The following is a 55,913-nucleotide window of genomic DNA, read 5'->3' on the forward strand; positions in this document are numbered from 1 at the left end:
CCGGGGAAGTTGCCCTCCCCGACGCGGATGTTCCGTAACTCGCGTTGCCACAGCCTCAAGCCATCCAGTCAGATGATCAAGATCGTCTGTGATATACCTGCACAGTTCAAATTAAACTTGCTAGTTTGAACAACCATAGAAAATTGTAACGACATATAACGTCAACACTCGCATCATCCGCGCTTTTCTCGGCAAATACCTATAGAAATGCGACAAAAATGGAATCCGGCCAGATGAGAACGCTTGATAAGACACTGTGCAGGCATGCCTTTGATGACGCTGTTGTCGCTATAGCTCGACTCGCGGCATTTTCAACATCTCGTAGCCTCAAAGCAATCGGTCATGGCGAGTATTATACGATCTCGGCAGATCTTTGCAAAAAAGATCTCTTGATAGCGGCGATATCCGTTAGGAAATTATCAGAAATAACAAGCACATCATCTACACTAAAGAATAATTCAGTTCGCTTTCTGGAAAACAAAACACAACAAAAATTGGCGTCATCAATATCTGTTTGGGATCTAATCGGAAACATAATTCATGGTGTCGAATTGGAGATAATAAAGAACATAGGCATGTTTATGTTCGCCTCCACAGATCCATTGAGAGCAATGAATAGCACAGACGAAATCGACGCTGCAGTTATCATAAAATCTGACAAATTTGATCGTCGAGCATTTAAACTCAATGATCTAATTTCCCACGTAAACACTTATATCGAGGAAGCCAACGACGAGATGGCAAAGCACCGTATCTTTTTGGGCAGTGGGTACGAATAGGCCGGGAAAATCCCGGCCTAAACGGTACTAGAGAATTAGTTGCGGTCCTTGTCGACCAGCTTGTTCTTGCCGATCCAAGGCATCATGGCGCGCAGCTTGGTGCCGACTTCCTCGATCTGATGGCTATCGTTGAGACGACGGATACCCTTGAAGCGTGCGGCGCCCGAACGGTATTCCTGCATCCAGTCCGAGGTGAACTTGCCGGTCTGGATGTCCTTCAGGACGCGCTTCATCTCGGCCTTGGTCTCGTCAGTGATGATGCGCGGGCCGGTGACATATTCGCCCCATTCTGCGGTGTTCGAGATCGAATAGTTCATGTTGGCGATACCGCCTTCATAGATCAGGTCAACGATCAGCTTCACTTCGTGCAGGCATTCGAAATAGGCCATTTCCGGGGCGTAGCCACCTTCGACCAGGGTTTCGAAGCCGGCGCGGATCAGTTCGACCAGACCGCCGCAGAGGACGACCTGCTCGCCGAACAGGTCGGTTTCGCATTCTTCCTTGAAGTTGGTCTCGATGATGCCCGAACGGCCGCCGCCAACGCCGCAGGCGTAGGAAAGGGCAACTTCAAGGGCGTTGCCCGAAGAGTCCTGATGAACGGCAACGAGGCAAGGAACGCCGCCGCCCTTCTGATATTCGCCGCGAACCGTGTGGCCCGGGCCCTTCGGTGCGATCATGACCACGTCGAGCGAAGCCTTCGGCTCGATCAGGCCGAAATGGATATTGAGGCCGTGAGCAAACGCGATGGCAGCGCCGTCACGGATGTTGTCGGCGATATCGGCCTTGTAGATGTCGGCCTGCAGCTCGTCCGGAGTCGCCATCATGATCAGGTCGCCCCACTTGGCGGCTTCCGCGACGGTCATGACCTTGAAGCCGTCGGCTTCAGCCTTCTTGATGGTCGGCGAGCCGGCCTTCAGGGCGATGACGACGTTGGCGGCGCCGGAATCCTTGAGGTTCAACGCATGAGCGCGCCCCTGGGAGCCGTAGCCGACGATGACGACATTCTTGGCCTTGATGAGATTGAGATCGGCATCACGATCGTAATAGACGCGCATTGTATGTTCCTTCCCTATGCTTGTCAGTTGTGGTGACTATCACTAACCGGCTGACCGGAACGGGTTGCCCCGTCGCGGCCCGCCAGAGCTTTTTCCGTGCCATAGAGCGCCAGGAAGGCATGAACCGCCTTCTCCGCCCGAGCAGCGAAACCCTTGGTCTGCGGCATATCGCCGAGCAGCATGCGCACATGCATATCCGAAACGATCAGGCCGTAAAGTGTGCGATAGGCCTCCTCGCCGTCAGCGAAACGCAGCAGGCCGTCGCGCTGTCCCGCGTCGAGCAACGCCCGCGCCCGCCGGTCGATCTGGCGGCGGCCGCGCTCAAGCAGCAATGTGCCGAGCTTCGAACCGTCGCGATTGGTCTGGCCGATCGCCAGCCTATTGAGCGCAAGCGACACATCACCGGCCAGAACCTCCAGCAGATCGTGCGCAAAAACCTCGAGATGTTCGGTCAGGCTTGCCGCTGTCAGCCGCTCGCCCGGTCGTTCGAAAGTGCGTACCTTGCTCGCCTGATAAGAGATCATCGCCGACAGCAGTCCATCGCGATCGCCGAACCACTTGTAGAGGCTTTCCTTGGAGCAATTGGCAGCACGCGCCAGTCCGGCCGTCGTCAGCGCCTTGTCGCCACCCTCCACCAGAAGCCTCAAGGCTTCGGCGAGAACGGCGCTCTGGCGCGGTGTGAATTCGGCGTTGGCGGCTTCGGTCTGCACGATTGACATCTCTTAAGTACCGTACGGTACGGTTCTGTTTAAAGAGGAAAAACCGTACAGTCAAGAGGTCGATCAACCCCGCCGGATCGGACGTCGACTACAAGGCGGACGAGGCATCACTTTTTTTTGAGAGCGGGCAATAAGGGCCTTTTGACAAACGTTTCCACGACTTCTGGAACAAGCTATCCATATGTTTTTGTGCAATTTTCTTTTCGCATAGAAAGTCTTTCGGAGCTTGCAAGATATCGAACCGATTAGTTCGATTGTGCGCAATGTTCTATTGCCATCACCTCTGAACAGGTCCAAATACCCACTCATCGAACCAAACAGTTCGATCAAAGTTCGAGACAATTCAGAGGATTTCATCATGAAAATTGCAATCGCCGCCGCAATCGCCACCCTCGCCGCCGCACCGGCAGCTTTCGCGCTCCAGCCAATCCCGGGGTCGATCACCTACAACGGTCACCAGGTACAACTCGAAAAGGCCCCTGCCGGCTCGAATTTCTACCGCGACTTCTTCGGTCCAAATGGCGAGCATGTGCACGAAACATACCAGGTCAACGCCGACCGCTCCGCATCACTCGTCTCGCGCGTCAGCTTCGACCGGTAACCCCTCAGGGGCGCGGAACACATGCGCCCATGATGCCGCTTCGGGAGCGGGCCTGGAAAAGACCTGCCTCGATCCACCAACCAAGGAGACATATCATGAAGACCCTTACCGCAACCGCCCTTATCGCTACGCTTCTCGGAGCCTCGTCCGCCCTCGCCCTCCAGCCGATTCCTGGCTCGATCACCTATAATGGCCATCAGTCACGGCTCGAAAAGGCACCGGCAGGCTCGAACTTCTTCCACACGTTCTTCGGTCAGAACGGCGAGCAGGTGCGCGAAACATACCAGGTCAACGCCGATCACAGCGTATCCCTCGTCTCGCGCGCCGTCGCCAACGACAAGTAAACCGGTCATGTGACCATAAAACGGGCTCCGAAGCGCAAGCTCCGGAGCCGTAACTCGGACAAGCAGGGTCCTCGGCCCACTTTTAGCCTTTGGCGAAAACGGCACCCGGCGTTATGCCTTCATCAGCCAAATGACCAAGGAGCCATGCCGATGCAGCCGCGACGCCTCACCCTTATTCTCAGCCTTGCAATTCTGGCTGGTCCACAACTGGCCGCCGCCAAGGAAAACCGCTGTGGCTGGATCCAGAACCCGACGCCCGGCAACTATTGGCTCGACGACCGCGACGGTATGTGGGTCATGTTGACTCAAGGCTCGGACGAAGAGCCGCGCGGCTTCGAGAACTTCCCCGACATCTCTACCGGCGATTATGTCGCGAGCAATGGCAATTATGGCTATACTTGCGGCTGCATCCAGGCCGAGACGGAGCGCAACAAAGACCCGCAGGATGCCTCAGCCGGCAGGATTACCGCCATTTACGGGGTGAAGCTGCTGCCGTTGAAGAAATGCCTGGCGGATCGCAGCCTGCCGAAGCCGGAGTAATTCCGACGGCGTGATCCGATCGGCAGAACTAGCGAAGCCTGGCGCGCGGCATATGCCGAAGAATCGACAACTTTTGAAGAGCCGGACTTTTAGTTGTTCCCGGCAACGGCAAGTCTTGCCTTCAGCTCGATCCGGACAGCCGCACCGGCGCGGTTTCGCTGTGTCCGCCGGGTTCCAGTTCGTCGGCGGAAAACGCCACACGGTGTTCGGTCGGCAACTTAACGGCCAGAGCCGGGCAGCAGGAGCAGTGGCAGCGGGCGCTCAAGCGTTGCGCTCGTCAAAGCTCCGCCGCGCTTCCTTGACGGCGAGATAGTTCGCCTCCGCCCAGTCGAGCAGGCCGCACAGGGCCGCAAACAGCGACTGCCCGAGTTCGGTCAGCCGGTATTCGACGCTCGGCGGCTTCGTCGGAAACACGGTGCGCAAGGCGTAACCATCACGCTCGAGGTCCCTCAATGTCTGCGTCAGCATCCGCTGCGAGATGTCCGGGACCAGCCGCCTGAGTTCGCCGAAACGATAGGGCTTTTCCGACAGCGCCAGCAGGATCAACGTCGACCATTTTCCGCCGATGTGATCAATGACGGTGCGCACCGGGCAGTTCTCCAGGCCCGGCCCGTCGCCGCTATATCCGGAAATCTTGGCTTGAAACCTTGTGATGGCGACGGTCATGGCGGTTCCCTGTCGGTTCGCTAGGCACTAAAAACTGCCTCCTTTACAATGCTGGGTCAATTCCCAATTTAGCCTAACTCTCATTTTGAGAGCACCAATTCATTCGGCGGCTAAGCCCGCCACTGCTGAAGGAAAAGACCATGAGCAAGATCCTCGTCACCGGCGCCTCCGGTCATCTCGGCCGTCTCGTCATCCAGAACCTGACAGATGCCAACAAGGTGGCGCCATCCGGCATCGTCGCCGCGAGCCGCGACCCCGGCAAACTCGCAGACCTCGCCGCACGCGGGATCGAAACCCGGCGCGTGGATTTTGACGACGCATCCAGCCTCGCAAACGCCTTTGCCGGCATTGACCGCCTCCTCATCATCTCGACCGACGCACTCGACCGCCCTGGCCGTCGCCTGGAACAGCACACAGCGGCCGTTGCGGCAGCCAAGGCCGCCGGCGTCGGCCGGATCTTCTACACCTCGATGCCGAAACCCGAGACCAGCCTCGTCAGCTTTGCCCCGGATCACGCAGGAACCGAGAAAGCGATCGAGGAAAGTGGCATCCCCTACACGATCTTTCGCAACGGCTGGTACATGGAGAACCTGTTGATGAGCCTGCCGCAGTCGCTCGCAAGCGGACAGTGGTACAGCGCGGCAGACAAGGGCAAAAATGCCTATGTGGCGCGCGCCGACATCGCCGCTGCGATCGCAGGCGGTCTGGCAAATCCGGAAAGCGGCAATGCCATTTACACGTTGACGGGCTCCATAGCCCTATCAACCGAAGAAATCGCAGCGCTCGTCACTGATGTGAGTGGCAAGCCGCTCACCGTCGTCCACCTGAACGACGAGCAGCTCGCTGGCGGGATGAAGAGCGCCGGCGTTCCCGATTTCCTCATTCCGATGCTGATCTCGTTCGAGACGAACACCCGGGCCGGCGGCTTCGACGTCGTGACCGACGATGTAAAGAAGCTATCCGGCCGGGCCCCGCTGGACCTCAAGAGCTTCCTCGAAGCCAACAAGGACACACTCGCCTGAGGCTGTTCGTGCCCGGCCATCGTTTTTGATGGCATCATCACTGAAGCCGGCGCGACGGCTCGCGCCGGACAACATCTCAGGCCAACTGGCCGCAGGCGCGGCGGAAACGGCGCACAGTCTCTGCAAAGCCGAATTCAAGCGCATCGGCGGTCAACCCATGGCCGATCGACACTTCGGCGAGGGCGGGAATGCGTTGCATCAGTGCCGGCAGGTTGGCGACGGTCAGATCATGGCCGGCATTGACCGCGAGACCGACGGCAAGCGCGGCATCGGCAGTACGACCGAGCAGATCAATCTCCCGCGCCGCCTTCTCCGGATCGTCATAACAGCCACCGTAAGGGCCGGTGTAGAGTTCGATCCGATCGGCACCCGTCGCCCGTGCCTTTCTCGTCGCATCGACATCACCGTCACCATCAGCAAACAGCGAGACCCGCATGCCCTTGGACTTCAGACGGCCGACCACCTCGGTCAGGAAGGACTGGTGTCCGGTGAAATCCCATCCGTGATCGGACGTCGCCTGGCTAGGATCGTCCGGCACAAGCGTGACCTGTTCAGGCTCTGTCGCCTCGCAGAGCAGGAGGAAATCCTCGCTCGGATACCCCTCGATGTTGAACTCGGCCTGCGGGAACGAATCGTCGATCAGAGCCCGCAGCACCGGCAAATCGCTGAAACGGATATGCCGCTGGTCGGGGCGCGGATGAACAGTCAGGCCACTGGCACCGGCCTCAAGAGCGATCCGACCGAAACGAGCAACATCCGGCCAGGGCAAATCGCGGCGATTCCGAAGCATGGCGATGGCGTTCAGATTGACGGAGAGCTTGGCAGGCATCGGAAATATCCATGAGAAGGCTTCATTCTGGTTTCATTTAGGCGATACCGACCGGGAAGGCCAACGAGAATCGCACATACGTCCATTGAGGAAACTGATGGATGGCCCCGCTGGGCGCCAAATTCGGCCTCTACGCTCCCTAATCTACGGTATTGACAGCGTTTTCTGAGGAGAACGTTGAGATTCGCTTTGTGTCATCCGTCACAGTCGCTAAGTTGATGAACAGAAGCGCCGCGACACCGCCTAGCCGTGCCGAGAAAGGGCGAACCAGACCACCTCAAGACAACTGAGACGCGAGGCGACAGCAAACCGGATGGAGACGCAATGAACCACGACCGGCGCATCGAAACCGAGAAGATCAGCCGGGCGCTTGCGGCGATCCTGTCCAGCCAAACTTTCGCGCGTTCGGAGAGGTTGCGAACCTTCCTCAAATTCGTCGTCGAACATGAGCAGCTCGGCCTCGCCCATCAGATCAAGGGTTACACGATCGGCATGGACGTCTTCAGTCGAGACGGCGTGCTCGATCCTGGAGTTGAGGCGCTGGTCCGGGTGCAGGCCGGCAAGCTCAGGCGGCTGCTTAATCTCTATTATGCCGACGAAGGACGAAATGATCCCGTCCGCATCCGCATTCCGCTCGGCGGTTACGTCCCGGTCTATGAGGTGCGGGCGGACGTCCGGCGCACGCTTGAAAGCGCAGTGGCCGGCCTCCCCGCCGCGGAAGGGGATCTGGACGGTGCGATCCGCATAGACCGGCCGACTGGTGCTGGCAGCGACCACCAACCCGGACGTGGTCAGCCTGCTCAGACCCCCGACGATCAATTGCCAGACCTTCCGCAGATCCATATTGTGATCAGTTCAACGAGCGACTGGCGCGCGAGAACTTTCGAGAATGCACTACGATTCTTGGAGACGAGACTCTGCGCCTTGAGTCTGGCCCCGCTGCGATCTCCCTTCCCGGCCGAACCCCGATGCCTTGATTTCCTGCTCAAGCTGGATTCGGCGCACGGCACCGGCCCGCTCCGTGCCCGCCTCGTGCACCCCGCCACCGGCGCAACGATCTCAGCGCAATCGCGTCCCGCCGCGGGCTCGGCCAGCAGCCGTCAGGTCGCCGCCTTCGCCAACCTGTTCGGCGCGCAGACTATGACGCTTAGCGGGGAGATCTATGCGTTCTGCAGCGAAAATGGTATTTCGACGCCGCTAATGGACTCCCTTGAGGCGACATATCATTACAGACTCGAGAACTCGCATGACGCGTACCTCGAAGCGAGCCGCCACCAGCAGCGCCTCGTCCACCCCCAGAGGCTACCTGCTTTCATCACTGAGTTGTCTGACCTCCTGGCCCTGACAATCCGCCAATCCTGAGCCACCTTCGGCTTGACGATAGCATTTGCCAAACCGTCAAATGCGGACTAGTCTTGTTCATTCGCATATTAAAACACAACTGTGGGTGGACGCAGCATAACAGCGCAGGGGGATGCGCTGGGCCTTGTCCTTTGCGAAAGCCGTTAGAATTGCAGACTAGATGCAACGCTAGACAGGGAGAGGTCATGGCGGACGGATCGGAACACCTGCAGAAAGACAGCCATCGCCCCTTAGCCCCCCCTGCGGGGGCCATCCACCTTCCAGACATCCCGCTGCCGCGCGACATGCCGGCAGAGCCCATCCCGATTGCCGACATGGCCGAGATCTTCGGCATCACCCACCGCACGCTTCACTTCTACGAGGAAAAAGGCCTGATCTCTGCCCAACGCATCGGTCTGATGCGGGTCTACGGCCACTCGGACATCGCCCGCATGGCGCTGATCAACGCCTGCCGCGAGATTGGCATGCCGGTAGCCGGGATCCAGGATCTGCTTGAAGCACTGAGATCGGCGAACTCCACCGCCGAAGCCAACCGGATTTTTGAGGACGCGCTCCTCGCTCGCAAGCGCGAACTGACTGCCGATCTTTCGACCATTCATAGACAATTGCAGCAACTCGCGTCGCTCGTGTCGCATGGCGTTATCGACGGACCAGTCGACCGCGCTGCCCTGCCCGACGACACCATTGCGCTAACCGAGCTTGAGCGCCGCTGCGTCGAACTGATGGCCGAAGATTATACGCCTGCGCGCGTGGCACACGCCCTGTCGCTGACCAGTTCGCAAGTCGAAACGCTGGAGACGGCGATAATCCGCAAACTCGATGCCCACAACCGCTTCCAGGCAGTCGCCAAGGCTGTCCTGCTGGGCTTGGTCGCATCATGAACAATACTTGGGCTTTGTCAAAAATGACGACGATTTAACGGGACATGGCAGCTGGACGATATTAACTGTTGGACGAAAACAACAAACAGATGGTCCTCCCAATGCCCACCTTCCTTTCACGCTATGCCACGCCCTTCACCACCGGCCTCTTCCTCGTCTCGCTCATCTCGGGCATCGCCCTGTTCTTCCACTTCAGCACTTCGGCCTTTCGGGAGATGCACGAATGGCTGAGCATGGTGCTGATCCTTCCCTTCATCCTTCATATCTGGAAAAATTGGCGGCCGTTCCTGACGTATTTCAAGCGTCCGCCCATGGCGATCGCACTCGGCCTGTCGCTTGCCGCCGGTATCGTCATGGCGTGGCCGGCCCTAACCGGAGAATCCTCCGTTTCTCCCCAGGTCGCCATGATCGAGCTCGTCACCAATGGCACGCCTGCCCAGGTCGCACCGCTCTATGGCCAGACGGAAGAGGCTTTCATCGCCATTCTCAAGGAAAAGGGCTTCACTGCGGCAGAAACCGGCAAGTCGCTGGTCGATATAGCCACCGCCTCCGGCAAGGGCGAGCGTGACGTTGCCATGACCCTGACGATGCTCAAGCAGTAAGTGATCAGGGAAAGACGCTCACCGGACGATGGTGAGCGTCTCCGCTGCACGGGTGACCGCCGTATAAAGCCAGCGCTCGCGCGTATCGCGAAATGCCCAGCTCTCGTCGAACAAGACGACGTCGTTCCACTGCGAACCCTGGGCCTTGTGCACCGTCAGCGCATAGCCGTAATCGAATTCATCGTAGCGCTTGCGTGTCGACCAAGGGATTTCCGTGTCGACATCCTCGAAGGCCGCCTTCAGCAGTTTGATCTTGGCGGCCCCGCGATCCATGTCGTCGTCTTCCGGCTTGATCAACAGATTGATGCCCGGCTTCACCGTCTCGCGCGAGGACGTCATCACCTGCCACAGCGAGCCGTTAAGCAACCCCTTTACCTGGTCGTTCCTCAGACACACGAGCTTGTCGCCGGCTTGCGGATGGTCGACCGTAAAGCCCTTCAGTTCCCGCAGCCGCTTATTATAGCGCCGCCGTGTCTTGTTGGTGCCGACCAGCACCTGATCGGCACCCAGCACCAGATCCTGCGTCACCTCGTTCTTCGAGATCACCCTGGCGGTACCATAGTCGCCATACATGATCTCCTTGCCCTCGCGCACATGCATGGCGAGCTGGATGATCGGGTTGTCGCGCGCCTGGCGGTGAATGTCGGTGAGCAGGTAGTCGGGCTCCTGGTCGGTGAAGAAGCCACCGCCCGAAACCGGCGGCAGCTGGCCCGGGTCGCCGAGCACCAGAATCGGCGTGCCGAAGCTCATCAAGTCGCGACCGAGCTGCTCGTCGACCATCGAGCATTCATCGATGACGATCAACGCAGCCTTCGCCACCGGACTCTGCCGGTTGATCGAGAACATCGGCGCAATCGACGTGCGGCCGGTTTCCTCATCCTCAACGGCTTCCTCGCCGCGCGGACGATAGATCAGCGAGTGGATGGTCTTGGCGTTCGACGCGCCGCGCGAGCGCAGCACCTGGGCCGCCTTACCGGTGAAGGCGGCGAATAACACGTCACCATCGACATTCTCGGCGAAATGCTTGGCAAGGGTCGTCTTGCCCGTGCCGGCATAACCGAACAGGCGAAACACCGGCTGCTTGCCCTCCTTCAGCCATGTCGAAACGGCTTTCAGGGCTTCGTCCTGCTGGGGTGCGAATTGCATGGAATGGTGCTTGGCAGGATTCCCCGTCCTTGGCAAGGCGAAGGCCGGACCTCGGTCGACCCGTCCCAAGGTTTGCGACGGGAGCCATCATAAAGATCACCGCCGTGGGCAGAGAACCGGCCGAGGTGCCAGAATGCCCATTTTGCGTTTTACATTCGCAGGCGCTACGCAACGTTTGGCGCGCCAACGCCGTTTCCTTGACGCCTCTGCACGGGCAAAAAGAATATCGTGTCAGGGTGGGAATAAAACGGCCTCTTGCGATGTCTACTGCACAGGCAAGCCCATAACGGCGCCTGCCGTAACCTCTCCGGAGAAGACATCCATGAGAAACCGCATTCTCCTCAGCATCGCGCTCGCCGCCTTGGCCGGCTCCGCGCTCGCCGCCCCGGTCAAGACCGTGAAGAGCGGCAAGGGACCGGTCGTCGCCGCCGACAACGGCATGACCCTCTACACCTTCAAGAACGACAGGAAGGGCGTCTCCAACTGCTATGACGCCTGCGCCAAGAACTGGCCGCCCTTCATCGCCGCTTCCGGCGCCAAGGCCGAAGGTGCATATTCGCTGGTGACCCGCAAGGGCGGCACCCTGCAATGGGCCAAAGACGGCAAGCCGCTCTACTTCTGGGTCAAGGACATGAAGCAAGGCGACGCCACCGGCGACGGCGTGAAAGGTGTCTGGAATGCCGCAAGGCCCTGACGACGATAACCGGAAGCCGGGGGAAACCGCTCCCGGCTACGGCCCGTTCGAACGCGACGTCCTCGCGCTGCTTCCACAGCTCAGGCGCTACGCGCGCAGCCTTGCCCGCTCGGATGCCGAAGGTGACGACCTGCTGCAGGATTGCGTCGAGAAGGCCCTGACCAACCGGCGCCACTGGCGTGGCATCAACCTCAAGGCCTGGACCTATGCGATCATGACCAACCTCTATCGCAACCGCTATCGCCATAACGCGCGTCATCCGGCCGTCAGCATAGACGAGGCGGCCGGACTGCCGGCGGCCGAGGTCCCCAGCGATCCGCTCGAGCGCGACCGGCTGGTGGCGGCCCTCGACAGCCTGCCGGAGGAAAACCGTGCCGTACTGATGCTGGTCACCGTCGAGGGCTACGGCTATCAGGAAGTGGCCGACATGCTCGATCTGCCGATCGGCACCGTCATGTCCCGCCTGTCGCGCGCCCGCCAGCGCCTGCGCGATCAATTGAACGACAGCAACATTATCTCGTTGCGGAGACCGCGATGACCGACAGAAACACCCCCGTCAGTGAAAACGACCTGCATGCCTATGTCGACGGCTTTCTCGATCCCGATCAGCGGCGTGAGGTCGAGACCTGGCTGGACGCCAATCCGGACGCCGCCGCGATGGTCGCCGACTGGCAACGGCAAAATGCGGACATCCGCGACCTCTTTGCCAGCCTCGCCGAGGCACGGGCGGACGACGACACCCTTGTTTCGAAGGCTGGTGCGAGGACCGAACGCGGCTCCGCCCGAAATCACCCCCGTCTCTGGCAGGCCGCCGCCGCGGTGACGATCTTCGTCGGCGGCACTGTTGCCGGTCAGTTGGCCCCGCCATTGTTCACCGGCGAACCGCAACCGGCCCTGCAGAGCGTCGCCACGCTGCCAGACCAGTCACGCTCGGCTTTCCTGATCTATGCCAGCGACATCCGCCATCCGGTCGAGGTCGGCGCCGACGAGCAGCAACATCTCGCCGCTTGGCTCGGCAAGCGGCTCGACACGCCCTTGCGCATCCCCAACCTCACGACCATAGGCCTGAAACTTGTCGGCGGCCGGCTCGTGCCAGTCAGCGGCAAGGCCGGCGCGCTGCTGATGTACGAGGACGATGCCGGCGAACGGATCACCGTGCTGCTCGGCCGCAACGAGGAAAACCGCGAAACCAGCTTCCGTTATGCGAGCCTCGGAGATCTCGAGACTTTTTACTGGATCGACGGCCCGATCGGCTATGCCGTGACCGGCGAGATCTCGCGCGAACGGCTGCAGCAGGTGGCCGACGAGTGCTACCGGCAGTTCGAGACCTGACAAGGCCAAACGGGCCGGAGGCACAGCCGACCGACACCTGCCGCTTCCATCCAGTCAGCCGACGACCGCCAGCTCGACCTCCACCGAGGCGCCACCGTTTTGCGTGCCGGCCATGACCACGACCGGCAGCTTACCCGCCTTGGCCAGATCCTCGGACGACAGGGTCACGACCAGCAGGCCCGCAGTCTTGAAGACACTGTCCCTCTTCTTGTCGCCGACCTTGACGGTGGACTTGGCATCGAAGCCGCTGCCCTCCACCTTGAGCGTCAGGTCCGGGTCATGCACTTTCTTGACGGCTGGATCGAGCCTGTCGATCTTCGGCCGCGCCACGACCGGCTTCTCAGCCGTGCGGAACACCGCCTTGAAGATTTCCTCCAGCTTGTCCGATGCCTCCTTGGCGAACATGCCGGCCAGCGCGCCGAGTGCGGCAAAGCCGAACGGATTGGCCGTGTTCATCACCGCGCCGCTGTCGTTGAGCGAAGCCGAAAACAGCCCGCCGCGCACCACCATGTAGAGGAACAGCGACAGCCCCATGCCGATCGGCACCTTCATCAGGTACCACCAGGTCCAGCTAGGCTCATAGCGGCCGAGGCCGTGGAAATTGGCGTAGGTGCGCGCCGCGGAGACCGCGCTTCCGAGCGCACCCGAGACCAGCACGATCATCAGCAGCCGGACCTCGACCTGATCGGTGAAGTTCCATAGGGATCGCAATTCGGGGATGGTCTCCCCCAGAGGCGTAAAGGGGCTCGGCCAGATCGCCACCAGCAGACACGTCAGAAGGATCGGCAGGATCAACAGATAGACGCCGAGCGACCGTTCCCGTCTCTTCTCGTTCACGAGTTCCTTCTTGGTCTGCGCTTCTGTGTCTTTGGCCTGTTGTTCCCGGTCCTCTGAAATGGTTGTTTCCGCAGCCATCCGGTCCCCCAGCTTGCATTGCCCGTACCTATGTCGGACGATACTCCAAGCAGAAACAAATGCAACCGAACCGGGAATACGGAAATCAGGAGCAACGCAGCGGATCGTTGGCGAGCACGATCGGGCTGCCATGCGGCGTGGCCTCTGCCGCACGCTTCCAGCTTTCCTGCAGCGAAAGCACCGTCTCCGTCTCGGCGAGCCCCTTGGCGGCGAGCAGCGTGGTCAGCGCGGCCACCCAGCCGTCGAAATAGTCCGAACCGTCCGCGGCCCGCCCGGGCCTGTGCAGTTCGTCCGACAGGGACTTGGCCCACTCGCCCCAGCTGAACAAGCCCCTCTCGTGCAAATGCACGGTCATAGCAAACGCCTGCGCATGCCACGGCTCGCCAAACACCGGATCTCCCTCGGTCGACTTCGGCAGGCCGGGCGATTGCCACAAGGCGGACGTGATCTCACAGGTGCTCAAGATAGCTCTCCCAGGCGTCGACCGACACGGTGAGCGTCGGGTCGCAGCCGTCGCCCCAGATCTCGGCCGCGTCGAAAACCACGGTATAGACCCATTGGGGGTTCTCGCCGTTCCCATGCGCATTGTCATCGGGGAATACGAAGCTGCCCTGCACCGCCTCGATCCTGCCGAGCTTGCCGCGCGCATAGCGCGGCAGGCGCGTATGGGACTCCGGATGAGAGTTGCGGGTCTTGACGCGGTCACCGGCGGCAAACTGAGGCTCGACATGCACAGGCCGGTCGCACGGCCCACCACGGGCGAGCATGCCGGCCACCATCTCGGCCTTCAGTATGCACATGGGCACCGCCCCTTGCGTCAGGCTCTTCCCCGAACGAAGCTCGTCGCGCGTGGCAAATCCGTGCCGTTCCAGCAACGTGTCGAGCGCCCGGATCCAGATCTCGTAATAGCTCGCCGAGAGATAGTCCGCGGGCGGAATGCTTTCGCGCACGTGCCGGCTTTCGTCGATGTTCCACGCTCCGAAGGCGCCGCAGGACAACGTCAGGCCGAGCGCCCGCTTCTCCCAGTCTGCATGGAAGACCGGTTCGTCCTTCTCCGGCGCCACCGGGCCGAAGCCCATCTGTCCGCCGAGATCGTGCGGCCCGTTCACGATGCGGTTCTCGGAGCGAGCGCCAAGCCCGTGCCGATCATCGAATCGCGGGTGACGAGGCCGGCGAGAGCCTCCTCGCCCAGGTCGTCCATGCCGGCGGGACGCTCGGGCACGACGAGATAGCGAAGCTCCGCCGTCGAATCCCATACGCGGATCTGCGTTTCCGGGCTCAGCGTCACGCCGAATTCGGCCAGCACGGCGCGCGGATTGATCACGGCGCGCGAGCGGTAGGCCGGCGCCTTGTACCAGACCGGCGGCAACCCGAGCACCGCCCAGGGGTAACAGGAACAGAGCGTGCAGACGACCATGTTGTGGGTGTCCGGCGTGTTGAACACGGCGCGCATGTGCTCGCCCTGGCGGCCGGTGTAGCCGAGGCTGGCGATCGCCGCGGTCGCGTCAACGCGCAGCCATTCGGCAAAATCCGGATTGGCCCAGGCCTTCGCCACCACGCGCGCCCCGTTGCGCGGGCCGACCCTGGTCTCGTAGGTCTCGACAATCGCGTCGATGGCCGCTGGATCGATCAATCCCTTTTCCGTCAGCAGGGTCTCCAGCGCACGCACCCGAGCCTGCATGTCGGAATAATGGTTGTCGTGATCATGATCATGGCTGTGGTCAAACAAATCACTCTTCCTTCATCCAAGCGCTTAGTCTTATTCACGCTTGGACCATTGGCAATAGCGTCGAATTGACTACTTGAGCATAGGCCACAGGCTGGCGACCAGTAGCAGCGCCATGGTGATGTTGAACCACTTCAATCGCACCGGCACGGAAAGCCATTCGCGCAACACCGAGCCGAAGCTTGCCCAGGTCGACACGCTCGGCAAGTTGACCGCGGCAAAGACCAGGCCGACAACAATCACACTCCACAGATAGCTGCGCTCGTCGACATAGACCGACATCGCCGTGACAGCCATCACCCAGGCCTTGGGGTTGACCCATTGGAAGGCGGCAGCACCGAGGAAAGTCATAGGCTTGCCACCAACCTTGCCCTCTCCGAGAGTGCGCGAAGAGCCGATCTTCCAGGCTATATAGAGCAGATAGAGGCCACCGGCGATCTTCAGGCCGGTGTAGAGGATAGGAACGGTGGCGAACAGCGCACCGAGCCCAAGCCCCACTCCGATCAAGAGCGACAGGAAGCCGACGCCAATGCCGAGCATATGCGGGATCGTCCGGCGGAAGCCGAAATTCACCCCCGAGGCAAACAGCATCATATTGTTCGGCCCCGGTGTGATCGAGGTGGCGAAGGCGAAAGTCATCAGCGCCGTCAGTGTAGCAGTATCCAAGGCAGGTCTCCCGAAAAAGCCGCTGCACGTTAGTTGCGGGCGCCGCCGGCCGCCACTGTCGATTTGTCACCGTGGCAATCTGGCGATCCTTGCAAGCAGCAGGCACTCGGCTAAGCTGGCGTGACTGCCAGCGACGAGGTATTCCGATGCACGAACCGATCCCCACCGTCACCCTGCCCTCCGGCATCGACATCCCGGCGCTCGGCCTCGGCACCTGGCAGATGGGCGAGGCAAAGGCGCGCGCGCGCGACGAGATCGAAAGCCTGCGGCTCGGCATCGATCTCGGCATGACGCTGATCGATACGGCGGAAATGTATGGCGAGGGCGGCGCCGAACTTATCGTCGGCAAGGCGCTGGAGGATAGACGCGATGAGGTCTTCCTGGTCTCCAAAGTCTATCCCTGGAACGCCAGCCGCGAAGGCACGACTGTCGCCTGCGAGGCTAGCCTTCAGCGGCTTGGCACCGACCGGCTCGATCTCTACCTGCTGCACTGGCGCGGCGAGCATCCGCTGGCCGACACGGTCGCCGCCTTCGAGACCTTGCGGGCCGCCGGCAAGATCTGCGCCTGGGGCGTCTCCAATTTCGACCGCGCCGATATGGAGGAGTTACTCACAGTTCCCGGCGGCGAAAACTGCGCCGTCAATCAGGTGCTTTATAACCTGTCACGCCGCGGCATCGAATACGATCTGCTCCCCTGGTGCCAAACGCATAATATACCGGTTATGGCCTACTCGCCGATCGAACAGGGTCGCCTCATCCAGCATCCGGAATTGATCCGCATTGCCAAGGTCTACCAGGCCACCCCCGCGCAGGTCGCGCTCGCCTTCCTGCTCGAGCGCGACGGTGTGAGCGCCATCCCGAAATCCTCCAACCTCCGACGTGTGCGGGAAAATCGCGATGCCGTCGACCTCGACATCAGTGACGAGGACTGGGCCGTACTCGACACCGCCTTCCCGCCCCCGGAGAGAAACACGCCTCTCGAAATGCTGTGAAGGCCAAAAGCGCCAACCGGCACTCCGTCAAAACGAGCTATTTAGCTCTGGAACTAAATAGCAAACATTCCATAGACATTTAGGAAGCTTCCTAATTATAGAAATTCAGGCAACTGGATGCGCATTTCAACGACGGTATATTGACGTGAAGAAGCAGACAAAAAAGAAGATTTCCGGCAAGGATGAGCGACGCGTCCAGCAGGTCTTCCAGGCGCTGAGCGCCCCGCCGCGTCGTGCCATCCTAAAATATCTCACCGCCTCCGGCCTCACCGCCGGCGAGATCGCCAGTCATTTCGACATGGCCAAGCCTTCGATTTCCCAGCACCTCACGATCCTCGAAACGGCCGGACTGATCACCCGCGAAAAGCGCGGCCAATTCGTCCACTATGCTCTGGCACGGACCACCTTGATGGATATCCTCAGTGGCTTCATTGCCGAATTCAGCACAGCGGAAAGCGCTGCTCAGCAACAGGCCAAAGCGAAGCCAGACACGCCCGGCTCAAGACTGAATCCGAAGCCGAAGGCCGGACCGGACGAAACCATCGCAAGCGCCGAGCCCGAACCGGAGGCCAAGCCAACACCGGCGCAGATGTCGATGTTCTAGCCTCAGCTTCGGTCCGCCAGCCTCTTTCTCGACGAAACAAAAAAGAAAGCGGGCGACCGATAGGCCGCCCGCTCATATGCCAAACAAGAGACCCTTGCAGGCAGATCACATGCCCTGCGGGCCTCGGTTCATCGCAGCGATACCGGTGCGGCAAATCTCGTTCAGGCCGAGCGGCTTCATGGTCGCCACGAACTGATCGATCTTTGCCGACTTGCCGGTGATCTCGAAGATGAAATGCTCGACGGTTGCGTCGACGACCTTGGCCTGGAAGGCGTCGGCCAACCGCAGCGTCTCGGCGCGGGTCTCCCCTGTTCCAGCGACCTTGACGAGGGCCACTTCCCGCTCGACCGGGCGCTCCTGACCGAGGTCACGGGCGCGCACCGTCAGATCCACCACCCGGTGAACCGGAATGATGCGCTCTAGCTGTGCCTTGATCTGCTCAAGCACGCTCGGCGTGCCGCGCGTCACGATGGTGATGCGCGACAGATGTGCCTCGTGCTCGGTCTCGGAGACCGTCAGGCTTTCAATGTTGTAGCCCCGGCCGGAGAATAGGCCGATGACGCGGGCGAGCACACCCGGTTCGTTGTCGACGAGGACCGAAAGCGTGTGGCTCTCGGCGGCAGCGGTTTCCTTGGCGATGAAATAGGCCGAACCGGTCGGCTGAAGCTGTGCGTTCATGTCTTTGTTCCTATTCAATCGTCAAACCAACTGGCGGCCCTTGGCGTCAATGGCATTGGCCACGGCCTCGTCAGTCGCCTCGTCGGGCAAAAGCATTTCGTTATGCGCCTTGCCCGACGGGATCATCGGGAAGCAATTGGCAAGATTGGCGACGCGGCAATCGAAGATCACCGGCTTCTTGACGTCGATCATCTCCAGGATGGCGTCATCGAGATCAGCCGGATTGTCGCAACGCAGGCCGACCGCGCCATAGGCGTCCGCCAGCTTCACAAAGTCCGGCAGCGCTTCGGTATAGGAATGCGACAGCCGGTTACCGTGCAGGAGCTGCTGCCACTGACGTACCATGCCCATGTACTGATTGTTGAGGATGAAGATCTTCACCGGCGCCTCATATTGCACGGCACACGACATTTCCTGGATGCACATCTGGATCGAGGCGTCGCCGGCGATGTCGATGACGAGGCTTTCGGGATGAGCGATCTGCACGCCGATCGCCGCCGGGAAGCCATAGCCCATGGTGCCGAGGCCACCCGATGTCATCCAGCGGTTCGGCTGCTCAAAGCCGAAATACTGTGCCGCCCACATCTGATGCTGGCCGACTTCGGTGGTGATATAGGTGTCACGACCCTGGGTCAGCGCCGACAGCCGCTCGATGGCGTATTGCGGCATGATGACGTCCTTCGACGGCGTATAGGCAAACGACTTGCGCGCCCGCCATTGATCGACGCTTCGCTTCCAATCGGCCGTCTGGCTGGCGTCCGGCTTTTTCTCCAGCGCCCGCCACAACCTGACCATGTCCTCAAGCACATGGCCGACATCGCCGGCGATCGGAATGTCAACCCGAACGTTCTTGTTGATCGACGACGGATCAATGTCGATGTGGATCTTCTTCGAGTTCGGCGAAAATGCGTTGAGACGGCCGGTGATACGGTCATCAAAGCGCGCGCCGATGCAGACCATGACGTCGCAATCATGCATCGCCATGTTCGCTTCGTAGGACCCGTGCATGCCGAGCATGCCGAGCCAGTTTTTGCCCGAAGCGGGATAGGAGCCGAGCCCCATCAAAGTCGAGGTGATCGGGAAATCGGTAAGGTCAACCAGTTCGCGCAGCAACTTGGACGCTTCCGGCCCGGAGTTGACGACTCCGCCGCCCGAATAGATGATCGGGCGCCGTGCATTGGCCATCAGCTCGACGGCAGCGCGGATAGCGTTGATGTCGCCCTGCACCTTCGGCTGGTAGCTCTTCTGGATGACGTGATTGGACGGCGGCGTATAGGTCCCCGTGGCGAACTGCACATCCTTCGGCACGTCGACCAGAACCGGGCCGGGACGACCGGACTGGGCTATGCGAAATGCCTCATGGATGACCCGGGCGAGGTCGTTGACGTCTTTGACCAGCCAGTTGTGCTTGGTGCATGGCCGGGTAATGCCAACAGTGTCGCATTCCTGGAAGGCGTCGGAACCGATCAGCGAGGTCGGAACCTGGCCCGAAATGCAGACGAGCGGAATACTGTCCATCAGCGCGTCCTGCAACGGCGTGACGGCATTGGTGGCACCCGGACCGGAGGTCACCAGCATGACGCCGACCTTGCCCGTCGAACGGGCATAGCCCTCGGCCGCATGCCCGGCGCCCTGCTCGTGGCGCACGAGGATGTGCTGGATCTCGTCCTGCTGGAAGATCTCGTCATAAATCGGCAGCACGGCGCCGCCCGGATAGCCGAAAATATGCTCGACCCCGTTGTCCTTCAGCGCCTTGAGGACGATCTCCGCCCCCGTCATCTGATTGTCTTTGCCCGTCATGCCTCTTCCCGTCTGAACTATCTTGCGTGTTTTCTTGAAAAGGGTGCTACCCCGGTTTTGGCCATAAAAAAAGGCCCCTTTGAGGAGCCTGTCATCTAGCGCATGGGTGGCTGTCGCCGGGTGGTTACACCACCCTGCCCATGCGCTTTCCCACCACGATAAGGATCTGCGAATTATTCATGCTGAGAGAGATAGCCAGAAATCCGGCAGGCGTCAACGTAGACCAGACCAAAAAAATGGGCCATTCCGGTCCGGATCGGGCGCATACGCCCACAATATCGCACAATCGCTATACGCCCTGTTAAAGCCTGAACGACTAGACTACGCCCGACAAGGGAGCAAATATTGCGCAACGGTGATCTTCACACATCCGACGCCGCCGGCGAACAGGACCGTCGTGACCGGATGGCTCCGGGCAATCGGCTGCTCGGTCGCGTGGTCGCGTGCAACGGCGCGCGCGCGACCATCGCCGCAGTGGCGGAAGGCGGCGGCACGGATTTGACCGAACTCTGGTCGGTCGGCCGGCTGATCTCGATCACGGTCGGCACGAACCGCGTCGTGGCACTCGCCTATTCCATGCAGACCGGCTCGAAGAACTGGGGCGAACACGACGACAACTACTTCCTCATCGAGGTCGAATTGCTCGGCGAGGTGCAGGTCGCAGACAACGGGCGCGAGGATTTTTCAACCGGTATTTCCCGCTACCCTTATCTCGGCGCCATCGCCCACCGCATCCGTGCCGCAGACCTGTCACGCATATACGATACTGGCCAGCGCGACACCGCCGTGATTGGCAAACTGACCCAGGACGCGAGTATCGACGCGACGATCCACGTCCCTTCCATGCTGTCGAAGCACTTCGCCGTGGTCGGCTCGACCGGTGTCGGCAAATCGACAGCCGTCTCATTGCTCCTGCGCAAGGCGATCGAAAGCGACCCGAAACTACGGGTGCTGATCCTCGATCCGCACAATGAATTCGCCGCCGCCTTCCCAGAATACGCGGTCGTCATCGACACGGACACGCTCGACCTCCCCTTCTGGCTGATGAGGCTGGAGGAATTCGCCGAAGTCCTGTTCCGCGGCCGTCCACCGATTGCCGACGAACTCGACATCCTGCGGGACCTGATGCCGGAGGCGAAGCGAGCCTTCCGCGGCAATGAAAGCGCATTGATGCGCCGCTCCGGCGACAAGAGTTCGATGACCGCCGACACGCCGGTCCCCTATCGCATCGCCGACCTGCTCGCACTGATCGACGAACGCATCGGCAGACTCGAGGGGCGCGGAGAAAAGCCGCTGCTGCGATCGCTGAAGATGCGCATCATCGCAGCGATCAACGATCCGCGCTACCATTTCATGTTCTCCAACAATACGATCAGCGACACGATCATGGAGACGATCGCCCACATCTTCCGCATCCCGGGAGACGACCGGCCGATCTCGACCTTCCAGCTTGCCGGCATCCCGTCGGAAGTGGTCAATTCCGTCGCCTCCGTGCTTTGCCGCATGGCATTCGAGCTTGCGCTCTGGTCGAATGGCGCAATTCACATGCTGGTCGTGTGCGAGGAAGCCCACCGCTACGTGCCCGCCGACCCCAATCTCGGCTTCTTCCCGACCCGCCAGGCCATCGCCCGCATCGCCAAGGAGGGGCGCAAATACGGCGTATCGCTCGGCGTCATCACCCAGCGACCCGGTGAACTCGACCAGACCATCCTGTCGCAGTGCTCAACGCTCTTCGCCATGCGCCTCTCCAATGATCATGACCAGGAGATCATCCGCTCGGCCATTCCGGACTCGTCGATCTCGACCACGAGCTTTATCTCGTCAATCGGCAATGGCGAGGCGATCGCATTCGGTGAGGCAATCGCCGTGCCCATGCGCATGCGCTTCACCCGCGTCGACCAGAGCCATTTGCCCAAGGCCAATGGCGTGACCGCGAAAGTCTCTGACGAAGGCCCTGACACCGTCGACCTGCGCACCATCGTCAGCCGCATGCGCGCCATTTCCGGCCCTGACATTTCCGCCTTCCAGCAGAGTTTCGACGCTGCCACTTCCTATCATGGCGGCCCCGATGGCGAAGACACGGCACGCTCCGACATTGCGGGCGAGGAGGCGACCGACACCACACTCGATCAGCTTCCCCCGCTCCGTGCTGACGCAACCTTCGAGGAGATCCGTCAGGCGCTGCTTAAACCTGCTCCGGACCCGGTTGAACGGGCTGCCCGGCGGTCCACCTTCAGCCCCACCTCCTCCGCCCCGCAGGCAACGGAGCCACCGATCGAGCACTACCGCCCGGACATGCTGCCGCGCACCTCGCCGGGCGACGAACTGCCTCGCGGCTTGCGTCGTTTTGACGATCCGGTCATCCCGACACGCGAAGCCCTTGCCGCAAGGTCCGGCTCACAGCCATCGCCCGAGCACATAGAGCCCGCCCCCACCGCCCGCCGGGAGCCTGGTTTGTCCTTGCGCGAAAGCATTCTGAAAAAGCCGTTGTCGAGCCTCTATCGCAAGGATTGAAGCCGGCATGGGCTGATAGCGGCGGTCCACACGGTTCTGCCTCAACCGATCCGTTCCCAGCTGTCGTCCATCTGGTTGCGCAACCAGGTCATCTGTCGTTTGGCATATTGCCGGGTGGCCGCCGATGCCTGCTCGATCACCTGTTCCGCCGTCATATCGCCCCGCAGCATGGCGGTGATCTGCGATACGCCGATTGCCTTCACCGCCGGCATTTCGGGTGAAAGACCGAGCCGCAACAAGGCCTCGACTTCGGCAACCGCGCCCTCATCGAACATTTTTTCGAAACGGCGATTGATCCGTTGGTGCAGCACCGAGCGGTCTGGCAGTTTGACGATCTTGCGCGCCCGTTGCGGATCGACGACGACCGGCCCGCGCTTTTCCTGGAACGCAGCGATCGACTGTCCGGTCGCGTCCAACACTTCGAGCGCCCGAACGATCCGCTGACCGTCCTGCCGATTGAGCCTTGCGGCAAGCGCCGGATCCCGCACTTCGAGTTCGCGGTGAAGCACCTCCGCACCTTCCTCCGTCAGCCGCTGCCGCAACCGCTCGCGGATCTCGGCCGGGACCTCCGGCATATCGGAAAGCCCGCCACTAAGTGCCTTGAAGTAGAGCCCCGTGCCCCCGACGATCACCGGCAGCACGCGCTTGGCCCTCAACTCCGCGATCAGCGCCGCCGCCTCGCGTAGCCAGTCACCGGTGGAATAGGCTGCACCGGCCCGCACATGGCCGTAGAGATGATGGGGTATGCCCCCCATCTCCGTCTCGGACGGCCGCGCCGTCAACACCCGCAAGGTGTCGTAGACCTGCATGCTGTCGGCATTGATGACATGTCCACCATGCTGCTTTGCGAGTTCCAGCGCCAGCGCAGACTTGCCGCTGGCGGTCGGTCCGGCTATCAGGATCGCGTCGATGTCGTTTTCAGGATTTTCCATCATGGCCCTCGTTGCCACGCTTCTCGCCAATCCGTCAAATCCGATCCTAACCACAGCACTCGCCGAGCGCGCCGCGGAAAGTCTGAATGCCTCCGGCCTTTACTGGCTGGCGGACGGCATCGCCTGCGACATCGTGCTGAAGGACGGCACGGACGGATCCGTTGCCGAGGCAAGCCTTCGTGCACTGATCGGCGAGCAGAAGATCGACGTCGCCGTGCAAAACGTCGACACCCGGCGGAAGAAATTCCTGATCGCCGACATGGATTCGACCATGATCGGTCAGGAGTGTATCGACGAACTGGCGGCCGAAGTCGGGCTGAAGGACAAAGTCTCGCAGATCACCGCCCGCGCCATGAACGGCGAAATCGCCTTCGAACCGGCACTACGCGAGCGCGTCGCACTGTTGAAGGGGCTGCCGATCAAAGTGGTCGACGAAGTGATTGAAAAGCGCATCACGCTGACGCCCGGCGGACGGGAACTGATCGCCACGATGAAGGCCAAGGGACATTACACGGCGCTGGTATCTGGCGGATTTACCGTTTTCACTGCGCCGATCGCGTCCCGCCTCGGTTTCCACGAGAACCGTGCCAACACCCTTCTGGAACAGGGCGGTTTTCTGACCGGCGAAGTGGCCGAACCGATCCTCGGCAAACAGGCCAAGGTCGATGCACTCCTCGACATTGCCGCCCGCCTCGGCATTGACACCCATGAAGCGATCGCCGTTGGCGACGGAGCCAACGACCTTGGGATGCTGGAACTCGCCGGCTCCGGCGTCGCGCTCCACGCCAAGCCTTCGGTCGCCGCCCAGGCGAAGATCCGCATCGACCACGGCGACCTGACTGCCCTGCTCTATCTCCAGGGCTATCGCAAGACGGATTTCGTCACTCCCTGACGGGGACACAGAGCTTCATGGACCCGATCATTGAAACGCCGCGGCTCATCCTGCGCAACTGGCGCGACGGCGATCGCGACCTGTTTCGCGAGATCAACCGCGATCCCAAGGTGATGGAGTTCTTTCCCTTCCGCCGCACGCCGGCCGAAGCGGACCTGTTGATGGAGCGCATCCGCGCTGTGATCGACGCGACGGGCCTCGGCTTCTACGCGGTCGAACTGAAGGAGAGCGCCGAGCCGATCGGCTTCTGTGGACTGTCAAAGGCGGGTCTCTTCCCGATCCTGCCGGAAAAGACAGTGGAGATCGGCTGGCGGCTTGCCACCCGCTTCTGGGGCCACGGCTACATCACCGAAGCGGCACGCGCGCTTCTGCGATATGGATTCGCCAACAAGGGACTGCCAGAAATCGTTTCCTTCGCGGTCGAAGCAAACCACCGCTCGGTCGCCGTCATGGAGCGGATCGGCATGGAGAGAGTCCCCTCGGGCAGCTTCGATCACCCTCGCGTCCCGGACAGCCATCCACAGTTGCTAAGACACGTGCTTTATCGCATCAGCCCCCCGCGGCCTTGAGCTAACACGCACTCGGTACTGGTTCAAAGAGAGCCCGTCAGAAGCCTCAAACATTGCGGAAGCGCCTGCTTCCAGGACCCGCACACCCGACACGGACAGGCGGGAATAGAAACGATGCTGGTGGTCTTGCATCGCAAAACGGCGGGTGGGCCAATCTTGCATTGCCCGAGAGCAAGTCGAACCATTTTGCTGCATTGTTCAAACGGCAACACTGTCGCCATCCAGATACTTTCAGACTATTTGGCTTCACTAGCTTTTAAGCTATTGCGACTATTCTAATATCAATGAAAACCACCGGCCCCGCTCTTTTCCGTCAGAAACTGCTTTCAACCGGCGACGCATTCCTGCGTCTGGGTGAAGCCGGCCAGACTGCGGCCGAGGCGGAACGTATCCGGGCAATCCGTCTCGCTTCGGTCCTACGCAACACACCGTGGATGATGGCTGCCAACATCGCCAATGCGTCGGTCGCTCTGATTGCCTTTCACAACAGCTCACTGTTCCCCTGGATCGCGGCTTGGACCCTGATGGTCGTCGGCATCGCGCTCGTCACCGGCTTCGGTTCGTGGCAAGGGCGCCGCCTGCCGCCACGCGAGACGGCATCGCTAAGAGGGTCCCGCCGCGCCGTCATTTTTGCAGCCCTGCTGAGCGCCCTTTGGGCGGCTCTCGTCTTGTTGTTCTATGATGGAGCGAACGAGCAACAGCGTCTCGTCATCGTCGCCATCACGGTCGGCATGATGGGCGGCGGCGGGTTTGCACTGGCAACGGTCCCACCAGCGGCAATCACCTTCAGTGTCGTCATGGGCTTGGGGGCATTGGCGGCGCTCAGCTCCGCGACCGAGCCGGTGGGCATTATCCTTCTCGCCCTCTATCTGATCTACGCCGCCATCATCATACGCGCGTCACTTGCGCTCTGCGAGAGCCTGACAATTCGGGTCCGGGCACAGATGGCAGCCGCCGAACAGCGCGATGTCATCGGTTTGCTGCTCAACGACTTTGAGGAACATGCCGCAGATTGGCTGTGGGGCCTTGATCACGACCTGCATTTACGCCGTGCCTCGTCGCGCTTCTTTGAGCAACTGCACTATGACGAAGCCCATGCCTTCGGCCGCCCCTTTTGGGAGCTCTTACCCTGTAGCGGCAGCTCTTGTAGAATGCTGCCCCAAATGAATGGTTCGGATGACCTGCGCCAAATGCTCGAAGGCCGCGCCTCCTTCCGCGATTTCGAAATCTGTGTGATGCGGGATGGCCAGCCGGCCGTGTGGTCGCTGAGCGCAAAGGCCATGGTTGACGCCAAGGGCGAGTTTGCCGGCTATCGCGGTGTCAGCCGCGACGTGACACAGGCGCGCGAGGCACGAAACCGGATCGAGTACATGGCCCGCCACGACAGCCTCACCGACGTCGGCAATCGTATCCTGCTCAACGAAGAACTCGATCGGGCGATCGGGCGCCTCGAGCGATCGGGCGAGCATTTCTCTATCCTTCTGCTCGACCTCGACCGCTTCAAGCAGGTCAACGATATGCATGGCCACAGCGCTGGTGACGAGCTGCTACGCGAGGTCGCCAGCGTACTGAAATCCGCCTGCGGCGACGCCAATATCCTCGCGCGACTGGGCGGCGACGAGTTTGTCGTAATTCACACTGCCATGAACGCACCGCGCGCGGCCACCGAACTGGCGAACAGGCTTGTGGAGGCCCTCTCGCGGCCCTTTGCGCTTTCATCAGGCACCGCCCGTATCGGAGTGTCGATCGGCATCGCCAGCGCCCCGCTCGACGGCAGCAATACCGACATCCTGATGCGCAACGCAGACCTCGCCCTCTACCGCGCCAAGGCGGAGGGCCGAAACCGCTTCCAGTTCTTCGACAGATCACTGGACGCTGCCGCCCGCCGTCGAAATCTGATCGAGCAGGAATTGCGCACAGCTGTAGCTAACGAGTCCCTGACAATGAACTTCCAGCCACTCGTCGACAGCGGCGATGGTCAGGTACTTTGCGTGGAGAGCCTTTTGCGGTGGAACCACGCCACTCTGGGAGCGATCAGCCCGGCGGAGTTCATCCCCATCGCCGAGGACGTCGGCCTGATCGAGCAAATTGGTGCGTGGGTAATCCGCCAAGGCTGCATGACCGCGGCCGCTTGGCCGGAAACGGTGCGGATCGCCGTAAACCTGTCGCCACGGCAATTCGGCGGCACCGGTCTTTATGCCAGCATCGCCGCAGCGCTGCGCGATTCGGGTCTGCCACCGTCCCGCCTTGAGCTGGAAGTCACAGAGTCATTGCTGTTGAAAACCGACACGCTGGTCGAATCGACGCTGACGGCGATCAAGGCGCTCGGCGTTCGCATCGCCCTTGACGATTTCGGCACAGGCTATTCCTCACTCAGCTATCTGCGAAAATATCGCTTTGACAAGCTGAAGATTGATCAGTCCTTCATCTCGGACATAGAGAGCAATCGCGACAGTCGCGCTATCGTCAGCGCCATCATCGCCCTCGGAAGGGACCTCGGCATATCGCTCGCCGCCGAAGGTGTCGAGACCGAAGGACAGTACAAGATCCTACAGACGCTCGGCTGCAGCGAGCTTCAGGGCTACCTCATCGGTCGCCCCATGCCGTCAGATGAACTGTCGTCTTTCCTCACAAGCCGCGCAGCGGCATCATCTGTGCGTCAGCGCGCCTGATCGGAAAGCCTTGACACGGCCAGCCGTTTCAAGGTCCCAAGACAACCGCTATTCGAGCGGAATGGCGACGTGTCGAAGGTTGCCTTCGGCGTCCGAGATCATCATGTAGGCATTGCGCCGTCCCTCGCTCTTGAGGGTGGTCAGCGTCTCTCCGACATCCGCAGGCGTCTCGACGAACTCCTGAGCCACCTCGACGATCACCTGGCCGGGTTCCAGTCCCTTCTCGGCCGCCGGAGACCCCGGCTTGACCGCAGTGATCACAACACCCTCCACGCTCTCGGCGATCGAATAGGTCTTGCGCGCTGCATCGTCGAGCGATCCGATTTCGATCCCGATCGCCCCGACAATTGCCGGTAGCGGCGCGCCCGGTTCGGTCGGCGACTGCTGCTCGCCGCCCTCGTCGCTTGAGCCCATGTTCTCGTCCGGCGCTCCCTCGCCATCCGAGGACGCCGCGTCGGCTGCCTGCTCGTCTTCGAGCCGCCCAAGCTTGACCTTGAGCGTCTGTTCCTTGCCGTCCCGCAGAACCACCACATCGACGGCGGTGCCGACGGCACTCTCGGCAACGATCCGCACGAGACCGCGCGTATCGTCGACGGCCTTGCCGTCGAAGCGAACGATCACGTCGCCGACCCGGATCGGACCATTCTCGACCGGTCCCCCTTTGACCAGACCGCTCACCAACGCGCCGCGCGCCTTGCCGATCTTGAGGCTTTCCGCCACCTCCTCGCTGACCGGCTGGATCCGCACGCCGAGCCAACCTCGGCGTGTCTCACCAAATTCGATCAATTGCTTGATGACGTTTTCGGCAAGCTCCGTCGGAACCGCAAAGCCGATGCCGATCGAGCCGCCACTGGGAGAGATGATCGCCGTGTTGATACCGATCACCTCCCCGTTCATATTGAACAGCGGGCCACCGGAATTACCCTTGTTGATCGCGGCATCGGTCTGGATGAAGTTGTCATAAGGCCCGGCGTTGATATTGCGACCGCTGGCCGAAATGATGCCGACCGTGACCGTGCCACCCAAACCGAATGGGTTGCCGATCGCCATAACCCAGTCGCCGATCCGCATCTTGTGGGAGTCGCCAAACCTGACGGCCAAAAGCGGTGCCTGCGGCTCGACCTTCAAAACCGACAAATCGGTCTTGGGATCGGTGCCGATCAACTTGGCCTTGAGCTTGGAGCCGTCTGGGAAGATTGCCTCGATGTCGTCGGCGCCTTCGATCACGTGATTGTTGGTGACGATGAAGCCCGCAGGGTCGATGACGAAACCCGAACCGAGCGAATTGACCTTGTTATTACCGCTGCCATCGCCGCGATTCTTGAAAAAATCCTCGAACAACTCCTGGAAGGGCGAACCCTCCGGCACCTGCTGCACCGGCCCATCGCCTTCTTCCTTGACGTTCTGCGACGTGGAAATATTGACCACCGCGCCGAGCAGGCCCTGCGCGAGGTCAGCCACGGATTCCGGTCCCTGGGCAAGGGCCGGACGCGCCGCACCGAGAGAGCCCATCACCAGAGCCGCACCGAGCAGCATGGCTGGAATAAGAGGGTGAGACTTGGCGGCAGTGCGGATCATGCAGGCTTCCTCTTGGGAATGGCGTCGTTTTTGGCCGCAGCATAAGGCGGAAAAATGAAAGGGGAAATCAGTTTCACAGGGCGCATCGTCAGTCGAGGATCAGCCGCGCACCAGCCAGACGAGGCCAACACCGCAGGTGACGGCGATCAGGCCGGCAAGCCGTAATTGCTCCGCCGGTATGGACGGGAGCAATTGGGCCATTTTCACAAGAAAACGAGGGGCCAGCACGTAGACCAGCCCCTCGATAATCAGGAAAAAGGCAAAACCTGCGAGCAGATCCGCCATGGCGACCGTCAATTGCCGGTGAACGGAGCGGCGGGAGCCGCCGGCGAAGCCGGAGCCGCGCCTTGCGCATCGTTGAAGAAGCGGAAGAAGTCCGACTTCGGCGAAAGCACCATCGTCGTTCCACTGTTGCTGAGCGCTCCGGTATAGGCCCGCATCGAGCGATAGAACTCGAAGAAGGCTTCGTCGCGCCCGAAGGCCTCACCGAAGATCCGGTTGCGCTCGGCATCACCCTGACCGCGCAGGACTTCCGAATCGCGCTGGGCACCCGCCTGCAATTCGACGACCTGACGGTCGGCGATGGCGCGGCGGCGCTGGCCTTCTTCGTTACCGCGGGCGCGGATCAGTTCCGCCTCAGCCAGACGCTCCGCCTTCATGCGCTCGAAGGTCTGCTGCGAGACTTCCTGCGTGAGGTCGGTGCGGCGGATGCGCACGTCCGAGATGGTAATGCCGAGCGATTCCGCGTCGACCCGGAGATCATCGCGAACCTCCTGCATCATCGATGCACGGGCATCCGACAGGGCGGCCTCGAAGCCGCGCAGACCGTAGACCCGGCGCAGCGAGGCGTCGAGACGCGTGCGCAGGCGCGATTCGGCAGATTCCCGGTCGCCGGATACGGTTTCGCGGAAGCGACGAGCATCGGTGATCTTGTACACCACGAAAGCATCGACCTCGTAGAACTTACCGCCCGAGACCTGGACACGGATGTTGTCGAGGTCAAAGCGTAGCGCCTGATCCTGAACATACTGGACACGATCGGCATCGGCGAAAGCAAAGGGCAGCTTGAAGTAAAGGCCCGGCTCGCTGTGGACGGCCTGGATCTGGCCGAAGCGGACCACGATTGCCTGCTGGCGCTCGTTGACGACGAAAACCGAGGAATAGATCAGCAGCAGCACAGCTGCGAGGCCGATCAGGACATAGGCGAGACGATTGGACATGATCACTTGTCTCCCTGCGTCTGGCCCATCCGGCCAATTTCGTTGAGCGGCAGATAGGGCACCACGCCACTCTGGTTTTCGTCGATGATCACCTTGTTCGAATTCTTCAGAACCTGCTCCATGGTTTCGAGATAGAGGCGCTTGCGGGTGACCTCCGGCGCCTTGCTGTATTGCTCGTAGATGTCGACGAAGCGTTGCGCCTCACCCTCGGCTTCCTTAACGACACGATCCTTGTAGGCGGCCGCTTCTTCGCGCATCTGCGCGGCCTGACCGCGGGCCTGACCAAGCTTCTGATTGGAGTACTTGTTGGCCTCTTCGACGAAACGGTCTTCATCCTGCTCGGCGCGCTGCACTTCGTCGAAGGCGTCGGCGACTTCACGCGGCGGAGCCGCATCCTCGATCGCCACCGCATTGATGGAAATGCCGGCACCATAGGTGTCCATCGTCCCCTGGATGATCCCCTTCACGTCTGCGGCGATCCCCTGACGGGCGTCGCGGAAGATGTCCTGTGCGGGCCGACGGCCGACCACTTCGCGCATGGCGCTTTCGGCCACCTGCTGCAAGGTCTGCTGCGGGCTCTCAAGATTGAAAAGATAGGATTTGGGGTCGCTGACGGTATAGAGAACAGAGAACTGCACGTTGACGATGTTCTGATCACCGGACAGCATCAACCCGGAACCCGACGAGGACGAAGCCTTGGCGCCGATGTTCTGCTGCTGTTCCGTGACCTTGACGATCTCGACCGTTTCAAGCGGCCAAAGATGAAAATGCAGGCCGGGCATGGCCACTTCGTCCTTCGGCTTGCCGAAGCGCAGTTCCACGCCGCGCTCATCCGGCTGGATGGTATAGATCGCCTGCATGAGCCAGAAAGCACCAAGAACCAGAACGAGAACAGCGATCACGCCGCCGTTGAAGCCGCCTGGGATGATATTTTTCAGCCGGTCCTGACCACGCCGGATCAGATCTTCGAGATCTGGGGGCGTATTGCCGCCACCGCCGCCACGCGGCCGGTTCGGCCCCTGCCCCCAGGGGCCCTGATTGTTACCGCCGCCGCCGCCCCATGGACCGCCGCCGTTCTGATTGCTCCAGGGCATTCATACCTCTTAACTTGAAATTCTCTCCCGATGCCTGCGCGGCTACCTTTCGGCCCCTCGCGGACGCTATTCCCGTTATAGGGATCGGCATCAAGGCTTTCAACGTAAAGCACTTAACTTCTTCGCGAGCTGCGGGAAATAATACGTTATGCCGCAGGTCTTCGCCGGTAGACGGCGTAACGCGTCGGATAGTTGTCCTTCTCGCCCGCGGCGAAAGGCGTTTCCTCGATTTTTTCGAAGACCTCTGGATCGATCGCCGGAAAGACCGTGTCACCCTCGATCATGGCCTCGATGTGCGTCACATGCAGCGTGTCGGCCAACGGTAGCGCCTGCCGATAGATCTCCCCCCCGCCGGCGACGCATATCGCGTCGACGCCCGAGGCGATGGCGATCTCCTTCGCCCGTGCCAGCGCAGCCTCCAAGTTAGAAGCCGTCTCGACGCCCGGCCCTTCGATCGCCGGACCACGACTGACTATTACGTGCGGCCGGCCAGGCAAGGGCTTGCCGCCGACCGACTCGAAGGTCTTGCGTCCCATCACCAGAGGCTTTCCCACGGTCAGCGCCTTGAACCTCTTGAGGTCGGTCGATAGCTTCCACGGCATATCTCCGTCCCGACCGATCACCCCGTTTTCCGCCATGGCGACGACGATAGCTATATTGGGTTGGTTCATTGCCTGCCTTCCGTCGACGAAACCGGACGCCCTCAAACGGCGATCGGCGCCTTGATGCTTGAATCCGCTTCGTAACCTTCGAGGGTAAAGTCCTCGAACTTAAAGGCAAACAGATCCCCGATCTTGGGGTTGATGCGCATCGTCGGCAGCCGCTTCGGGCTGCGCGAAAGTTGCAGCTTGGCCTGCTCGAAATGATTGGCGTAGAGATGGGCGTCGCCGAGCGTATGAACGAAATCTCCGGGCTCAAGACCCGTCACCTGCGCCACCATCATCGTCAACAGCGCATAGGAGGCGATGTTGAAGGGAACGCCGAGAAAGATGTCGGCCGAGCGCTGATAGAGCTGACAGGACAGTTTTCCGTCGGCGACGTAGAACTGGAACAGGCAATGACAAGGCGGAAGCGCCATTTCATCGACCTCCGCCGGATTCCAGGCGGTGACGATATGGCGGCGCGAATTCGGGTTCTTCCAGATGCCCTCGACGAGATTGGCGATCTGATCGATATGCCCCCCCTCGCCGTCCGGCCAGGACCGCCATTGCGCACCATAGACCGGACCGAGATCGCCGTTTGCATCGGCCCATTCGTCCCAGATCGTCACGCCGTGCTCCTTCAGATAGGCGATATTGGTATCGCCCCTCAGGAACCACAGCAATTCATGGATGATCGAGCGCAAATGCAGCTTCTTGGTCGTGGTGACCGGAAAACCGTCAGAAAGGTCGAAGCGCATCTGGTAGCCGAACACCGAACGGGTGCCCGTGCCAGTACGATCGCCCCGATCGGAGCCGGTCTCCATCACGTGGCGCAAGAGGTCGAGATATTGCTTCATGGTTTGGCCGCCGATTCCTGTTCGGCGGTAATGTAGCGTCGCGGAGCGGCCGAACCAAGCAGCCGCTCCGGTTTTCCAAGGTTGGTGTCAGAGGTCGCCGAGCTTGCCGAGTTCCTTGGCCACCAGATAATAAAACGTCACGCGTGACTTGCTGTTGTCGCCCTTCATTGCAGCACAGACGGCATCGACCGCCTTGTCGGCGGCATCCCCCGTCACGCCGAGCTTCTTGCCACACCACTTCTCCTTGACGCGGCCAAGTTCGACCGGATCGGAGGCGGCGACCAGGGACGAATCCCGATTGCGAAGGGCAATGCCCAGGTGGCGCACGATCTTTTGGACCACCGCCTCGTCGGCATTGGCATCGTAAAGCTTCACATCTGCGAGATAGTCCGTCATGGGCCTCTTCCTTTCGCTTGAACGCGGGCGTCTCATACGCGCTCGCTTGATAAGCAGAATGTGAGAGTGAGCCATGGCCGTCAAGCGCCATGCATCGCGCTGCAAGGATCGGAACGAAAAAACCGCCGCGCGGATTGTATTTTCGCAAGAGACCGGCGATGAAAACGAAGAGGCCGGGCGCCACGGAACCAGCAGACAAAGGACATTCGAAATGACGTTCAATCGGCTGATACTGGCACTTCTAACGGCGCTATCTCTCTCGAGCCTCGTCCCTCCCGCCCACGCGCAGTCGGGTGCCTCCCCGCGTTTTCTCGGCACATGGACTGTCGTTGCCGGCAATTCCGGCGGCAAATGCCAGATCACGCTCATGAGCCGGCAACGCGCCGGCCATTTGGCCGCCCGTGCGGTCTCGTGTCGCGGTCCGCTCGCAAGGGTCAGCGGCTGGGCGCATTGGCGCAACGGCTTCACATTGCTCGACCGGGAAGGCCGGCAGATTGCCAGCCTCAGCCCCGCCCGCGGCATTATGACCGGCCGCCTGCCGGACGGCTCGCTCGTCATCATGCGCCCGGGCGCCGGGCGACGGACAGACGCGACGCAGGCTCCGGCAGCCGGCCGCAATGCGCACCGCCCCTAAGGCCGGTTGATGTCAACTTTTGATGCGCGATTCAAATCTGATGAATGCGCAAGCATGACACCCCTTTTCATCGGCGAATGAACCACCTATATGTGTCTCGCCGGCCTTCGGGTCGGATATGGCGATAAACGGTCGGTGTAATAAACCTATTGGACCCGGGGGCGGTACCCGGCGCCTCCACCAAAAACCGGTCGGTCCTTGATGACCGGCTTTTGATGGGGGCGAAATAGGATCGACAAGGGTGTAAAGATCGAACTTTTGCTCGGCATGATACCGCCGTTATCGGGTCACAAGTGTAGTTGCAAACGACAACAACGCTAAGGGTTATGCTCTCGCTGCCTAATGGCGGTGCGGGAAATCCGAACCAAGTCCTCTAGGTTAGCCCCTTGAGGCGGGGTCCGAAGGCACCTGGCAACAGAAGCCTTCACCTTCTCTCGCCTTTGCCTACCTTCCTCTTTTCAAATCGTGTAATATGCTTCGTCATGACTCGATAGACGGGGGCTTTCCCCGAATCCGGCGTCGTGGCATATAGCCGCGCAAAGACGCCAAGCAAGAGAAAGACAGGATCATATGGGGCAGGACCATATTCGCTACGACATTCTGGCTCAGGACGCGCTGCGCGGTGTCATCCGCAAGGTTTTGACCGAGGTCGCAGCCACAGGCCGTCTTCCGGGTGACCACCACTTCTTTATTACCTTCCTGACTGGCGCGCCGGGCGTACGCATCTCCCAGCACCTCAAGGCCAAATATGCCGAGCAGATGACTATTGTCGTCCAGCATCAGTTCTGGGACCTGAAGGTAACCGACAGCCAGTTCGAGATCGGTCTATCCTTCTCCGATACACCGGAAAAGCTGGTTATACCGTTCAACGCCATTCGTGGCTTCTACGACCCATCGGTCAATTTCGAACTCGAATTTGACGTGCCTTTGGCCGACGAAGAGGAAGAAAGCGCCGAGATCACCGCCTATCCGCTCACAGCTGGCGAGCGGACCGAGGATCAGGCCGAGCCCACGGCAGGAGACGAAGAGAAAAAGCCGGCTTCCGTCGTCTCGCTCGACGCCTTCCGCAAGAAGCAGTAACGCCACAAAACCTGGGCGCCGTCATTCGATGGCGCGCATCGTTCCGGAAAAAAGGCATGAGCGCAGACGTCGTCAATCTCCGCCAGTTCCGCAAGGTCAAGGCCCGCTCGGAAAAGGAAAAGCAGGCGGACCAGAACCGCCTGACCTTCGGCCGCACCAAGGCCGAGAAAAACCTGACAAAAGCACTGAACGCCAAGGCGGAAAGAACGCTCGATCAAGGCCGGATCGAAGAGCCAGAAGACAAATAGCTCGACCGGCAAAAGCATTTCCCGATCAAGCACCTACCCGCTTTCGCGGAATCACTTTCCCAAGGACTTGAATCGATCTGCTAAGCTGAGGTGCGATGATCCGCAAGCATTCCATCACCCTGCACGGCCACCGCACCAGTTTCTCACTCGAGGAGCCGTTCTGGGACGAACTGAATGTGATCGCGCAAGAACGCCAGATCCCGCTCGCCGCCCTCGTCGCCGAGATTGACGAGCAGCGCGACCCGCGCACCAATCTCTCCTCTGCCGCCAGACTCTATGTTCTCGCCCGTTTGAAAGCGGCCCCGCCCGGCTGACGCAGCAGCAGGGTGGTACGCACAAAATTATAACCAACAACCATTCATTAAGAAAATCGTTCTAGCATTCTACATGCCCGACGACGTTTGCTTCGATGCCCCATATTTTAAGCCCGAGTAACGCGTACAGACCCATCGAAACACCTGCGTGACGTGGCTTTTTAAAAGCTCTTTTTCGATAGGAATTCAAAGATGGTAACCGCAATTTCCTCAGCATCCGCAAACACATCCACCAGCACAGTTGCCTCCAGCGGTTCGTCCGGCGGCGCGTTGAAGTCGTCGATCGCCAAGCTCGAAAGCAAGATCGCCTCCAAGGAAGACGAACTGTCGTCGGCCGAAACCGACGATCAGGAGTCCGAGATCAATGACGATCTGACCGAACTGCGGGCCGAACTGGCCAAGCTCGAGGCGCAGGCGGCCCAGATGGAAGGAGCCGAACAGACCGAGAAACCCCAGAATCCCCCGGAGGGGAAAGAGGGCCGCCCATCCCGCATGTCAGGCGAAAGCGATAAGATCGGCACGACAAACTTCGACCAAGAGCCGCCTTTCGGCGAGCGCTACGCATACGTCTGAGCGTAAGTCTCAGTCCTTCCGAACGAAGGCGGCCGGCAACGGTCGCCTTTTGGCCTTTCAGGGGATGTTCTCTCGTGGCGGGCACGGGACGAAACGCGTAGAACCATCGGCATCGAGCGCACCGGTAGCAGAAAGCGACATGAGCGCGGCACCGTCCCGTTCATAAACGTGGCGATCGAGCCAGAACTCCGCCTCGCCCGAGCACAGGAGATCGACCACCAAGCTTTCCTTGAGAAGGGTTGCCGCGCCGAAAACACAGCCATACTCGTAGCCCCGCACCGTCGCCTTGCGCTTGTCAGCGCCATATTCAAAGGTCAGCGGTCCCATGCCACAGGAATCCTCGGACTCCGGCACGGCCCCCTCGGAGGCGAAACCATCCTTCACCTTGGCCAGCTCGGCAACCAGGGCAACGACCTTATCGTCCAGCGCGGCATCTGTCTGATAACCCCAGGTCTCGAGCCGCCACCCGACAGCCTCGGCGAAATCCTTGAAACGCTTGCGCCCTTGGCAGGCCTTGCTGTCGTCGCAGTCGAGAAAATTGCTTTCCATCTGCCGGTCGATCTCTTCAAGCGACACCAACTCAAGTGCCGCCGGATAATAGCCGAGCAGCGCGGCATTACCGAGGGCGCCAGCGCAGATACCGGCGCTCGACTGCTGGAAACACGAGCGCATGGACGACGTGAGCCGCCGCTCGACAACCGGCCGGAATGCAGCCTCCCGCGTCACGTCGCGCACCTCGCCATCCCGAAGCGCCATGATCCTCACCGGCGGCAGGGATTCGACATAACTGGAAAACGCATAGAGAAAGCGGTCGTCGCCCAGGTCGAATTCGACATCACCGTCCCCATCCAGATCCGCCGGTTTGATGCCGAATCCGTCGAAAACTCCGAGGTCGATGGTCTTCACCGCTTCAGTGCTGGCAAAGGCGAACGCCACCGCCGTGCAGCAATGGGCGCCCCCACTGAAAGAGGTGAAGACCACGCCTTGCTCGCCCCACTGCAACGGATAGATGCCGATCTGTCCGCGCGCCATATCGTCCGGCCCGGTTTCCAGCCGAATGGTCGTTTCACCCCTCTCCCGGTGGCGAACGGTTAGGACCGCCGTCGCAGTCCCCTCGTCGCTCTCCTCGCCACTCAGCACCGCCGTCCAGTCCTCGCCGCGATAGGTTCTGCCAAAATCGGCACGGCTCCAATCGATCATCGCACCACTGCCAAGCGTCATCTCCTTCTGCTCGGAGGTTTCCGTCGGCACGGTCCGGCCGAATTCGCCACGCTCCAGCGCCCGGGCGCAATCGCCAATCTGGCTGATCGTATCGCTCGAACCGGACAGCGAGAACGGACCGTAGCTGACATTATCGACACTGATCGACAGGCGCGAGGCGCCGCGCAAAGCCGACATGAAGCTGGCGTTCGGATTGGTCAGGTAGAGACCGCCGGAGCCGTTTGTGATATTGGCCCGCATCGTGCCGGTCCAACGCCGGCGGTCAGTGTGGGCAACGATGTCATAGTCCTGCTCATGCGTCAGCCAGCCTAGCTTGGTGCTGGCGATCAGGACAACAATGACTTTGGTGTTCGGCCGAATGAAGAAGAGGCCGTCCTTCGCACCTTTGGGGCTGGCGATGCAGACCTTGTCCTGGCGATCATAGCTGATCGTCCAACCGCGGTTCTCGGTATACGGTAGATAGCGGTCCGCTGCGAGGGCCGCGCCGGCGGCCCCGGCCAGAGCGACAAACAGCGAGAAAAACACGACAAGCATACGAAACATGACAAAGCCCCTCTTGACCCGCCGGCTTCCTGGACCAGCAGGCAGCCCGAGCCTAGGCGAGCATTCGCTCATAGACAAGCGGCGACGCCATCCCGACCCCTAGGGCTTTAGTTGACGCCTGGCAGCCCATCGAAACGTAAGGGCACCGGAGGCAGAGAACCACCACGTGTCACGCCCTGCGCCGGCGGCACGGGCATTTGCGGTGCTTGCGGCATGCTGTCGGACGTCGATGGCGTCTCTGTCACCTCGGCCGGCGTCTCGGTGCCCAGAGCATCGTTCGTCGCCTCACGGGCCGCCTTGTCAGCCGCCGCTTTGCGATCAGCCTCTTCCCTGGCTCTCGTTTCCGCCTCCGCCTTCAATCGCGCCTCTTCGGCGAGCCTTGCCCGCTCGGCCTCGGCGGCCCTGGCACGCTCCTCGACGCGATGGCTATAGAGCGCCGCCTCACGTCGCAGTCGCTGTTTTTCAAGTACATTCGACTGCAATGTCTCGACCCGGCGACGCTCACGCTCGAAGGCCCGTAGCGAAAGGAAATTGGTCATGTCGCTGACGTCGATCTGGCGCCCCTGCGCGCCGACATCGCCGGAGAATTTCAGGCGCACCGCCGGCTCCGCGCCGGCAAGCGCTTCGTCGCCCGCCACATAGGCGATGCGAATCTCGGCCTCCATCTGCCGCGACCCGAGATCGACCCGCGCTGTGCCGTCGAGCTTTGCGGTCTCGTTGGCCAGCGCAAGCGCGGCGACCCGAAGCATGCCGTCGCTAATGTTGAACGGAACCTCGACATCGGCAAAGACGCTCGATGCGCCGCCGAACAAGGAGCCGACCAGCCCCGCCACCTTCTCACCCGTTACATCTCCTTGGATCGCATCCGCCTCCGGCAGAAGCTTGGCCAGGAGTTCGCTGTCCAGACGCCGCACGTCAAGCGCCGGAACCTTCACCGTGCCCGACCCATTCGTCGCCTTGAGCAGATCCGCCACACTCTGGCCGGTCGCCTCAGCGACAAGGTCGAGATCGAACTTGCCTTGGAGCACCGCCCCGTCAGCCCCGGCACCCAACGCATCCTCCACGAGAGAAAGCTCCGCCTGACGAAGCGCGATACGTCCCTGATAGAAACCGTTGCCGTCGGTGTTGGCGATCATCAGCCGGCCGCTCATCGTGCCACCTAGCCACTGGCCCGCCGCATCCTCGAGCGTCAGCTGACCGCCCGCACCCTTGAGCTTTGCTGAGAAATCAGAGATGGAACCGAAGGCTCCGGGCGAGAAACTCCGGGCTTTGACCGCTAGATTGAATTCGAGATCGTCGCGGGGGGGGGGAAGCGGCGAGACGGTGAGCACGTCGGTCGCCGCGTCCGTGATAGGCCCCAGCACCCCTTCGGCCAGCCAGGTCAGATCGATACTGTCGAGGGCGATGTCGCCTCCAACCATGGGCACCGCGCCGTTCCAGTCGATCGAGAGTGCCCCGCTGATGCGATTGCCGGCAGCTTCAGCGTCAATCGCGGAAATCTCGGCCTTACCCTCGGCAAAAGCCAGTTGGGCACCAAGACGCGCCGGCAATCCTGTCCCGCCCTGGGGCACAACGATGCCGGTCATCATCAGATAGGGTTCGAGGTCGGGGCTATCGAGCCTGACCGTACCGCTGCCCTTCGGAAACCCGGCTGCAGCAAGGGCGATCTTGCCACGCGCCGAAAGCGTCGTGCGGCCGGCGGCGAAGGTCAGCGTAGCGTCGGCCGGCGCATTGCCGGCACCGTTGACGCTGAATTGCAGCCGTCCGCTATCGCCACCGTCAATCGGCAAAGGATCGAGGCCTGCCTGCCCGAGCAGAACCAGCGCCTGTGGATTCTCCAGCATCGCCGATAGATTGAACTTCGCGTCACCGGAGATCTTCGCCAGATCATCGACACCGTAATCGACGGCGATACGGCTGCCGTTCGACGTCCCGGCGATCTTGACTGCCATGCCGCCGCCGGCCGCATCGCCGAAAACCAAGCTGGCCGTAAGATTGCTTTGGGAAAACCATGCCGCGCTTTTCACCAGCCGCACCGCGAGCGGATGGGCCGGCAGCCGCCCGGAGATCAGCGCGAGGAAGGGGCCAGGATCGTCCGAGGAAAGCGCCACCTGTGCCTTGCCCGAGGGCTTGGTAAGCGGCCCCTTGACCGTACCGCTGGCCTTAAGCGCCGCACCGGCCAGGTCGCCGACATTCAGCCGATCGACGACAAGGCTTGCGCCGTCATAGGTAAAGACCGTCTCGACGTCGCGCGCCGCCATGCCGTAGCCGGTAAGTTGACCAACCTTGAGCCGCGTGGCGATCTTCTCGGCCAGCAGCGCCTGGTCACCGCCCTCCCCGACGATCAGGCCGGCCACAGCCCGCGCCGCGTCGAGATCCATTTCATTGCCAGTGAGATCGATCGAGAGGTTCGGCGCCGCCTTGTCGAGCGACTGCCGTTCCAGCCGGCCGTTGAGCAATGCCGGCCCGATGGCGAGTTCCAGTTTCTCGAATCGCTGGATCTGCGGCGTCAAGTTGACCGCGGCGGAAAAGCCCATGGACTTCAACTGGCGGATGGTCGGCTCGACACCGCCCGAAATCCAAGTCGATAACCCGGAGGGCTGCGTCGAGGCTACCAGCAGGTCGCCGTTGAACGAAGGTTCCGTCCCGAGTAACAGTCGCCCCTTGGCCTCCACCTGCGTGCGCCCCGGCAGCACGACAACCGCTCTCTCGACGTTCCAGCCACGCCCGTCCGGTCGGACATCAAGCGTGACGTCGCGCAGAACCGTGTCGCCAGCAACGATCGCCGGAAGCCTGAGCGTCGCCTTTCCCGGCAAGTTCGGAATGGGAATCTCGCTCGCCATGGCAATCAGAAGATCGAGCCGATCCCGCACCGACCCGGCCGCATTGCGCCCGGTCTTGCCCTTGGCGCTCTCGTTGGCGAGGCGGTTGACATCGACCTGCTGACCTTCCGCCGTCAGCAGGAATTCCGGATGGGCGCCGGTGTCGAGCTTGGCTTCGCCGGTCACCACATAGGGGTCGGCTGCCTCACCCAGTTCGAACCGGTAGGACTTGACAGCGATGCGCTCATTGGTGAGTTCGAAATCGCCCTTGGCCCGCGGCGCCGGCGTCTTCGCCGCGCCCTTGTCCGGCCCTGTACCTTTCCAGACCGCCTGGAAATGGCCCCGATAAGCGGGCCTGCCCTCTTGCAGCGACAGGTCGCCATCGAGCTCGATGTCGAACGGCCGGGCATCGGGCTGTAAACGCAGCTTCAGGGAGATCGCCTCGGCGCCGACCTCCGGCTGAAGGCTGGAGAGGAAGAAACGGCCGGCTTCGCCGTCGAGCGACGCCTTGCCGTCGACCGACCACGGGCCCGCCAGCGAACGCGCCGACATATCGGCATCTATCCCGGTGAACTTGCGGGTTCGCCCGGTCTGCTCATCGATGAACTCGATCTCGCCACCGACGACCTGCACCTTTTCCAGCACCACCGTGCGCGCCGGGATTTCAGCGCTGCTGCCGCGCAGCCAGTCAAGCGTGCCATCGGCCAGCAAACGGATCCGCGCCTTGGGCTCTTCAACCCGCATGTCGAAAATACGCGCCTCGCCCGAGAGAAGCGGCGCAAGCTCGGCATTCATGGAAAAACGGGCGACATGCACCAGCGGTTCGCCATCCTTATCCGTACCAACCGTCACATCATACAAGGTGACCGAGGGAAACGGCAGCAGGCGGGCCTTCACCTCACCGTGGACGCTGACCTTCTTGCCGAGGATACGGCTCGCCTGACTCTCGAAATCCTTGCGGAAATCGGTCCAGTCGACGAACAAGGGGGCCAGTAGCGCCGCAAACAGCGCGACAACCAGCAGCCCGCCGAGGAAAACCAGTATGCGTCCGAGCACGTCCTGCGACTCCCATCACTTCCGGCGCAAAGGTAATGCAATTCCCGACGGGGGCAAGCCGCAAGGGCAGAGCCTCACATGCGGAAGATCTTGCCAGGGTTGAATATATTCTCAGGGTCGAGGCTCTTCTTGATCGAGCGCATCAGCGGGATGGCCGAGCCGAGTTCCTGTTCCAGGTAGCTCATTTTTCCCTGGCCGATGCCGTGCTCGCCGGTGCAGGTGCCTTCCATGGAAAGCGCCCGCGCGTTGAGCCGCCCCATGAAGGCCTCGGCCCGCGCCAGATCAGCCGGGCTCTTATCATCGAACAACATCAGAACGTGGAAATTCCCGTCACCGGCATGACCGACGATCGGCGCAAGAAGCCCCGTCTCCCGAATGTCCGCCTGGGTCTCGGCAACGCAATCGGCGAGCTTGGAAATCGGGACGCAGACGTCGGTCGAAAGCCCGTTCAGCTCAGGCGCAAGCGCCCGCCCGGCCCAATAGGCGTTGTGACGCGCCTTCCACAGCTGCGCCCGTTCCTCGGCATTGGCCGTGTAGTGGAATTCCTCGGACTCGAATTCGGCGGCGATTTCCTTGAACTGCTCCGCCTGCAAGGCCACTGTCTCCTCGGTCCCGTGGAACTCGACGAACAGTGTCGGCTTTTCCGGGTAGGAGAGCTTGGAATAGGCGTTTACCGCCTTCATCTGCATTTCGTCGAGCAGTTCGATACGCGCGACCGGAATGCCCATCTGGATCGTCATGATGACGGTATCGCAAGCGGCCTTGAGGCTTGGGAAAGCGCAAACGCCACCGGAAATCTTGGCCGGAATACCCTGGAGCTTCAAGGTGATCGAGGTGATGATGCCGAGCGTGCCCTCGGCTCCGACAAACAGTCGCGTCAGGTCATAGCCGGCCGATGACTTGCGCGCGCGTTGCGCGGTCCGGATCTCCTCACCGTCGGCGGTGACGACGGTGAGTGCAAGGACATTGTCCTTCATCGTGCCATAGCGGACCGCGTTGGTGCCGGATGCCCGCGTCGAGGCCATACCGCCGATTGAGGCATTGGCGCCGGGATCGATCGGGAAGAACAGGCCGGTGTCGCGCAGATAGGTATTGAGCTCCTCACGGGTAATGCCCGGCTGGACCGTGCAGTCAAGGTCCTCGGCGTTGACCGTCAGAACCTTGTTCATTCGGGTGAAATCGACCGAAATGCCACCGCTCGGCGCATTGATGTGCCCCTCGAGCGAAGAGCCTGTACCAAACGGGATCATCGGCACCTTATGCGCCGCGCAGGTCTTCACCACCGTCTTCACGTCTTCACTCGTCTCGACGAAGACGACGCCGTCCGGCAGTTGGGCCGGCAGATAGGATGTCGTGTGGCTGTGCTGCTCGCGGAAGGATTGTCCCGTCTGGAAGCGCTCGCCGAAACTCTGCTTGAGGATGCCCAAAACCGCGGCGATCCCCTCCTGGTTGCGAACTCCTGCGACGACATCCTTCAAGGCCATGCGAACTGTCTCCTCCACTCTGCCGTCCCGGCAGCATGCTCACTAAAAATACGACGGAGGTATGGGCCAACTCACGCCCGCTTGTCCAGTGCTCCGAGCGCGTCATCGAGCCGAATTGCACATACGGCCACAGCGGGGCATTGCGCCGCCAAAACCGGGCGGGTTAGATGGAAGCCATGAGAACAATTCTGGCAGTCCTCGCCCTCGTCGTCGTCCTGCTCACCGCCGCGAGCGGCTATGTCTGGCTAAACTATGATGCAGTCGTTGCGATGGTCCTCAAGCCGCAGACCGTCGCCACAGGCGACATCAGCGAAAAGAGTTTCGGACTTGTCACACCCGACGGAAAACGCTTTGTTCTCGGCGATCTCGAAGGCGCACTTTCAAGCTTCAAACCGTCTGCCGATGGCTCATCGCGTCCGCTGGTTCTCTTCGTCCATGGCTTCGGTCCCGATCCGGACGGCGAGTTCGGCCTCTATACGATGGGTGAACTGGCAAAGGGTGCCGATGCCGACGTGCTGATGTTTAACTGGCCGTCGTGGATCTCGATGACCCAGTTTCCGGTGCTGAACGCCAAGGCCGCGAGCGAACGGCTCATCACACTGCTGCAAGACATGGCCAAACTGCGTGCCCCAGGAAAAGCTCTGGAGAACCGGCCGGTCATGATCGTCGGTCATTCTATGGCCGGAGAGGTCTTCCGCCATGTCGGCGAAGCCGCGCCCGACCTGCCCGGGGGGCTGATTTCGCGCATTCTCTTTGCCGTCCCGGAAACCGCGCTGCCCGACCATCGGCTGTGGATGGAAAAGCTCGGCTTCGCCAAGGAGATCTTCGTCTTCGTCAATGCCGACGACCCTGCCTTGCAGGTCACCACGCGCATGTACAACACCGCGCGTCTCGGCCGGACGCTCACCAACCTCGACGGCTCGGCCGAGCCTCTGGCGCGGAATGCCAATTATATCCTGCTCGACCCGGAAAGCTGGCGCCATTACTTCTTCGTCTCCGGCCAACGCAGCGAGGCGATCGACCAGATCTTCGCCGACATCCTGAAGAACGGCAGTGCCGCCCTCAGCAACGACTATCTGCGGACCGAACCCGCAGTCAATGTCTTCGTGGTGGTCGGCCCCGGCGCAGAAGGCAGCTGACAGTCGATCAGGTCAGGTGGTTATTTCAGCGTCTCGCCGAAAAAAGTCGCCAGCCGTCGCCAGTGCCGTTCGGCACCCACTTCGTCATAGACCGAATGGTCCGGCACGCACCAGCCATGTGCCATGCCGACGTAGTTCTCCAACACGAAGTCCACTTCGGCCACGCGGTAGGCCTCAACAAAATGCGCCGCCTGATGCGGCGGAAACGAACCGTCGACGCCCGCCGCGCCGACATAGACGCGCGCCTTGACGGACGCCGCCTGCAGATGCGGGCTATCTGGCTTGTCGCTCGCCAGATTGCCGCCATGAAAGCTTGCCGCCGCGGCTATCCGGTCTGGATAGGCCGCCGCAGCCGTCAGTGCCCGCGAACCGCCCATGCAATAGCCGACCACACCGGCCGGACCGTCGACGCCGGCATCGGCCAGCGCGTCGAGAAAATGGGCGGTATCGGCTGCCGTCATCGCCTGGCTCGTGCCGTCGATCATCGCGCGCAACTGCTTCGCGCTCACCTCTTGCTTGAAAGCGGTCGGGGCGTCAAAGGGGCCATAGGCGCCGAAGCGGTAGAACAGGTCGGGCACCAGGACGATATAGCCCTCGTCGCAGAGCCGTTGCGCCATCCCGTCGAGCGCTGCACGCGGCCCGAAAGCATCCATGTAGAGGATCACACCGGGCCGAACGACGGCTGGCGTTGCCACATCAGGCAGAAACAACCCGGCCTTGGCGGTGCCGTCAGATGTCTTGATGTCGATGTCGCGCTTGCTCATGGGAAACCTCCTCTTTATCGTCCGGCAAGGCCTCAAACGGCGATGAAAGCCATCACTCGCCGGCCTCGATCGCAGCGGCGATCTGCATCTCCTTGTGCAACCGTGCCTCCTCATCGGCGTGAGGCTTGGCGAAACGCGCAAGCCCGAGATAGGCAAGCGGCGTGACATAAAGCGTGACGACCGTGGCGAACCCGAGACCGCCGACGATCACCCAGCCGAGCGCGATACGGGCTTCCGCACCGGCACCATGGGCCAGCACGAGCGGGACACCGCCGAGAATGGTGGCGATCATCGTCATCATCACCGGCCGAAGACGCAGGTTCGCCGCATTCTCGATCGCCTCGCGCACCCCCTGTCCGCGATCGCGCAATTGGTTGGCGAACTCGACAATGAGAATACCGTTCTTGGCCATGATCCCGACCAGCATGACAAGACCGATCTGGCTGTAGACATTGAGGCTCGTTCCGGTGAGCAGCAGGGCGAAGACCGCACAGGCGAGCCCGAGCGGCACGGTCACCATGATGATGATCGACGACAGTACACTCTCGAACTGTGCCGCCAGCACCAGGAAGATGATGATGATGGCAAAGCCGAAAGTCGAGGCCATACCGCCGCTGTTTTCACTGAGCGTCGCGGCCTCGGCGAGCGGCAAGAGCCGCGCGCCCGGCGGTAATTTTCCCTCGGCGAGGGCATTCGCCTTGTCGAGCGCCGCCCCAAGCGAAAGCCCCGGCCCCAATCCAGCCGTGATCTGCACAGCGGCCAATTGCTGCTCGCGCGCCAGCGAGGGCGCCACCGCCCGCTCCTCAAGCTTTGCGATCACCGACATCGGTACGGTCTTGCCATCGGCGGTCTTGAGAAAGATGTTCTCGAGGTCGGTCGGATCGTCGATCGGCCGCGTCGTCGAGGTGAGCTTGACTGAGTAGTCCTCCCCGTCGATGTAGACGTGACCGATGGAACGCCCGTCGAGCAGGGATTGCAGCGCCTGCGCAAGGCCGGTGATGTCGATGCCCAGATCGGCGGCGCGCTCCCGGTCGATCGACACGCCGAGCTGCGCCTGGCTGATGTCGTTCGACAGTCGCGGATTATCGAAACTGCCGTCAGCTTCCAGATCGGCCACTAGCTTGATTGCCGCCTCGGTGAGCTTTTCATGGCTTGAGCCGACGAGCGCGAATTGCAGTCCGCTGCCGCCTCCGCGGATTCGCAGGCTGTTTGGCTGCATGGCGAAGGCGTTGACGCCGGGAATGCCCTGGGCAATACGGGTCACGTCCTGGACGATCTGGTCCTGGCTGCGTTCCCGCTTGCCCCAGGGCGCCAAAGTCAGCACCATGAAACCTCTGTTCTTGTTACTGCCGTACCCGGAGATCGAGAATAGATTGGCGACCTCTCCACTGTCGCGCAGCGGCTTGAGCGCTTCCTCGATCCTCTGCATCTGGTCCTGCATGTAGTCGAGGCTCACCCCTTGCGGTGCCGTGACACGCACCATGACCGCCGAGCGGTCCTCGCGCGGCGTCAGTTCGCTGGTAATCAACGAAAAGGCAGCAAGCGCAACCAGCGAGAACGCCACGGCCACGGTGACCACCACGATCGGCGCATTGAGACAGGCTCTGAGAGAGCGCCGGTAGAAGGCGGAAAAAGCATCGCCAAAACGCGCGAGCGGCCCGGAATGATGCTCGATCGCATGCGCGGTCAAAAGGCGCGAGGCGAGCATCGGGCAAAGCGTCAGCGCGACGATCGACGACAGCGTCACCGAAAAGGCGAGTACGAAACCAAACTCGCGGAACAGACCGCCGACCTGGCCCGGCAGAAAGGACAGGGGGATAAAAACGGCGGCGAGCGTCGCTGTCGTGGCGATGACGGCGAAGAACACCTCGCGCGTGCCGAGCACGGCCGCAGCACGTGGACCGAGCCCCTGCCCACGCCGTCGCACGATGTTCTCCAAGACCACGATCGCGTCGTCGACGACCAGGCCGGTCGCCAAAACGATGGCGAGCAGTGTCAGGATGTTGATCGAGAAGCCGACCAGATAAACCGCAGCCACCGTGCCGATCAGCGACACGGGCATGGTCACCGCCGGAATGATCGTCGCGCGCCAGTCGCGCAGGAACAAAAAGATGATGCCTATGACGATCACGGCGGCCAGTACCAGAGCGTTGACGACCTCGTCGATCGAACCGCGAATGAACACCGCGTCATCACTCGTGACGCGGATCTCCACGCCCTCCGGAAGTTCCGCCTGGAGATGAGCGACCATAGCCTTGACGCCATTGGAAATGCTCAGCGTATTCGACTGCGCCTGGCGGATGATGCCCATGCCGATCCCGGCCTTGCCGTTCGAGCGCAAGGCCGTGCTGGAAAGATCCGGCCCGAAGGTGACGGTCGCCACATCACCGAGCCTGACATTGTCGCCGATCAGCAACCGGGTGAAGTCCTCGGGCGTCCTGAGATCGGCGGTTGCCCGAACAACGATGTCCTGCGTCGAACTGGTTAGCGACCCCGCCGGCACGTCGAAGGCGATGTTGGACAGGGCCGAGGTCAGCGAAGCGACCGTTAGACCGCGGCTGGCTAGAGCCGACTGATCGACATCGATCCGGAAGATCTTGTCCTGATCACCATAGAGATCGACATCGGCAACGCCGTCAACCGAAGCCAGCCGGTCAACGATCTCATTGTTGACCAGCAAAGTCAGATCCTCAAGGCTCATCCGGTCCGAGGTAACGGCAAGCCGCATGATCGGATCGCTGTCGGAATCGGCCTTGACGATGCGCGGCTCGTCGGCGTCATCCGGCAGGCTGTTGGTGACCCGCGAGATCGCATCACGCACGTCGCTCGCCGCGACATTGAGATCGGTCTTGTCGGAAAACTCCAACGTCACCCGGCTCGACCCGAAGGAAGAGGTCGACGACATGGATTTGAGCCCGGCGACACGTGCCACCGCCCCTTCGACCACCGTAGTCAGCTGCTGGTCGATCGTCTGCGGCGATGCGCCATCGAAAGTGGTCCGCACAGTGATCACTGGCCGGTCGACGTCTGGCAGTTCGCGCACCTCGATGCCGTAGAAGGCGGCAAGTCCCGCCACAACCAGCAGGGCATTGGTGACGGCTGCGAAGATCGGCCGGCGGATGAACAGTGCGGTGAAGCCGGCCTGCTTGTCCGCCGCAGGGGCTGGTGCCGGGCTGGCCGCGGTCGTGTCACCCGATGCTTGCGTCTTCTCGCTCATCGGCTCGCCACCGGCTTTTCGCCATCGGCGCCCCTGGCGCCCGCCTCGTCGCCCATAACCTCGACGGGCCGGCCGGCCCGCACGCGCTGAATGCCCTCGGTCACCACCTTGTCGCCCTCGGCCAACGCGGCCTTGACCAGAACGGCATCCGGATTGCGCTGGATGATCCTGACGGCGACCTTCTCTGCCTTGCCATCGATTATACGCCAGACGAAGGAACCGTCGCTGTCCCACTGGACCGAAAGCGGATCGACGGCGGGATAGCGCTCCCCGTCGAAACTCATCACCACGGTAAAGGCCATGCCGGCGCGCAGATCGTCGTTCTCGTTGGCGATCTTGGCGCGGATCCGCAGCGTCCGGCTCGCCGCGTCGATCCTGTTGTCGACCGCCGCGACACTGCCCTCGTAGAGCCTGCCCGGACGCGCCACCGCCGTGGCGACGAGCGGCTGACCAACCTTGATGACCGGGGCGAAGCGCTCCGGCACCCAGAAATCGACAAGCAGTTCGGAGCGATCGTCGAGCGTGGCGATTGCCGTCGACGTCGTGACATTGTCACCCGGATTGACCGTGACGATGCCGGCCACGCCGCCAATCGGGGCGACGATCTCGCGCCGTTTGAGCTCCAGTTCGGCGCTGGCCAGCGCCAGTCGTGCTGCCTCAAGGGCGATAGCCGCATCGAAGGCGTCGATGCGCGACACGGTCGATTTCAGGTTGGTGTAGATCTGGTTCTTCTCGGTCGCGCTCTTGAGCACCACTTGTGCCTGATCGCGGGCAATCCGCTGCTCCTCGTTTTCGAGCCGCGCGATCACCTGGCCCTTTTCGACCCGGTCACCCGATTTGATGGCGATTTCTGAAAGCATGCCGGAGACCTGCGGCATGACGGTCACCGACTGGATAGCATCGCCGGTGCCAAGTGCCGACAACCGGTCGTTGACGGTGGCGATCGAGACAGGCTGCACGACCACCAACGTCGCCGCGCCGCCGCCACGACGATTACCGCCCTGCGCCTGGCCCGAACCTTTGCCGGGTGCTGCCGCTTCCTGCATCGCCGGTGCAAACCGTGCGATCACGCTCTCCGGAACACCAATCCGCCGCAGCATGCCGTCAGCACCCGGCACGAACCAGACCCATAGAAGGATACCGGCGCCGATCGCCACGAAACTGAGGGTCAACTGCTTCCAAAATGCCATAGAGAACTCCAGCCTAGGCCGTGATCGCGACTGTCTCTTGTCGAGACGAAGGAAAGGCATTTGGCGAATTGCGGAATATCGTGGCGGCAATATTTCGCCGCGCAGCAAAAACGGCAAGCTGGAAAGGTCAACATTACGAAAATGTCATCCGCAAGGCTCGACAATCACCGCTGAGCGCCACACCGGCCCGGAATGGCTAGCCGTGTCTCGACGACAAATGCCACGGCTTTCTTGCGGTCAGACGCAGGATCGGAATGAAAGGGGAACATCTTTTCTGGCCTTTCAAACTCGAATCACTACATTGAGCCGCATGAGTAACGGTTTCGATGACATTCCCTTCTTCGATGAAGAAGAACCCGCCCCGCGCAAGCCGGCCCAGGCTCCTGCGACAAGCACCGCCGCCTCCGGCCCCGCTCCGGGTGGCCTCGGCATAGCCGCCCGCGCCATGGCGGCGCGCGACCAGACCCGTGCGCCCGACTATCTCTCCGGCCTCAACCCGGAGCAGCGCGATGCGGTCGAAACCGTGGACGGCCCGCTGCTCGTGCTCGCCGGCGCCGGCACCGGCAAGACGCGCGTGCTGACCACCCGCATCGCCCATATCCTCGCGACCGGCCGGGCTTTTCCGTCCCAGCTCCTGGCCGTCACCTTTACCAACAAGGCGGCGCGCGAAATGAAAGAGCGCATCGGACTGCTTGTCGGCGGCGCCGTCGAGGGCATGCCCTGGCTTGGGACCTTCCACTCGATCGGCGTGAAGATCCTGCGCCGCCACGCAGAACTCGTTGGCCTGCGCTCCGATTTCACCATCCTCGACACCGACGACGTAGTGCGTCTCATCAAGCAGCTGATCCAGGCCGAAGGCATCGATGACAAACGCTGGCCGGCCAAGCAGTTCGCCCAGATGATCGACGGCTGGAAGAACAAGGGCCTCGATCCCTCGCAGATCCCCGAGGGGGACGCGCGCGCCTTTGCCAATGGCAAGGGCCGCGAGCTCTATGCCGCCTACCAGAACCGCCTGAAGACGCTGAACGCTTGCGACTTCGGTGACCTGCTGCTGCATCCGATCCGCATGTTCCGCGCCAATCCGGATGTGCTCAAGGAGTATCACCAGAAGTTCAAATACATTCTGGTCGACGAATACCAGGACACCAACACCGCGCAATACATGTGGCTGAGACTGCTCGCCCAACGTCCGCCGGGCGTGCCGCAGAACGTCTGCTGCGTCGGCGACGACGACCAGTCGATCTATGGCTGGCGCGGTGCGGAGGTCGACAACATCCTGCGCTTCGAGAAGGATTTCCCCGGCGCCAAGGTCATCAAGCTCGAACGCAACTACCGCTCGACCGAACACATCCTCGGCGCCGCCGGCCATCTGATCGCCCACAACGAGGGCCGCCTCGGCAAGACGCTGTTCACCGACCGGGTCAATCCCGACGACGAGAAGGTCGTGGTGCACGCCGCCTGGGACAGTGAAGAGGAAGCCCGCGCCGTCGGCGAGGAGATCGAGCGGCTGCAGCGCGGCGATTCCGACGGCAAGAAACATGCGCTGAACGACATGGCGATCCTGGTGCGCGCCTCCTTCCAGATGCGCGAATTCGAAGACCGCTTCGTGACGCTCGGCCTCAATTACCGCGTCATCGGCGGCCCGCGCTTCTACGAGCGCCTTGAGGTCCGCGATGCCATGGCTTACTTCCGCCTCGTCTGCCAGCCGGCCGACGACCTCGCCTTCGAACGCATCGTCAACACGCCGAAGCGCGGCCTGGGCGACACCACGATCCGCACGCTGCATGACTATGCCCGCGCCCGCGATGTGCCCATGCTGGCGGCCGCGGCCGACCTGATCGAGACCGACGAGATCAAGCCGAAGGCCCGCAAGGCGCTGTTCGACGTAATTCAACACTTTCGCCGCTGGTCGGAACTGCTTGAAACGACTCCGCATATTGAGTTGGCCGAACAGATCCTCGAAGAGTCCGGCTACACCGACATGTGGAAAAACGACAAGTCGGCCGAAGCGCCCGGGCGGCTGGAAAACCTCAAGGAACTCATCCGCTCGATGGAAGCCTTCGAGAGCCTCCGCGGTTTCCTCGAACACGTCTCGCTGGTCATGGATGCCGAGCAGAATGCCGACATGGACGCCGTGTCGATCATGACGCTGCATTCGGCCAAGGGGCTGGAATTCGACACCGTCTTCCTGCCCGGCTGGGAAGAGGGTCTCTTCCCCCACCAGCGCGCGCTCGACGAAGGCGGCCGCTCCGGCCTCGAGGAGGAACGCCGCCTGGCCTATGTCGGCATCACCCGGGCCAAGCGCCGCTGCCACATCTGGTTCGTCTCCAACCGCCGCATCCACGGCCTGTGGCAGTCGACCATGCCGTCACGCTTCCTCGACGAACTGCCGGTCACCCATGTCGAAGTGGCGGAGAGCGAACAATCCTATGGCGGCTACGGTCGCGGCGGTTACGGCCAGTCGCGCTTCGACAAGGCCGATCCGTTTGCCAACAATTATTCCACCCCCGGCTGGAAGCGCGCCCAGGCCAATAAGTCGGACGCCACCCGCGACAACTGGGGCACCCGCTCCGGCCACGCCGTCGAGCGCATCGGCTACGGCGAAAGCGGCCCGAAGGCCAAGACCATCGACGGCGAACTCGTGGCCAAATCGACCACCAGCGAACCCTCGAAATTCACCGTTGGCGACCGCGTCTTCCACATCAAGTTCGGCAATGGCAACATCGCCTCCATCGAGGGCAACAAGCTCACCATCAACTTCGACCGCGCCGGCGAAAAGCGCGTGCTGGACGGGTTTGTGGAACGGGTGTGAGGGGAGCTATCAATCAATTTCGCCCCTGATGGGCTGGCTGGTTTTGCCGGCCGTGTTAATTGGTCAGGGTACGCCAATTGGCCGAGGCGACCGACCCAACAAGCGCCGGTTGATCTGCTCGCTTATCCAACAGAGGGCAGCGGTAGAGCTTCAGCCCCGCGCCTCTTCGGCGCGATGCAGCCACATCAGCTCCATCTGCACGGCGGCCTGGAAATCCATGATCTCGGCACGCATGTCCTCTTCCGGGCAGCCGAGCGCGAGCAATTCGGCGCCGAGCGCGCGGCAGGTCGAGCGCCAGTAGTCGACGGCAGCCGACCCATGGCAATTGTCCAGCTCCACGGCCGAGCGGCGAACGAGGTCGCGGCGGCTGGCAAGCGGGAAAAAGGCGATGGCGTTAGCGGCTTGGCCGATCGAGGCGTCGTTCTTCATGCGCTTCTTCCTTACGTTGACAAAACACGTTTAGAATCAACATGGTTAACGTTCCGTTGCCGACCCGGAAGAATGCGCCGGAAAGGGCAAGACAACGCCCGCGGCATTCGCGCCTATTGGTTTCAGCACCGCTTTCCTCTTGATCCCGCCTCCCCCTCTTGCCATCTTGCACCGCACCTCAGGAAAGGACGACGGCCATGACAAAAGCGCTGCTTTTGATCGACATCCAGAACGGCTTCTGCCCGGGCGGCAATCTGCCGGTCGCCGAAGGCGACCAGGTCGTGCCGGTCGCCAATGCGTTGATGAAGAGTGGTCACTATGATCTCGTCGTCGCCTCACAGGACTGGCACCCGGCCAATCACGGCAGCTTCGCCTCGCAGCATGACGGCAAAAAAGCCTTCGACATGGGAGAATTGTCCGGCAAGCCGCAGATGTTATGGCCCGACCATTGCGTGCAGGGCACGCCCGACGCCGAGTTTCACCCGGACCTCGACACCACCACTATCGCCTATGTGCAGAGGAAGGGCGAAAACCCCGCCGTCGACAGCTATTCCGCCTTCCGCGACAATGACCGCGCCGCCCTGACAGGCCTTGCCGAATATCTGAGGTCGAAGGGCGTCACGCAGCTCGATCTCATGGGTCTTGCCACCGACTATTGCGTCAAGTTCTCGGCACTCGACGCGCTCGACATGCTGCCGGGCGTTGCCGTCCGCTTCATCGAGGACGGTTCGCGCGGTATCGACCCGGCAGGCGTCGAGGCCGCAATCGCCGAGATGCGCGCAGCCGGTATCAAGGTGGCGTCGAGCAAGGCGGTGCTCAGCGCGTGACGGGCCCGGAGCCACAAGCCTGCCGGTGCCCCCCTCGTTCGACTGATTGATTTCCTTGGCCATCCACGTTACGGGACCATCGCGCCACAGGGTATCGCGGAGGATCGATATGGAGACCGTTACCACCATTGCCGAACTGAGGGCAAGGCTTGCGCCCCATCGCCAGGCCGGCAGAGCGATTGGTTTCGTCCCGACCATGGGGTACCTGCACAAGGGCCATCTGACGCTGGTCGAGCGAGCCAAGGCGGAGAACGCGGTGACCGTCATATCGATCTTCGTCAACCCGCTGCAATTCGGCGCCAACGAAGATCTGGCGAAATATCCACGCGATCTTGCCCGCGACAGCGCACTTCTGGAAACAGCCGGTGTCGACTTCCTCTTCGCGCCCGGTGTGACCGACATGTATCCGCGGCCGATGGAAACGCTGGTCGACGTGCCGAAGCTCGGCTCTGAACTCGAAGGCGCTGCCCGACCGGGCCATTTTGCCGGTGTTGCCACCGTCGTCACCAAGCTTTTCAACATCGTCCAGCCGGACGCCGCCTATTTCGGCGAGAAGGATTTCCAGCAGGTGGCGATCATCCGCCGCATGGTGGAGGATCTCGCTCAGCCGGTCCGTGTCGTGCCAGTGCCGACCGTGCGCGAGACGGATGGGCTTGCCTGCTCGTCGCGCAATCTCTACCTGACGACGGAGCAGCGCGCGGCAGCCGTGATCGTGCCAAGCGCGCTCGACGAGGCGGCGAGACTGATCCGCTCAGGACTTGTTGACACGACAACGCTCGAGGCCAGGATCGCCGACTTCATTCGCGGTGAACCGCTCGCCGACCCGGAAATCGTGGCGCTGCGCGATCCCCTGACCCTGGCCGCAGTCGGTACGGTCTCCGGGCCGGTCCTGCTACTGCTCTTCGTGCGCATCGGCCAGACAAGGCTGCTCGACAACAGGGTCATAGACATCGCATCGGAACACGACATGGAGGCCGCCTGACATGAGCACACCGCCCCGCCAGAAGCGCCTGACACCGGCTGACATCACTGCCCTCAAAGGCGTGCGACCGGCCGTGTGCCTGACCGCCTACACCACGCCGATGACGCGACTCTTTGATCCACATTGCGACCTGCTGCTCGTCGGCGACAGCCTCGGCATGGTGCTCTACGGCATGGACTCCACCGTCGGCGTCACCCTCGAGATGATGATCGCCCACGGACAGGCCGTCATGCGCGGCGCAAGTCGCGCCTGCGTCATCGTCGACCTGCCTTTCGGCAGCTATCAGGAATCCAGGGAACAGGCCTTCCGCACCGCTGTCCGCATCATGAAGGAAACCGGCTGCGATGGCATCAAGCTCGAGGGTGGCGAGGAGATGGCGGACACCGTCGCCTTTCTCGTCTCGCGCGGCGTTCCCGTCTTCGGCCATGTCGGACTGATGCCCCAGCAGGTCAACACCGCCGGCGGCTACCGCTCCAAGGGCCATAGCGACAAGGAGGCCGACAAGATCCGCCGCGATGCCCGCGCCATCGACGAGGCCGGCGCCTTCGCCATCGTCATTGAGGGTACCGTCGAGCCGCTGGCCCGCGAGATCACCGGCGCCGTTTCCGCCGCCACCATCGGCATCGGCGCGTCTCCCGCCTGTGACGGCCAGGTGCTGGTCTCGGACGACATGCTCGGCCTGTTCAATGATTTCAAACCACGCTTCGTCAAACACTTCGCCGACCTCGCCGGCGTGATCTCGAAGGCGGCGGAAGACTATGCCGGAGAAGTCCGCGCCCGCAGCTTCCCTGGCCCGGAACACACCTTCCAGATCCGCCCGAAGAAATAGGCGCAACAGCCAGCCCGGCGGATCAGACGCCGGGCGCCTGCTCCAACTGGTAGATCGCATCGTTGATTGCATCGATCTGGTTGGTGATCACCGCCTGGGCGTCATAGAGACCGCGATTGTAAAAATGCGCGCCGATCTCCTTGGCGAAGAACTCCAGCATCGCCTCCGCCTCGAACCGGCCGACGTCGAGCTCAAACTCGGAGAGGAAATAGTCCCGCACGCGCGCGACGATCGCCGCCTGGTCGTCGGTGGAAAAATCGAGTTTCGGCAAAAGCCCGTTCCTTGTGTTGTCCCCATTGTCCAATAGAGACCGAGACTAGGGCCACATGTCAGGGGAATCAATCGACCCATAAGCCTTATTCGTTTGTGATGCGAAGGGCTTGGCTCTATTGGCTCTGCTCAAACGAGGTACGACAACCGATGAGATCCGA

At 61.6% G+C, this 55,913-nt stretch carries 56 protein-coding genes and 1 other RNA gene (1 of these 57 running past the window's edge); 29 read left to right on the forward strand and 28 right to left on the reverse strand.

Features of this window, described 5'->3' with window-relative positions; all coding sequences use genetic code 11:
- Nucleotides 1-233: 233 nt before the first annotated feature.
- Nucleotides 234-779 carry a hypothetical protein gene (locus tag RNA01_RS18460; protein WP_147181645.1) on the forward strand — a complete coding sequence of 182 codons (546 nt, stop codon included), beginning with the start codon at nt 234-236 and terminating at the stop codon, nt 777-779.
- Between the two features lie 35 nt (nt 780-814).
- Here the strand turns inward: RNA01_RS18460 and ilvC are convergent, their stop codons facing one another.
- Both ilvC and RNA01_RS18470 read right to left on the reverse strand, forming a co-directional pair.
- On the reverse strand, nt 815-1,834 hold the full coding sequence (gene ilvC, locus RNA01_RS18465) for a ketol-acid reductoisomerase (protein ID WP_147181646.1): 1,020 nt from the start codon (nt 1,832-1,834) through the stop codon (nt 815-817).
- A 23-nt stretch (nt 1,835-1,857) separates the two neighbouring features.
- Nucleotides 1,858-2,544, reverse strand: a complete 687-nt coding sequence (locus tag RNA01_RS18470; protein WP_235916763.1) for a TetR/AcrR family transcriptional regulator — start codon at nt 2,542-2,544, stop codon at nt 1,858-1,860.
- Between the two features lie 367 nt (nt 2,545-2,911).
- Here RNA01_RS18470 and RNA01_RS18475 point away from each other — a divergent pair, with 367 nt between their 5' ends.
- The 3 genes from RNA01_RS18475 (at nt 2,912) to RNA01_RS18485 (ending at nt 4,038) form a co-directional block, all read left to right on the forward strand.
- Nucleotides 2,912-3,154 carry a hypothetical protein gene (locus tag RNA01_RS18475; protein ID WP_147181648.1) on the forward strand — a complete coding sequence of 81 codons (243 nt, stop codon included), beginning with the start codon at nt 2,912-2,914 and terminating at the stop codon, nt 3,152-3,154.
- A gap of 95 nt (nt 3,155-3,249) precedes the next feature.
- Nucleotides 3,250-3,498 carry a hypothetical protein gene (locus tag RNA01_RS18480; RefSeq protein ID WP_147181649.1) on the forward strand — a complete coding sequence of 83 codons (249 nt, stop codon included), beginning with the start codon at nt 3,250-3,252 and terminating at the stop codon, nt 3,496-3,498.
- Between the two features lie 150 nt (nt 3,499-3,648).
- The gene (locus RNA01_RS18485) at nt 3,649-4,038 is read left to right on the forward strand and encodes a DUF4087 domain-containing protein (RefSeq protein ID WP_147181650.1); all 390 of its coding nucleotides are present in this window, start codon (nt 3,649-3,651) and stop codon (nt 4,036-4,038) included.
- Nucleotides 4,039-4,299: 261 nt separating this feature from the next.
- Here RNA01_RS18485 and RNA01_RS18490 read toward each other — a convergent pair whose 3' ends face one another.
- The gene (locus RNA01_RS18490; RefSeq protein WP_147181651.1) at nt 4,300-4,704 is read right to left on the reverse strand and encodes a winged helix-turn-helix transcriptional regulator; all 405 of its coding nucleotides are present in this window, start codon (nt 4,702-4,704) and stop codon (nt 4,300-4,302) included.
- 140 nt (nt 4,705-4,844) lie between these two features.
- On the opposite strand from RNA01_RS18490, the gene RNA01_RS18495 reads away from it, so the two are divergent.
- Complete coding sequence (locus tag RNA01_RS18495; protein ID WP_147181652.1) at nt 4,845-5,726, forward strand: SDR family oxidoreductase; 882 nt, start codon at nt 4,845-4,847, stop codon at nt 5,724-5,726.
- A gap of 76 nt (nt 5,727-5,802) precedes the next feature.
- Here RNA01_RS18495 and RNA01_RS18500 read toward each other — a convergent pair whose 3' ends face one another.
- The gene (locus RNA01_RS18500) at nt 5,803-6,555 is read right to left on the reverse strand and encodes a pyridoxine 5'-phosphate synthase (RefSeq protein WP_147181653.1); all 753 of its coding nucleotides are present in this window, start codon (nt 6,553-6,555) and stop codon (nt 5,803-5,805) included.
- Between the two features lie 324 nt (nt 6,556-6,879).
- On the opposite strand from RNA01_RS18500, the gene RNA01_RS18505 reads away from it, so the two are divergent.
- The 3 genes from RNA01_RS18505 (at nt 6,880) to RNA01_RS18515 (ending at nt 9,400) form a co-directional block, all read left to right on the forward strand.
- Nucleotides 6,880-7,917: a hypothetical protein gene (locus RNA01_RS18505; RefSeq protein ID WP_147181654.1), complete on the forward strand. Its 1,038-nt coding sequence runs from the start codon at nt 6,880-6,882 to the stop codon at nt 7,915-7,917.
- A gap of 185 nt (nt 7,918-8,102) precedes the next feature.
- On the forward strand, nt 8,103-8,798 hold the full coding sequence (locus RNA01_RS18510) for a MerR family transcriptional regulator (protein WP_147181655.1): 696 nt from the start codon (nt 8,103-8,105) through the stop codon (nt 8,796-8,798).
- A 101-nt stretch (nt 8,799-8,899) separates the two neighbouring features.
- On the forward strand, nt 8,900-9,400 hold the full coding sequence (locus RNA01_RS18515; RefSeq protein WP_147181656.1) for a DUF4405 domain-containing protein: 501 nt from the start codon (nt 8,900-8,902) through the stop codon (nt 9,398-9,400).
- Nucleotides 9,401-9,418: 18 nt separating this feature from the next.
- Here the strand turns inward: RNA01_RS18515 and RNA01_RS18520 are convergent, their stop codons facing one another.
- On the reverse strand, nt 9,419-10,546 hold the full coding sequence (locus tag RNA01_RS18520; RefSeq protein ID WP_147181657.1) for an ATP-dependent DNA helicase: 1,128 nt from the start codon (nt 10,544-10,546) through the stop codon (nt 9,419-9,421).
- A 322-nt stretch (nt 10,547-10,868) separates the two neighbouring features.
- Between RNA01_RS18520 and RNA01_RS18525 the strand changes: the two genes are divergently transcribed.
- Genes RNA01_RS18525 through RNA01_RS18535 form a run of 3 tightly spaced genes read left to right on the forward strand, consistent with a single transcriptional unit; the run spans nt 10,869 to nt 12,572 of the window.
- Nucleotides 10,869-11,240: a COG4315 family predicted lipoprotein gene (locus RNA01_RS18525; RefSeq protein WP_147181658.1), complete on the forward strand. Its 372-nt coding sequence runs from the start codon at nt 10,869-10,871 to the stop codon at nt 11,238-11,240.
- Nucleotides 11,224-11,778 (forward strand): sigma-70 family RNA polymerase sigma factor, encoded by a 555-nt coding sequence (locus RNA01_RS18530; protein ID WP_147181659.1) that lies wholly within the window; start codon nt 11,224-11,226, stop codon nt 11,776-11,778. Before RNA01_RS18525 ends, RNA01_RS18530 begins: the two co-directional genes overlap by 17 nt.
- The gene (locus RNA01_RS18535; protein WP_147181660.1) at nt 11,775-12,572 is read left to right on the forward strand and encodes an anti-sigma factor family protein; all 798 of its coding nucleotides are present in this window, start codon (nt 11,775-11,777) and stop codon (nt 12,570-12,572) included. The genes RNA01_RS18530 and RNA01_RS18535 overlap by 4 nt, the downstream gene beginning before the upstream one ends.
- A 54-nt stretch (nt 12,573-12,626) precedes the next feature.
- Here the strand turns inward: RNA01_RS18535 and RNA01_RS18540 are convergent, their stop codons facing one another.
- The 5 genes from RNA01_RS18540 to RNA01_RS18560 form a co-directional block, all read right to left on the reverse strand.
- Nucleotides 12,627-13,487 (reverse strand): choice-of-anchor Z repeating domain-containing protein, encoded by an 861-nt coding sequence (locus RNA01_RS18540; RefSeq protein WP_147181661.1) that lies wholly within the window; start codon nt 13,485-13,487, stop codon nt 12,627-12,629.
- Nucleotides 13,488-13,572: 85 nt separating this feature from the next.
- Complete coding sequence (locus RNA01_RS18545; RefSeq protein ID WP_147181662.1) at nt 13,573-13,950, reverse strand: nitrile hydratase accessory protein; 378 nt, start codon at nt 13,948-13,950, stop codon at nt 13,573-13,575.
- Nucleotides 13,937-14,596, reverse strand: coding sequence for a nitrile hydratase subunit beta (nthB, locus tag RNA01_RS18550; RefSeq protein ID WP_147181663.1), 660 nt, complete (start codon nt 14,594-14,596; stop codon nt 13,937-13,939). The genes RNA01_RS18545 and nthB overlap by 14 nt, the downstream gene beginning before the upstream one ends.
- Nucleotides 14,593-15,168 (reverse strand): nitrile hydratase subunit alpha, encoded by a 576-nt coding sequence (nthA, locus tag RNA01_RS18555; protein WP_147181709.1) that lies wholly within the window; start codon nt 15,166-15,168, stop codon nt 14,593-14,595. The genes nthB and nthA overlap by 4 nt, the downstream gene beginning before the upstream one ends.
- A gap of 117 nt (nt 15,169-15,285) precedes the next feature.
- A complete protein-coding gene (locus RNA01_RS18560) occupies nt 15,286-15,852 on the reverse strand; it encodes a LysE family translocator (RefSeq protein ID WP_170253540.1) in 567 nt (188 codons plus the stop codon).
- Nucleotides 15,853-16,025: 173 nt separating this feature from the next.
- Between RNA01_RS18560 and RNA01_RS18565 the strand changes: the two genes are divergently transcribed.
- Both RNA01_RS18565 and RNA01_RS24470 read left to right on the forward strand, forming a co-directional pair.
- On the forward strand, nt 16,026-16,871 hold the full coding sequence (locus RNA01_RS18565) for an aldo/keto reductase (protein WP_147181665.1): 846 nt from the start codon (nt 16,026-16,028) through the stop codon (nt 16,869-16,871).
- A 145-nt stretch (nt 16,872-17,016) separates the two neighbouring features.
- Nucleotides 17,017-17,475 (forward strand): metalloregulator ArsR/SmtB family transcription factor, encoded by a 459-nt coding sequence (locus RNA01_RS24470; RefSeq protein ID WP_147181666.1) that lies wholly within the window; start codon nt 17,017-17,019, stop codon nt 17,473-17,475.
- Nucleotides 17,476-17,580: 105 nt separating this feature from the next.
- Here RNA01_RS24470 and ilvN read toward each other — a convergent pair whose 3' ends face one another.
- Nucleotides 17,581-18,153 carry an acetolactate synthase small subunit gene (ilvN, locus tag RNA01_RS18575; protein ID WP_147181667.1) on the reverse strand — a complete coding sequence of 191 codons (573 nt, stop codon included), beginning with the start codon at nt 18,151-18,153 and terminating at the stop codon, nt 17,581-17,583.
- Between the two features lie 21 nt (nt 18,154-18,174).
- A complete protein-coding gene (locus RNA01_RS18580; protein ID WP_268906699.1) occupies nt 18,175-19,953 on the reverse strand; it encodes an acetolactate synthase 3 large subunit in 1,779 nt (592 codons plus the stop codon).
- Nucleotides 19,954-20,298: 345 nt separating this feature from the next.
- Here RNA01_RS18580 and RNA01_RS18585 point away from each other — a divergent pair, with 345 nt between their 5' ends.
- On the forward strand, nt 20,299-22,467 hold the full coding sequence (locus RNA01_RS18585) for an ATP-binding protein (RefSeq protein ID WP_147181668.1): 2,169 nt from the start codon (nt 20,299-20,301) through the stop codon (nt 22,465-22,467).
- A 41-nt stretch (nt 22,468-22,508) separates the two neighbouring features.
- Here the strand turns inward: RNA01_RS18585 and miaA are convergent, their stop codons facing one another.
- The gene (gene miaA, locus RNA01_RS18590) at nt 22,509-23,402 is read right to left on the reverse strand and encodes a tRNA (adenosine(37)-N6)-dimethylallyltransferase MiaA (protein WP_147181669.1); all 894 of its coding nucleotides are present in this window, start codon (nt 23,400-23,402) and stop codon (nt 22,509-22,511) included.
- Here miaA and serB point away from each other — a divergent pair.
- From serB to RNA01_RS18605, 3 genes are all read left to right on the forward strand, one after another.
- Nucleotides 23,401-24,291, forward strand: coding sequence for a phosphoserine phosphatase SerB (gene serB / locus RNA01_RS18595; RefSeq protein ID WP_147181670.1), 891 nt, complete (start codon nt 23,401-23,403; stop codon nt 24,289-24,291). The two genes, miaA and serB, sit on opposite strands and share 2 nt — an antisense overlap.
- A gap of 17 nt (nt 24,292-24,308) precedes the next feature.
- Nucleotides 24,309-24,860 (forward strand): GNAT family N-acetyltransferase, encoded by a 552-nt coding sequence (locus RNA01_RS18600; protein ID WP_147181671.1) that lies wholly within the window; start codon nt 24,309-24,311, stop codon nt 24,858-24,860.
- A gap of 284 nt (nt 24,861-25,144) precedes the next feature.
- Nucleotides 25,145-27,532: a putative bifunctional diguanylate cyclase/phosphodiesterase gene (locus RNA01_RS18605; RefSeq protein WP_147181672.1), complete on the forward strand. Its 2,388-nt coding sequence runs from the start codon at nt 25,145-25,147 to the stop codon at nt 27,530-27,532.
- 48 nt (nt 27,533-27,580) lie between these two features.
- Here RNA01_RS18605 and RNA01_RS18610 read toward each other — a convergent pair whose 3' ends face one another.
- The 7 genes from RNA01_RS18610 to RNA01_RS18640 form a co-directional block, all read right to left on the reverse strand.
- Nucleotides 27,581-29,110 carry a Do family serine endopeptidase gene (locus RNA01_RS18610; RefSeq protein ID WP_147181673.1) on the reverse strand — a complete coding sequence of 510 codons (1,530 nt, stop codon included), beginning with the start codon at nt 29,108-29,110 and terminating at the stop codon, nt 27,581-27,583.
- A gap of 99 nt (nt 29,111-29,209) precedes the next feature.
- Nucleotides 29,210-29,395, reverse strand: a complete 186-nt coding sequence (locus RNA01_RS18615; protein WP_147181674.1) for a DUF2065 domain-containing protein — start codon at nt 29,393-29,395, stop codon at nt 29,210-29,212.
- 8 nt (nt 29,396-29,403) lie between these two features.
- Nucleotides 29,404-30,330 carry a protease modulator HflC gene (hflC, locus tag RNA01_RS18620; RefSeq protein ID WP_147181675.1) on the reverse strand — a complete coding sequence of 309 codons (927 nt, stop codon included), beginning with the start codon at nt 30,328-30,330 and terminating at the stop codon, nt 29,404-29,406.
- A 2-nt stretch (nt 30,331-30,332) separates the two neighbouring features.
- On the reverse strand, nt 30,333-31,424 hold the full coding sequence (gene hflK / locus RNA01_RS18625) for an FtsH protease activity modulator HflK (RefSeq protein WP_147181676.1): 1,092 nt from the start codon (nt 31,422-31,424) through the stop codon (nt 30,333-30,335).
- Nucleotides 31,425-31,570: 146 nt separating this feature from the next.
- Nucleotides 31,571-32,095, reverse strand: coding sequence for a dihydrofolate reductase (locus RNA01_RS18630; RefSeq protein WP_147181677.1), 525 nt, complete (start codon nt 32,093-32,095; stop codon nt 31,571-31,573).
- A gap of 32 nt (nt 32,096-32,127) precedes the next feature.
- The gene (locus RNA01_RS18635) at nt 32,128-32,922 is read right to left on the reverse strand and encodes a thymidylate synthase (protein WP_147181678.1); all 795 of its coding nucleotides are present in this window, start codon (nt 32,920-32,922) and stop codon (nt 32,128-32,130) included.
- Nucleotides 32,923-33,009: 87 nt separating this feature from the next.
- Nucleotides 33,010-33,318 carry a DUF2853 family protein gene (locus tag RNA01_RS18640; protein ID WP_147181679.1) on the reverse strand — a complete coding sequence of 103 codons (309 nt, stop codon included), beginning with the start codon at nt 33,316-33,318 and terminating at the stop codon, nt 33,010-33,012.
- 211 nt (nt 33,319-33,529) lie between these two features.
- Between RNA01_RS18640 and RNA01_RS18645 the strand changes: the two genes are divergently transcribed.
- The 6 genes from RNA01_RS18645 to RNA01_RS18670 all read left to right on the forward strand — a co-directional run bounded on the left by RNA01_RS18645 (nt 33,530) and on the right by RNA01_RS18670 (nt 36,167).
- A complete protein-coding gene (locus tag RNA01_RS18645) occupies nt 33,530-33,952 on the forward strand; it encodes an AprI/Inh family metalloprotease inhibitor (RefSeq protein ID WP_170253532.1) in 423 nt (140 codons plus the stop codon).
- Between the two features lie 60 nt (nt 33,953-34,012).
- Nucleotides 34,013-34,381, forward strand: a transfer-messenger RNA (tmRNA) gene (gene ssrA / locus RNA01_RS18650).
- Between the two features lie 141 nt (nt 34,382-34,522).
- Nucleotides 34,523-35,032 (forward strand): SspB family protein, encoded by a 510-nt coding sequence (locus tag RNA01_RS18655; RefSeq protein WP_147181681.1) that lies wholly within the window; start codon nt 34,523-34,525, stop codon nt 35,030-35,032.
- Nucleotides 35,033-35,088: 56 nt separating this feature from the next.
- Nucleotides 35,089-35,280 (forward strand): DUF4169 family protein, encoded by a 192-nt coding sequence (locus tag RNA01_RS18660; protein ID WP_147181682.1) that lies wholly within the window; start codon nt 35,089-35,091, stop codon nt 35,278-35,280.
- A gap of 95 nt (nt 35,281-35,375) precedes the next feature.
- On the forward strand, nt 35,376-35,594 hold the full coding sequence (locus tag RNA01_RS18665) for a ribbon-helix-helix domain-containing protein (protein ID WP_147181683.1): 219 nt from the start codon (nt 35,376-35,378) through the stop codon (nt 35,592-35,594).
- 192 nt (nt 35,595-35,786) lie between these two features.
- Complete coding sequence (locus tag RNA01_RS18670) at nt 35,787-36,167, forward strand: hypothetical protein (protein ID WP_147181684.1); 381 nt, start codon at nt 35,787-35,789, stop codon at nt 36,165-36,167.
- Between the two features lie 57 nt (nt 36,168-36,224).
- Here the strand turns inward: RNA01_RS18670 and RNA01_RS18675 are convergent, their stop codons facing one another.
- The 3 genes from RNA01_RS18675 to RNA01_RS18685 form a co-directional block, all read right to left on the reverse strand.
- Nucleotides 36,225-37,931: a hypothetical protein gene (locus RNA01_RS18675; protein ID WP_147181685.1), complete on the reverse strand. Its 1,707-nt coding sequence runs from the start codon at nt 37,929-37,931 to the stop codon at nt 36,225-36,227.
- Between the two features lie 107 nt (nt 37,932-38,038).
- A complete protein-coding gene (locus RNA01_RS18680; RefSeq protein ID WP_147181686.1) occupies nt 38,039-41,809 on the reverse strand; it encodes an AsmA family protein in 3,771 nt (1,256 codons plus the stop codon).
- A gap of 74 nt (nt 41,810-41,883) precedes the next feature.
- A complete protein-coding gene (locus RNA01_RS18685; RefSeq protein ID WP_147181687.1) occupies nt 41,884-43,293 on the reverse strand; it encodes an FAD-binding oxidoreductase in 1,410 nt (469 codons plus the stop codon).
- A gap of 176 nt (nt 43,294-43,469) precedes the next feature.
- On the opposite strand from RNA01_RS18685, the gene RNA01_RS18690 reads away from it, so the two are divergent.
- Entirely contained in the window at nt 43,470-44,432 is a 963-nt protein-coding gene (locus RNA01_RS18690; RefSeq protein ID WP_170253534.1) for an alpha/beta fold hydrolase, read from the forward strand.
- Nucleotides 44,433-44,452: 20 nt separating this feature from the next.
- Here RNA01_RS18690 and RNA01_RS18695 read toward each other — a convergent pair whose 3' ends face one another.
- Genes RNA01_RS18695 through RNA01_RS18705 form a run of 3 tightly spaced genes read right to left on the reverse strand, consistent with a single transcriptional unit; the run spans nt 44,453 to nt 49,603 of the window.
- Entirely contained in the window at nt 44,453-45,196 is a 744-nt protein-coding gene (locus tag RNA01_RS18695) for a dienelactone hydrolase family protein (RefSeq protein WP_147181689.1), read from the reverse strand.
- Nucleotides 45,197-45,248: 52 nt separating this feature from the next.
- On the reverse strand, nt 45,249-48,413 hold the full coding sequence (locus RNA01_RS18700) for an efflux RND transporter permease subunit (RefSeq protein WP_147181690.1): 3,165 nt from the start codon (nt 48,411-48,413) through the stop codon (nt 45,249-45,251).
- Complete coding sequence (locus RNA01_RS18705; RefSeq protein WP_147181691.1) at nt 48,410-49,603, reverse strand: efflux RND transporter periplasmic adaptor subunit; 1,194 nt, start codon at nt 49,601-49,603, stop codon at nt 48,410-48,412. The genes RNA01_RS18700 and RNA01_RS18705 overlap by 4 nt, the downstream gene beginning before the upstream one ends.
- Before the next feature lie 310 nt (nt 49,604-49,913).
- Between RNA01_RS18705 and RNA01_RS18710 the strand changes: the two genes are divergently transcribed.
- The gene (locus tag RNA01_RS18710) at nt 49,914-52,415 is read left to right on the forward strand and encodes an ATP-dependent helicase (RefSeq protein WP_147181692.1); all 2,502 of its coding nucleotides are present in this window, start codon (nt 49,914-49,916) and stop codon (nt 52,413-52,415) included.
- Nucleotides 52,416-52,565: 150 nt separating this feature from the next.
- On the opposite strand, the gene RNA01_RS18715 is transcribed toward RNA01_RS18710, so the two are convergent.
- Complete coding sequence (locus RNA01_RS18715; RefSeq protein WP_147181693.1) at nt 52,566-52,844, reverse strand: DUF6074 family protein; 279 nt, start codon at nt 52,842-52,844, stop codon at nt 52,566-52,568.
- A 197-nt stretch (nt 52,845-53,041) separates the two neighbouring features.
- Between RNA01_RS18715 and pncA the strand changes: the two genes are divergently transcribed.
- The 3 genes from pncA to panB all read left to right on the forward strand — a co-directional run bounded on the left by pncA (nt 53,042) and on the right by panB (nt 55,482).
- Nucleotides 53,042-53,671 (forward strand): bifunctional nicotinamidase/pyrazinamidase, encoded by a 630-nt coding sequence (gene pncA / locus RNA01_RS18720; protein ID WP_147181694.1) that lies wholly within the window; start codon nt 53,042-53,044, stop codon nt 53,669-53,671.
- A 109-nt stretch (nt 53,672-53,780) separates the two neighbouring features.
- Nucleotides 53,781-54,653, forward strand: coding sequence for a pantoate--beta-alanine ligase (gene panC / locus RNA01_RS18725; RefSeq protein ID WP_147181695.1), 873 nt, complete (start codon nt 53,781-53,783; stop codon nt 54,651-54,653).
- Nucleotide 54,654: 1 nt separating this feature from the next.
- Nucleotides 54,655-55,482: a 3-methyl-2-oxobutanoate hydroxymethyltransferase gene (panB, locus tag RNA01_RS18730; RefSeq protein ID WP_147181696.1), complete on the forward strand. Its 828-nt coding sequence runs from the start codon at nt 54,655-54,657 to the stop codon at nt 55,480-55,482.
- Between the two features lie 22 nt (nt 55,483-55,504).
- On the opposite strand, the gene RNA01_RS18735 is transcribed toward panB, so the two are convergent.
- On the reverse strand, nt 55,505-55,753 hold the full coding sequence (locus RNA01_RS18735; protein WP_147181697.1) for a DUF2164 domain-containing protein: 249 nt from the start codon (nt 55,751-55,753) through the stop codon (nt 55,505-55,507).
- A gap of 149 nt (nt 55,754-55,902) precedes the next feature.
- On the opposite strand from RNA01_RS18735, the gene RNA01_RS18740 reads away from it, so the two are divergent.
- On the forward strand, nt 55,903-55,913 hold the beginning of the coding sequence (locus RNA01_RS18740) for an AzlC family ABC transporter permease (RefSeq protein ID WP_147181698.1). 703 nt of this gene lie beyond the right edge of the window; only the first 11 of its 714 coding nucleotides appear in the window; the start codon lies at nt 55,903-55,905; its stop codon lies off the right edge, out of view.

Source organism: Paenirhizobium naphthalenivorans (genome assembly GCF_007992095.1).
Classification (GTDB): Bacteria; Pseudomonadota; Alphaproteobacteria; order Rhizobiales; family Rhizobiaceae; genus Allorhizobium; species Allorhizobium naphthalenivorans.

Bases quoted from the DNA above. Each gene is read 5' to 3' on its own strand.
- RNA01_RS18525 (WP_147181658.1), top strand. From the start codon at position 10,869: ATGAGAAACCGCATTCTCCTCAGCATCGCGCTCGCCGCCTTGGCCGGC.
- RNA01_RS18480 (WP_147181649.1), top strand. From the start codon at position 3,250: ATGAAGACCCTTACCGCAACCGCCCTTATCGCTACGCTTCTCGGAGCC.
- hflC (WP_147181675.1), bottom strand. From the start codon at position 30,330: ATGTCCAATCGTCTCGCCTATGTCCTGATCGGCCTCGCAGCTGTGCTG.
- RNA01_RS18665 (WP_147181683.1), top strand. From the start codon at position 35,376: ATGATCCGCAAGCATTCCATCACCCTGCACGGCCACCGCACCAGTTTC.
- hflK (WP_147181676.1), bottom strand. From the start codon at position 31,424: ATGCCCTGGAGCAATCAGAACGGCGGCGGTCCATGGGGCGGCGGCGGC.
- RNA01_RS18640 (WP_147181679.1), bottom strand. From the start codon at position 33,318: ATGACGGACTATCTCGCAGATGTGAAGCTTTACGATGCCAATGCCGAC.
- RNA01_RS18515 (WP_147181656.1), top strand. From the start codon at position 8,900: ATGCCCACCTTCCTTTCACGCTATGCCACGCCCTTCACCACCGGCCTC.
- RNA01_RS18605 (WP_147181672.1), top strand. From the start codon at position 25,145: ATGAAAACCACCGGCCCCGCTCTTTTCCGTCAGAAACTGCTTTCAACC.
- RNA01_RS18560 (WP_170253540.1), bottom strand. From the start codon at position 15,852: ATGACTTTCGCCTTCGCCACCTCGATCACACCGGGGCCGAACAATATG.
- RNA01_RS18580 (WP_268906699.1), bottom strand. From the start codon at position 19,953: ATGACGGGCAAAGACAATCAGATGACGGGGGCGGAGATCGTCCTCAAG.
- RNA01_RS18485 (WP_147181650.1), top strand. From the start codon at position 3,649: ATGCAGCCGCGACGCCTCACCCTTATTCTCAGCCTTGCAATTCTGGCT.
- RNA01_RS18675 (WP_147181685.1), bottom strand. From the start codon at position 37,931: ATGTTTCGTATGCTTGTCGTGTTTTTCTCGCTGTTTGTCGCTCTGGCC.
- ilvC (WP_147181646.1), bottom strand. From the start codon at position 1,834: ATGCGCGTCTATTACGATCGTGATGCCGATCTCAATCTCATCAAGGCC.
- RNA01_RS18490 (WP_147181651.1), bottom strand. From the start codon at position 4,704: ATGACCGTCGCCATCACAAGGTTTCAAGCCAAGATTTCCGGATATAGC.
- RNA01_RS18500 (WP_147181653.1), bottom strand. From the start codon at position 6,555: ATGCCTGCCAAGCTCTCCGTCAATCTGAACGCCATCGCCATGCTTCGG.
- RNA01_RS18705 (WP_147181691.1), bottom strand. From the start codon at position 49,603: ATGGCATTTTGGAAGCAGTTGACCCTCAGTTTCGTGGCGATCGGCGCC.
- serB (WP_147181670.1), top strand. From the start codon at position 23,401: ATGGCCCTCGTTGCCACGCTTCTCGCCAATCCGTCAAATCCGATCCTA.
- RNA01_RS18670 (WP_147181684.1), top strand. From the start codon at position 35,787: ATGGTAACCGCAATTTCCTCAGCATCCGCAAACACATCCACCAGCACA.
- RNA01_RS18600 (WP_147181671.1), top strand. From the start codon at position 24,309: ATGGACCCGATCATTGAAACGCCGCGGCTCATCCTGCGCAACTGGCGC.
- RNA01_RS18710 (WP_147181692.1), top strand. From the start codon at position 49,914: ATGAGTAACGGTTTCGATGACATTCCCTTCTTCGATGAAGAAGAACCC.
- RNA01_RS18655 (WP_147181681.1), top strand. From the start codon at position 34,523: ATGGGGCAGGACCATATTCGCTACGACATTCTGGCTCAGGACGCGCTG.
- RNA01_RS18700 (WP_147181690.1), bottom strand. From the start codon at position 48,413: ATGAGCGAGAAGACGCAAGCATCGGGTGACACGACCGCGGCCAGCCCG.
- RNA01_RS18645 (WP_170253532.1), top strand. From the start codon at position 33,530: ATGACGTTCAATCGGCTGATACTGGCACTTCTAACGGCGCTATCTCTC.
- pncA (WP_147181694.1), top strand. From the start codon at position 53,042: ATGACAAAAGCGCTGCTTTTGATCGACATCCAGAACGGCTTCTGCCCG.
- RNA01_RS18540 (WP_147181661.1), bottom strand. From the start codon at position 13,487: ATGGCTGCGGAAACAACCATTTCAGAGGACCGGGAACAACAGGCCAAA.
- RNA01_RS18635 (WP_147181678.1), bottom strand. From the start codon at position 32,922: ATGAAGCAATATCTCGACCTCTTGCGCCACGTGATGGAGACCGGCTCC.
- RNA01_RS18530 (WP_147181659.1), top strand. From the start codon at position 11,224: ATGCCGCAAGGCCCTGACGACGATAACCGGAAGCCGGGGGAAACCGCT.
- ilvN (WP_147181667.1), bottom strand. From the start codon at position 18,153: ATGAACGCACAGCTTCAGCCGACCGGTTCGGCCTATTTCATCGCCAAG.
- RNA01_RS18460 (WP_147181645.1), top strand. From the start codon at position 234: ATGAGAACGCTTGATAAGACACTGTGCAGGCATGCCTTTGATGACGCT.
- RNA01_RS18510 (WP_147181655.1), top strand. From the start codon at position 8,103: ATGGCGGACGGATCGGAACACCTGCAGAAAGACAGCCATCGCCCCTTA.
- RNA01_RS18695 (WP_147181689.1), bottom strand. From the start codon at position 45,196: ATGAGCAAGCGCGACATCGACATCAAGACATCTGACGGCACCGCCAAG.
- nthA (WP_147181709.1), bottom strand. From the start codon at position 15,168: ATGCAGGCTCGGGTGCGTGCGCTGGAGACCCTGCTGACGGAAAAGGGA.
- RNA01_RS18660 (WP_147181682.1), top strand. From the start codon at position 35,089: ATGAGCGCAGACGTCGTCAATCTCCGCCAGTTCCGCAAGGTCAAGGCC.
- RNA01_RS18610 (WP_147181673.1), bottom strand. From the start codon at position 29,110: ATGATCCGCACTGCCGCCAAGTCTCACCCTCTTATTCCAGCCATGCTG.
- RNA01_RS18685 (WP_147181687.1), bottom strand. From the start codon at position 43,293: ATGGCCTTGAAGGATGTCGTCGCAGGAGTTCGCAACCAGGAGGGGATC.
- RNA01_RS18495 (WP_147181652.1), top strand. From the start codon at position 4,845: ATGAGCAAGATCCTCGTCACCGGCGCCTCCGGTCATCTCGGCCGTCTC.
- panB (WP_147181696.1), top strand. From the start codon at position 54,655: ATGAGCACACCGCCCCGCCAGAAGCGCCTGACACCGGCTGACATCACT.
- RNA01_RS18520 (WP_147181657.1), bottom strand. From the start codon at position 10,546: ATGCAATTCGCACCCCAGCAGGACGAAGCCCTGAAAGCCGTTTCGACA.
- miaA (WP_147181669.1), bottom strand. From the start codon at position 23,402: ATGATGGAAAATCCTGAAAACGACATCGACGCGATCCTGATAGCCGGA.
- RNA01_RS18690 (WP_170253534.1), top strand. From the start codon at position 43,470: ATGAGAACAATTCTGGCAGTCCTCGCCCTCGTCGTCGTCCTGCTCACC.
- RNA01_RS18535 (WP_147181660.1), top strand. From the start codon at position 11,775: ATGACCGACAGAAACACCCCCGTCAGTGAAAACGACCTGCATGCCTAT.
- RNA01_RS18615 (WP_147181674.1), bottom strand. From the start codon at position 29,395: ATGGCGGATCTGCTCGCAGGTTTTGCCTTTTTCCTGATTATCGAGGGG.
- RNA01_RS18630 (WP_147181677.1), bottom strand. From the start codon at position 32,095: ATGAACCAACCCAATATAGCTATCGTCGTCGCCATGGCGGAAAACGGG.
- RNA01_RS18715 (WP_147181693.1), bottom strand. From the start codon at position 52,844: ATGAAGAACGACGCCTCGATCGGCCAAGCCGCTAACGCCATCGCCTTT.
- panC (WP_147181695.1), top strand. From the start codon at position 53,781: ATGGAGACCGTTACCACCATTGCCGAACTGAGGGCAAGGCTTGCGCCC.
- RNA01_RS18505 (WP_147181654.1), top strand. From the start codon at position 6,880: ATGAACCACGACCGGCGCATCGAAACCGAGAAGATCAGCCGGGCGCTT.
- RNA01_RS18475 (WP_147181648.1), top strand. From the start codon at position 2,912: ATGAAAATTGCAATCGCCGCCGCAATCGCCACCCTCGCCGCCGCACCG.
- RNA01_RS18565 (WP_147181665.1), top strand. From the start codon at position 16,026: ATGCACGAACCGATCCCCACCGTCACCCTGCCCTCCGGCATCGACATC.